Below are 43,418 nucleotides of genomic sequence, written 5' to 3' on the forward strand. Positions count from 1 at the left end.
GTGACAACCGGGGCTTCGCCCCGGGCCGGGGGCTTCGCCACCCGGACCCCCGGAAAGCGAGCTGTGGGTCCAGCGCACGACGTCGCCGGTCCGGTACATCCGGGCGCCCGGCTCGCCGAAGGGGTCGGCCACGAACCGGTCGGCGGTCAGGCCCGGCCGGCCGAGGTAGCCGCGGGCCACCCCGGCGCCGCCGAGGTGCAGTTCGCCGGGCACGCCGACGGGCACGGGCCGCATGCCGCGGTCCAGGACACAGGCGCGGATGCCGGCGATCGGGCGGCCGATCGGCGGGGTGCGGTCGGTGTCGTGGTACCACGCGGTGGCGTACACAGTGGACTCGGTGGGCCCGTAGATGTTGGCGATCCGGCTGCCGGGCAACGCTTTCCGGATGTCGAGCAGCGCGTGCCGCGTCAGCGCTTCACCGGCCAGGACCACAGTGGACGGTCGCACCGACACCACGCCCTGGGCCAGCAGCTGGGCGAACGCCGAGGGCACGCCGCTGACCAGGCCGACCGGCCGGCCGGTGTGCTCGCCTTCGCCGAGGGCCAGCACGTCCCGCACGATCTCGACGGTGGCGCCGGTCATCAGCGGCGCGAAGATCTCGAACACCGAGACGTCGAAGTTGAGCGACGTCGAAGCGACCACGGTGGACCCGGGGCGGAAGACGTCTTCGAAGTCGTTTCCGGCCCACGCCATCAGGTTCGCGGCGCTGCGGTGGGCGACCACGACGCCCTTGGGGCGGCCGGTCGAGCCGGAGGTGTGGATCACGTAGGCGGGGTGGTCCGGGTTCGTGGCGCGGCCGAGCGGCGCGGCGGAGGCGCCGTCGAGCAGGGCGGGGTCGTCGAACGCGAGGGCGGGGACGGCGCCGGGGCCCCGGCCGTCCGGGGTGAGCAGCAGCGCCGGGCCGGCGTCGTCGAGGATCAGTTCCTGGCGGTCGGCCGGGTAGGCCGGATCGACCGGGAGGTAGGCGGCGCCGGACTTGAGGACGCCGAGCAGCGCCACCAGGATCCGTTCGGTGCGCGGCAGCGAGACGGCGACGAACCGCTCGGGCCCGGCACCCCGCCCGGCCAGCACCCGGGCCAGCCGGGTGGCCTGCTCGTCGAGCTCCCGGTAAGTGAGCGAGCGGTCCTCGCAGACGACCGCGACCGCGTCCGGCGTGCGGGCCGCCTGGGCCTCGAACAGCTGCGGCAGCGTGGCTTCCGGCGCTTCGAGCACCGGCCCGCGGGACAGCTCGGCCAGGTGGGCCAGCTCGGCGTCACCCATCAGCGGCAGCTCGGCCACCGGCCGGTGCGGCTCGGCGACCACCGCTTCGGCCAGCACCCGCAGGTGCCCGGCGAAGCGATCGATCGTCTCGGCGTCGAAGAGCGCGGTGTCGTACTCGATGGCGACACTGCGGCCCTGCGGCTGGAACTCCAGCACCAGGTCGAACCGGGCCCGGGGGCGGGGCAGATCGTGCTCGCCCAGGCGGAGGGCGCCCGCCTCCCGGGGCCGGACGAGGTCCTGCTGCAGCACCAGCAGGACCTGCACCAGCGGGGTCCGGCTCGGGTCACGGGCCGGCCGCAGGTCGTCGACGACCTGGTCGAAGGGCACTTCGGCGGCGGCGAAGGCCGCCAGCGTCGTTTCCTTGACCCGGCCGAGGAAAGCGTCGAACGGCTGGGCCGGATCGACCGCGGACCGCAGGACGAGGGTGTTGACGAAGAACCCGGCGAGCCGCTCGAGCTGGTCTTGGTCACGGCCGGACACCGCGGTGCCGACGGCGACGTCGTCCTGCCCCGTGTAGCGGGCCAGCAGCACCTGGACGAGGGCGGTCAGCGTGGTGAACAGCGTCGCGCCGGTGTCGTGGCCCAGTTCGGCGAGGTTTCCGGCCAGCTCCGCCGGCAGCGCGTACCGGCGGATCGCGCCCTCGCCGGCGCGGACGGGCGGGCGGGGCCGGTCGGTGGGCAGGTCCAGGGGTTCGAGGCCGGCGAGCTGCTCGCGCCAGTACGCCAGCTGCCGCTCGCGCAGCGGCCCGGCCAGCCGGTCGTGGTGCCAGCGGGAGTAGTCGCGGTAGCCGATGTCCAGGGGTGCGGGCTTCTCCCCCGCGTAGAGCGTGGCGAATTCGTCGACGAGCAGGCCGACGGACCAGCCGTCGGTGATGATGTGGTGCTGGCAGAGCAGGAGCAGGTGGTCGTCGGGGCCACGGCGGATCAGCGTGGCCCGCGTGAGCGGCCCGGCGGCCAGGTCGAAGGGGCGGTCCAGTTCGGCCGCGAGCTGCGCGTCCAGGTCCGCCTCGGCGGCTGCTTCCCGCAGCGGGATGCTGCCTTCCTCGGCGATGACCTGGACACCCTGGCCGTCGACGGTCCGGAACGTCGTGCGCAGCGACTCGTGGCGCGCGGCCAGCCCGTCCAGCGCGGCGAGCAGGGCGTCGCGGTCCAGCGGGCCGGAGAGGGTGAGGCCGACCCCGGCGTTGTATTCGGTGCTGCCGGGGTTCTGCTGGTCGAGCACCCAGAGGCGGCGCTGGACGGGCGAGAGCGGCACCACGGCGTCGTGGGGCGCGGGCTCGATCCGGCCGGCCGGGGCACCGGATCGAGCCGGCAGCAGCTCGGCGAGCTTCGCGATGGTGCGGGCGTCGAACACCACCCGCGGGGACAGCTCGGCGCCGAAGCGGGCACGGATCCGGGCGAGCGCCCGCGCCCCGAGGATGGAGTCGCCGCCGAGTTCGAAGAAGTCCGCGTCGACGCCGATGTCCGGCACGCCCAGGACGTCGGCCCAGATCTCGGCGAGGGCCCGCTCGGCCGGGGTGCGGGGCGCGGTGTGCGCGGCCCGGACCTGGGCGGCCCAGTCGGGTTCGGGCAGCGCGTCGCGGTCGAGCTTGCCGTGGTGGGTCAGCGGCATCGCCTCGAGCACGACGAACGCGGCCGGGACCATGTAGGGCGGCAGCCGGTCCGCCGCGGCGGACCGCAGCTGCCCGGGATCGGCGTCCCCGGCGACGTAGGCGACCAGGCGTTTGACGCCGGGCTGGTCCTCGCGGGCGACGACGACCGCCTCGCGGACCCCCTCTTGCTCGCGCAGCAGCGCCTCGATTTCGCCCGGTTCGATCCGGAACCCGCGGATCTTGACCTGGTGGTCGGCCCGCCCGACGAACTCCAGCTCGCCGCCGGCGGTCCGGCGGACGACGTCACCGGTCCGGTACATCCGCGCGCCCGGCTCGCCGAACGGGTCGGCCACGAACCGGCTCGCGGTCAGCCCCGGCCGGTCCAGGTACCCGCGGGCGAGTTCCGGGCCGGCGAGGTAGAGCTCGCCGATGGCCGCCGGGCGCAGCGCCTCGTCGAGCACGTACGCGGTGGCCTCCGGCAGCGGGTGCCCGATCGGCGGCGTGCCCCCGGGGACCAGCGGGTCGCTCCAGGTGGCCACGACGGTGAATTCGGTGGGACCGTAGGAGTTGATCATCCGGCGGCCGGGCGCCCAGGTCCGGACCAGTTCGGGCGGGCAGGCGTCCCCGCCGACGATCACCGTGCGGAAGGCCGGCAGCCCGGCGGCGTGCTCGGCGGACAGCGTGGCCAGCGCGACGGGCGGGATGAGCGCGTGGGTGATTCCGTGCTCGGCCAGGACGTCCGCGAGCCGGTCGCCCAGCAGCGGCCCGGGCGGCGGCACGACCAGCGCCGCCCCGTGCGGCAGCGCCATGCCGAGCTCGAGGATCGAGGCGTCGAAGCTCGGCGAGGAGAACTCCAGGACCCGGTCGCCCGGCCGCACGTCGTACTGCTCCCGCATCGCGGCGAAGAAGCCGGCCAGGCCGCGGTGGGTGACGAGCACGCCCTTGGGGACGCCGGTCGACCCGGACGTGTAGATGAGGTAGGCCGGGTGGTCGAGGTGCAGCGGGCGCGTCCGGTCGGCGTCGGCCGGGTCGGTGTCGGGCAGGCCGTCGAGCAGGCCGGGTTCGCCGAGGTCGAGGGTGGTGGCTTCGGTGCTCAGCTCCCCGCGGGTCAGGACGAGCACGGGGTCGGCGTCGGCGAGCACGAAGGCGAGCCGTTCGGCGGGCTGGTCGGGGTCGACGGGCAGGAAGGCGGCACCGGCCTTGGCCGCGGCGAGCTGCGCGACGACGAGGTCGGCCGACCGAGGCAGCACGAGCGCGACGACCGTTTCCGGGCCGGCGCCGTGCCGGATCAGCAGCCGCGCCAGCCGGTTCGCCCGGGCGTTGACGGTCGCGTAGGTCAGCGTGCCATCGGCACCGGTCAGCGCCGGTTCCGCCGGGGTGCGGGCGGCTTGGGCCTGGAACAGTCCGGCGAGGGTGCGCGGGGGGACCGATCTGTCGTCGTCAGCGGCAGGAACCGAGACGTCGTATCGCGGCATTGCTGGGAACCTTTCGAGCACGGGTGAGGTCAGCGCAGGGCCATCCGGGCGCTGGGAGATGACACGCAGGTGGGGCCCGCGACCAGGGAAATCGCGATAAAAGGCGGCCGGAACCGGGCGTTCCACCCACCTCGGCCCCCGGCTTTTTGCCACTCGTTCAACAGATCGCCCCGGCGTGCCACACACCGGGCGAACCCGCAGGAACGAGGGCGAGACACAGTGATCCTTTCCAGCGTGCAGCCACGCGGCAACGTCCGGAAACAGTTCCGATTTCGGCGGCACCCCCGCTGAGCCGATTAGGCACCAGCGACCGCCGAACGCGCGCGACAACCAGCGTTCTTCGTGCAACAGGTCCGGTCATCCGGCAGTCAAGTACCCCCAAGACCAGCCGGATTGGCATCACGCTACCCAGTGAACGCGTACCTCGTACCGCCGAACGGAGCATTACGAAAAATTGCCAAAAATCGCCTCGGTTTACCCGGACAGCGAGTAGTACGACGTCGATTTCTGTTCACTCTTCTGCCGGAAAATGTTACCTCGATTGGGAGGTTTGACTTTCCGGCAGGGCGCTCACCTGGGACGACACAGCGTCACTCGGGTGACGACCGGAGCCCGACGGCCGAAGTAAGCGACTTTCCAAGATGTGCTTCAGCTTACGGGACGTCACCCGATTGGCGGGTAACACGGAAGAGAGGGGTACATCGGCGAAATGATCGATCACACAGATCCTTCACGAGTCCCGGCAACCGGGGCAAAGTCGGCTTGGAATGCGATGATGCCTGATTGCCTCGGGGGTGAACAGTGTTCAACGGGGGTGGGGTGGAGACGGGGGTCGGGTGGGGCAAGTTTGGCCCGGGGATGGGGTGGGGTGCGGCGGCCTGGGGGCCGGGGGGCGGCGGCGGTGGCGGTGGCGGTGGCGGTGGCGGTGGCGGTGGCGGCGGCGGCCGCGGCGGTGGCCATGGGCGCGGCTGCGGGTCCACCGGCGGGACCGCCTCGATCATCCGGGCCGCGGGTTCGGTCCGGCTCGGCCGGGCTTGGCTGCTTCGGGCGCGACCGGGGCCGCGCTGACGGAGGCTGCTCGGCGAGCCCCGCCAACAGAGCCGATCCGACTCAGCCCCCGCCGCTTCGGGCACGATCGGGAGCTACCCCGACCGAGACCACCTGGACCAGACCCACCGACAGAGCCGATCCAGCTCAACCAGCCCCGCCACTTCAAGCGCAACCCGTAGCCGGCCCGCCGGAGACCAGCCGACCAGACCCACCCACAGAGCCGATCCGACTCAGCCGGTCCCCCTTCCCCCCATGGCGGCGAGCCGCCGGCTCGCGAGCCCAGCCCAGCGGGGCGAGCCGCGCGGCCCGCGCCCGGCGGCATCGGTCGCTCGCCACCCGCGCCCATGATCGACCCCAGCCGACACCGCGGGCACCGGCCAGCGACTGCACCCTCCGGCGGCAAGCGCACCAACCACCCCACCCATCCCGCCGGCGGTCACCAACCCGGCGAGCCGCAGCAGCCACCAACTCCTCAGCCAAGCGGAGCAAGCCGCCTCACAGCGGCCCCGATAGGGCGAGCCCGCGCCGCCCGGCCGTTGGCGGTCTCCGTCGCTCGCCCGCCACCCGCGGCCATGATCGACCCCGGCCGGTACCGCGGGCACCGGCGAGCGGCACCCTCCGGCCGCAACAAGCGCACCAGCCACCACACCATCCCCGCGGCCGCCGCGAACCCGGCGAACCCGGCGAACCACAGCAGCCACCAGCCTCACCCCAGCTCAGCGGAGCCAGCCGCCCCCGCACCAGCCAAGCGGAGCAAGTCGCCCCACAGCGGACCCGAAAGGGCGCCCCCGCTCCGGCCGCAGGAGGCCGACGTCACCCATCCGACCGTGTCACCCCACCTCCGACCGACACACCGGGAGTGAGCACAGAAGAGCACCGCCCGGCAGCGGCCACCCCGCCCGTCTCAGCGACCCACCCGCCACCGCCCATCCCCCGCCAAGCATTTCGAGACCCCCGAAACCGAAAAGCCGCCAGGACAGCCGCGACCACCCCTCCACAGCCGGCCCACCAAGCCCACATCTGTCCGGAAAGGACGTCCACAATAGACCAGCCAAGGCCCACACCCGCATCCCCAGCGCCGGTGTCATGCCCGACCCGCCGGTAACCCGACCGAAGTCGTTCTTCACCCATTGAGGCGACACCTCCCCCATTTCCGGACCCCGGCCACCCTTGCGCCAACCACCCGCTTCCCTGCCTCGATGCGGGCAATTACGCCGAACGGACCCCGGGCCGTTTACCCGCGAGTTGAATTCCCTTTCGGGCCGGTTGTGGATACACTTCGCGGCGAACGCTGCGCATTGTGCTGTTCGCGTTCTCGAGCGCACATCCACCGGAGGAGCACCCAAGTGGCCCAGAAAGTCTCCGTCGAGATCCTCGACGACATCGACGGCAGCACCGCCGCCCAGACCGTCCAGTTCAGCCTCGACGGCGTCACCTTCGAAATCGACCTTTCCGACCGGAACGCCACCGCCCTCCGGCACGAACTGGCCCGGTACATCGGCGCCGGCCGGCGGGTGGGCGGGCGCAAGGTCCGGGTGGCCGGCGGCCAGTCGACCACCGCCTCCGATCGCGAGCGCAACCAGCGGATCCGGGCCTGGGCGAACGCGAACGGCTACGACGTCTCCGAGCGGGGCCGCCTCTCCTCCGAAGTCGTCGTCGCCTACGAGCAGGCGCACGACGCCGGCACGGAATCGTCAGTGTCATCGCCGCGAAAGCGCGCTCCGCGCAGGAAAGCCGCCGCCTGACTCCCGATTACCGCAGGTTTTGCCGCGCGGAAGACTCGCGGAACACACGCGGAAGGCTCTTTCTCCGCCGAAGCCGAATCGGCGCACCGCCGAACTCGGGCGTTGAACAGGAATGTCCGAGCACCCGGACCGGCGATGCGGCCACTTCCGGGAGCGCAGCGCCTGATCGGCTCTTGTGGTCCAGACCCCGGCGCCCTACGGTCGGCGGGGTCCGGGTCGTCGCGGGGAGGAGCCTCGGGTGCTGGGAACCGTTCTGGCGAGCGCACTTCTGCTGACCGGCGCCGCACCGGCCGTGGCCGACGGCGGGTGGACGCCGGCGCCGATCGTCTGGACCGCCTGCCCGGATGACCCCGACAGCCCCACTCCGCCGGACGGCGAGTGCGGCACGGTCCGGGTGCCGCTGGACTGGAACTCCCCGGGCGGGCCGACGATCACCCTCGCGGTCGCCCGGCACCGCGCCACGGATTCCGCACACCGCCTCGGCGTGTTGCTGGCCGATTTCGGCGGTCCCGGCTCGTCGAACGCGGAACTCGCCGTGACCCCGGGCGTGTTCAGCCCGGAGGTCCGGGCCCGGTTCGACGTCGTGGGCTTCGACGTGCGCGGAACCGGCCGCAGCGAATTCATCGAATGCCCGGTCACGAGCCGGCCGCCGAGCGACGAGCCGGCCGGGCCGGCCGAGTTCGCCGCGCTGCTGAAGTACCGCGAGCAAGCGGTTTCCGCCTGCCGCGCCCGCAACCTCCCCGTCTTCGACCACGCCGACACCGGCGCCAACGCCCGGGACATGGACGCGGTCCGCCGCGCGCTGGGCGAAGCGCGGATCAGCTTCTTCGGCATCTCCTACGGCACGCTGCTCGGCCAGCAGTACGCCGAACAGCACGGGGACCGGGTGCGGGCGATGGTGCTCGACAGCTCCGTCGACCACAGCGCGGGGATCGAGCGGTTCCTCGGCGACCGGGCCGCCGCCGCGGACGACGGGTTCCGCCAGTTCGCCGCGTGGTGCGACCGGACGACGACCTGCGCGTTGCACGGCCAGGACGTCTACGCCGCCTGGCAGAAAGCTCTCGCGGTGACCGCCGGAACACCGCCGGCGCAGAGCGAGCTGCGCGGCCGGGTGCTGCAGGACATGTACCGCCCGGTCTGGGACGATCTGGGCCAGGCGATCGCCGACGCCGCCGCCGGCAATCCGCCGATGACCGCGCAGTTCTCCTACAACTACGACTCGATCCGCCTGGCCGTCGTCTGCCAGGACTTCGACCTCCGGATCCGGAGTTTCGCGCAGTACTCGGTGCTGCACGCCGAAGAGCTGCGCCGCGGGCCACTCATGCGCGGCAGCACGTTGAGCCACGGCGAAACGATGGCGTGCCTGGGTATCCCGGGCCAGCCGTCGAACCCGCCGCACCGGCTGAGCATCCCGCGAGCGCCGCGGATCCTCCTGCTGAACTCCCGTCACGACCCGGCGACCCCGTACGCCTGGGCCCTCGCCATCCACCGCCAGGCCCCGGCGAACACGACGTTGCTGACGTACGAGGGCTCGGGCCACGGGGTCTTCGAGAAGAACGCCTGCACCCGGTCGGCCGTGGACCGCTACCTGCTGGCCCTGGCGGCACCGGAGCACGACGTCAGCTGCCCGGCCTGACCGTCCACTCACGACACTGCCACAGCCGCCTCGGCGCGGGAATCCGGTCACCAGTGGTAGTTGCGGCGCAGAGCGCGCTTCACGACCTTCCCCGTCGCATTGCGCGGCAGCTCGTCGACGAACACGACGTCCCGCGGCACCGCGAAGCGTGCCAGGCGTTCACGCACGTGGGACCGCACCGTGTCCGCGTCCAGGCGAGCACCCGGCACCAGCACGAGGTACGCCGCCAGGCGCTGGCCGTACTTGGGGTCGCGGACGCCGACCACCGCCGCTTCGCGGACCTCCGGCAAGGCGAGCAGGACTTCCTCCACCGGGGCCGGGGCCACGTTTTCGCCGCCGGACACGATCATCTCGTCCTCGCGGCCCTGGACGAACAACAGGCCGTTCGCGTCGACGTACCCGCGGTCCCCGGTGTCCATCAGGCCGTCGCGGACGTCGAGCTGCTCGCCGTCGGTGTAGCCGTCGAACAGCAGGCGGTTGCCGACGTAGAGCCGGCCGGTCGTGCCGGGGGGCACCGGGGTGCCCGCGCGGTCCAGGACGCGGATCGCCGTGCCGATCGGCGGGCGGCCCGCCGTGCCGCGGGCCGCGCGGAGGTCGCCGGGCCCGGCGATCGCCGCCCACGACACCTCCGTCGAGCCGTACAGGTTGTAGAGGATGTCGCCGAACGCGTCCATGAACTCCTCGCCCAGCCGGCCCGGCAGGCCGGCGCCGGAGCTGGCCACCACGCGCAGCGAGGACAGGTCGTAGCGCGCCCGCGTCCGCTCCGGCAGGTCGAGCAGCCGCCGCAGCATCGTCGGCACCGCGAACAACGCCGTGCACCGCTGCCGTTCGATCATCGACAGCGTCGCTTCCGGGTCGAAGCGGCGGGGCAGCACCAGCCCCGCCCGCAGCGCCATGCCGAGCTGGAGCGCGGCCAGGCCCCAGGTGTGGAACAGCGGGGCGGCGACCAGGATCGGTTCGCTCGCCCGCAGCGGGATTTCCGACAGCACCGCGGCGGCGTCCGCGACGCTGTGCGGGGTCGGGCGGCGCGCGCCCTTCGGCGGGCCGGACGTGCCCGAGGTGAGCACGACGAGCCGGCCAGGCCGGCCGGGCGGGGCGATCCGGGCGGCCGGCTCCGCCTCGATCAGGTCTTCGATGGTCGTCCCGTGCCACCCGTCGCCGGGCGGCCACGTCCACAGCTGCGGGATCCCGGCCGGCAGCTGCCGGCCCAGTGCGGCGAACTCGGCGTCGGCGAGCACGAGCTGGGAGCCGTGCCGCAGGGCGAACTCGGCGACCTGGCCCAGGGCCAGCCCGGTGTTCATCAGGGCCACGTCCGCACCCAGCTTGCTGCAGGCGATCATCGCCTCGACCATCGCGTTGTGGTTGCGGCACATCAGCAGCACCCGCGACCCCTCGGTGATGTCGTGGCGCTTCAGCACCGCGGCCAGCCGGGTGGTGCGGTCGTCGAGTTCGCCGAAGCTCCGCTCGGACCGCTCGTCGCACAGCGCGAGTGACTCCGGTGCGCGGCGCGCCACCGCCTCGTAGCCGCCGGCCAGGGTCGAGCCCCAGCGGCCCACCGACCTCAGCTGCCGCAGCGTCCCGGTGGGCTGGGCCGGGGTGAGGACGCCGGCCTTGACCAGGATCCGCGCGAACTCGCGCTTCGACGGGCGGGGCGGCAGCGAGTCCGGGCCGGGGACGCCGCCGAGGTGGTCGCTGATCGCCGCGACCGCGTCCAGGATCCGCTGGCGGATCCGCGGCACCGCCGGTGACCGGCCGTCGAGCAGTGTGAGCAGGACGGTGATCGCGCAGCCTCCGGACGTCGGACGCAGCACGACGGACATCCGGTGCTGCCGGCCGGACCAGGCCAGGTGCTCGTCGCGGCGGTGGACGAAGATTTCGGCTTCGCCCTCGTCCCCGGCGCGGTACCGGTAGCGGGCGCCCCGGCCGATCACCTCGGAAACCGGCTCGCACGAAGTGATCCCCCGGACGAACCGCGGGTAGAGGTGCGGGCTGCCCACGATCGCCCACACCGCCGCGGGCGGGTGCGGCACGGTGACGGTGATCTCGATGAGTTCCGGTTCCATCAGGACACAACGGGAGGTTTCGCCGGCACGGTGGTCATGACTCGGCATTCTCCCTTTGTCGGTCCGGGGGTTCGGCCTTTCGGCCGGTACGCCGAGCATCCGTTTGCGCCGACCGCCGTGTCAACACACGGTCGCACGATTCGATGTATTCAATCCCGAAGAGCGAGCGAAATCCAGCGAACCGCGAAACTCTTCACGCCTTCCTCACGCCGGCACGGACCACCACGACGGCGGGCCGGTGCTGCCCCGGACCACCAGCGACACCGGCACCCGTTCGAGCGTCGCCGTCCGCACCCCGGAGCCGAGCTCGCCGAGCAGGGTCCGCACCACCTGGGCGCCCAGTTCGGCGAAGGGCTGGCGGATCGTGGTGAGCGGCGGCCAGAAACTCGCCGCCTCGGCCATGTCGTCGAACCCGACCACACTGACCTCGCCCGGCACCGAACGGCCGGATTCGTGCAGTGCCCGCAGCAAGCCGAGCGCCATCTGGTCGTTCGCCGCGAACACCGCCGTCACCGCGGGGTCGTGCGCCAGCACCCGGCCGAGCGTGTAGCCGGATCCGGCGGTCCAGTCCCCGACCACCGGCACCGGGACCCGCCGGTCGAACCGCGTCAACGTCCGCCGCCAAGCCAGTTCCCGGCGCTCGGCGGCGCACGAATCCGACGGCCCCGCGATGTGCCAGACGGTCTCGTGGCCGAGCTTGAGCAGGTGCTCGGTCGCCAGCACCGCACCCTGCGTCTGATCGGCGTCCACCGTCGGATACCCGGCGCGCGCGTTCGAATCGACGACCACCACCGGGACGGCTTGCGGGAAAACGATTCCCGGCCAATCCAGGGCGTATTCCTCGACCAGGACGACGAGGCCGGCGACGTCGTGCGTCCCCAGTTCCCGGAACGCGTCGGTCACCGCGTCGCGGGTCGGTTTGCCCACGGTCAGCAATTTGATCGCGTACCCCTCGGCCGCGGCCGCCTGCGCGATGGCGTCGAACGTGCGGCTGTTCCCGAGCGTGGCCAGCGTCGAAATGAGCACGCCGATCGAGCGCCCCGGGTCCGGCAGCACGACCGCGGGGCCTCCGCGGAACTGCCCGCTGGTCTGCTCTCGCACGCTGCCCACCCTCATCGGTAACTCCCGCGACGACTTCGCGTCACATGGAGGTCACCACAGTCACGGACAATCTTCACCTTGACGTCGGCAACACGACCGTTCGCGACGCTCGTCAGCCACCCGCCATCCCCCGGCGGAGGCGGCTTCCACCAGGGCGCCCGCGGCCGCGGACGGCCGCCCCGGGCGACGACCCCCGCGGCGGGCTCGTGAACAAGGTCACTAAGCGCCCGCTCAGTGCGGCCGGCCCGGCGCGCGCTCACCCCGATTGCCGCACCACCAGCGTCGTCCCCAGCACCACGCGGCGCGGCTGCCCGGCCGTTCCGTCGATGACCGCGAGCAGCTCGGCCGCCGACCGGGCGCCGAGCGCCTCGATCGGCTGGCTCACCGTCGTCAGCGGCGGGTCGGTGGCCCGCGAGACCGGCGAGTTGTCGAAGCCGATGACCGCGACGTCGTCGGGGACCCGGCGCCCGGCGCGGCGCAGGGCGCGCAGCACGCCCAGCGCCATCACGTCGGACGCCACGAACACCGCGTCCAGGTCCGGCCGCCGGTCGAGCAGCCGCCGCATCGCGTGCTCGCCGGAGACCTGGCCGAAGTCGCCGTGGACCACCGACCCCGGATCGACGACGCCCGCGCCGCCCATCGCGGCGACGTAGCCGGCGAGCCGGTCCCGGCCCGGCGCCATGTCCTTCGGGCCGGCGACCGTCGTGATCCGCCGCCGGCCGGCGGCCTGGAGGCGCCGGACGGCCGCCACGGCGCCTCCGCGGTTGTCCACGTCCACGTAGGTGTAGCGGGCCGGGTCGGGGACCATCGGCCGGCCGGCGCTGACGAGCGGGAGCTCCGCCCGCGACAACTCCGTGGTGTACCGGGTGTGCGTGCTCACGAACAGGGCTCCGTCGACGTGCCCGCCGCCCAGGTACCGGAAGGTGGTGGCCTGGTCCGCCGCCGGCATCATCAGCACCACGACCTGCACGCCGGCCGCGGTGAACTCGTGGTGGATGCCTCCCATGACGCGGCCGAAGAACGGGTCCGAGAACAGCCGCGGGCCGTCCTCGCACAGCACGACGGCGACCGTGCCCGTCCGCGGCTCCTCGCCCGCCCGGGCCGCGCGCTGCCGGACGTAGCCGAGGGAGCGCACGGCCTGTTCGACCTGGCGCCGGGTCTGGGCACGCACTTGCGGGAATCCGTTGAGCACCCGGGACGCCGTCGCCGACGAGACACCGGCGGCCCGGGCCACGTCGGCCAGGGTCGGCCGCGGATGGGGAAAGTCGAGAACGGTCATGGTCACCTCCGTGGGACAGCACGCACCAAGACAGTGTTAGCGCTAACACTTCACCGGAAAGCGAGCCGGACCGCCGATCGGACCGCCGACGGCCGCCGCGTTCACCACGGACTAGGGGGGATCGGCGCACTGGGCGCCGGGAAACCGGTTCTCGGTCACGTCCGCACATCCTTGGGCGAGAGTGGTTCGAACGGGTGAGCCGCGGCCGTCGTCACGCATCCGGTGATCTTTTGACCGCTGGCTCGGCAGCATTGATGCTGGAACCAGGCGCCCGATGTGTCAACCGGATGACGGAAAGTACCTGAAAATTTGTCACGATCGCCGCGGTGGGTGGCCGCTCACCGGTACCACGGGCCGATTCCGGCGGCGGCGCCCCACCCGCTCCGCACCCGGCGCCGTCATGAGTCGCCGGGTGGGTCGGCGCGGTCGAGAATCCAAGCGCTCCACGCCGTGTCGGCGCGCGGCTCGGGCAGCTCGAGCGCCGTCGACACCGTCTGGACGAGGCCCGTGGCGAAGAACGTCCGCACCCGCAACGCGTCCGCGCCCGTCAACCGGGCGATCGAGTCCATCAGGGCCAGGTGCCGCCGGCGGACCGCCTCACGGACCGGCTCGTCCGCCGCCGCCGCGTAGCCCTGCAGCACCACCAGGCCGACCGTCGGGTCGCTCTGCAGGAGGCGCACGTAGGCGACGCCCAGCGCGGCCAGCTTCGGCTCAGCGCCTTCGAACGCCGCTTCGATGCGGTCGAAGGCGGCGTGCACGACTTCGAGGAACAGCTTCCGCTTGGACCCGAACATCTGCACGATCCTCGGGTGCGAGATGCCGGCCCGGCCGGCGATGGCCTCCAGCCGGGTGCCCGCCAGCCCGTGCGCGGCGAACTCGGCGTCGGCCGCTTCGATGATCCCCGCCCGGCGCGCCGCGGCGGGGAGGCGGGCCGGGCCCGCGTCGCTCACCGGTCCCCCGCGCCACCGCCGAGCTGACCGAGCACGAACTTGTTGTCGTACAGGCAGCGGTACGCGTGGATCAGCCCATCGTCACCCAGTTCCAGCCGGTCGTCGCCGTGGAACTCGACGCGGCCGCCGGTCTTGGCGAACGTGCCGGTGAAGCGCCACGCGACGAGCACGGCGCGGCGGGTCACCTCGGTGTAGAGCCCGATGCGCGCGAAAGAGTAGTCCGGGTAGGCGCGCGCCAGGTGCGTCACGAACTCGCGGATCGAGCCGGGCCCGTGCGCGGTCCGCCCCAGCGCCGGTTCGTCGTAGACGAGGTCGTCCGCGCACATCGCGGCGACCGCGCCGGCGTCATGGCCGTTCCACGCCTTCTCCCACCGGTCGCACAGCGTCTCGGCTTCGGCAGTGGTGAAAGTCGTCATGCCTGCTAACTTACAAGTAAGTAAGAAGTCTGTACAGACATCACATGTCTCAACGCGCAGGCATCATCGAAACTGGCGAATCAGCCAATCTCACGGAACACCGGCGCCTCCTTCGCGGATATACATCATACGAATGTTAGACTGATTCCCCAGGTGAGCTGTCCGAGGAGGACCATGGCGAGGTCGTTGACCGACGAAGCGATCGACCGGATCCGGGAGTTCGTCCGGTCCGGCCGGTTCCCGGCGGGCGCCAAGCTGCCCCCCGAGCACGAACTGGCCACCGAGCTGGGGATTTCCCGCAGTCCCACGCGGGAGGCCGTGAAGGCGCTCGCGCTGGCCAGGGTGCTCGAGGTCCGCCGCGGCGACGGCACGTACGTCACCAGCCTCGCGCCGAGCCTGCTCCTGGAAGGCCTCGGGAACGCCGTGGCGCTCATGCAGGACGGCAGCATCCTCGAGCTCACCGAGGTGCGCCGGCTCCTCGAGCCCGCGGCGACCGGCCTGGCCGCCACCCGGATCACCGACACCCAGCTGCGCGCGGTCGGCGAGCTGCTCGACGCGATGCACGACGCGGTCGAGGACGTCGAACGCCTCACCGTGCTCGACGCCGCCTTCCACCGGGCGGTCGTCACCGCGGCGGGCAACGAGACCCTCACCGCGCTGCTGGACGGGATCTCCTCGCGCACCCTGCGCGCGCGCGTCTGGCGCGGCACGGTCGAGCGGGGCGCGACGCACGTGACGCTGGCGCAGCACAAGGCCATCTACGACGCACTCGCCGACCGGGATCCCGCGGTGGCCACCGCCGCTGCGCTGATGCACGTCGACACGTCCGAACGCTGGCTGCGCGCGCACCTGGCCGAGATCCGGGAGCTCGACGGCCGGGTGCCGTGACCGGAGACCGGTCACGGCACCCCGAAGGACCTCAGGCAACGGAGAACAGCCACCGGAGGTTGGCGCTGCCGTCGTCGGACCACACCTTGAGCGGGGAGCCCGAGGGCACGCTCCCGCCGCCGTCGAGGACCAGCCCGCTCGCCCGGTTCGCGATCACGCAGACACCGCCGCCGGTGTCGGTGATCGACCACTGCTGGCTCGGCGCGCCGGTGTAGGCCGACTGCACGGGATTGCCGCCCGCGGTGGTCGCGCCCGAACCGTCGATCACCAGGCCGTCGGTGCGGTTGGTCAGCTTGACGAACCCGTCGCCGGCGTCCTCGATGCGGAACTGGAGGTTCGTGCTGCCGTCCGGGGTCCAGACCTTGAGCGGGCTGCCCGCCGCGACCGCGCCACCGCCGTCCACGGCCAGGCCGCTGGTGACGTTGACGATCCGGAACCACCGGGCGGGGTCGAACGTGACCCGCATCGAAACGATCGCGGACGCCCGCACGTCCGGCGTGGCCACGAGGAACCGGCTCGGAGTTCCGGTGAAGTTGTCAGCCGGGTAGCCGAGCGCCTCGTAACCGTCTCCGGGCCAGATCGCGGAAACGGGCTTCGGCAGGGCGGTCTTCAGCTGCGCGGCGGTGTAGCCGCCGACCGCCAGCGCCGCGCTCGCCCCGCCGTAGTTGCGGTCCGCGTACACGGTGGCCCCGGTCGCCGGTCCCACCGCCGGAATGGTGCCGGCGAACGTCAGCTTGAGCACGTAGGCGGGCGACTCGTAGGGCTTCGCCGGCAGCGTGACGTGCAGCGCGCTCGCGTCCTGGGTGTACTTCAGCGTGCCGGACGCGCCGAGCAGTTCGACGCGCCGCAGGCTGCTCAGGTCGATCCGCTTGCCGGACAGCGTGGTGAGCTCCGCCGTGGCCCCGGGCCAGGCCAGCACGGTCGCGTAGAGCACGCGGGCCGCCTTGTCGCGGGTGAACCGGAAGTCCTTGGCCGTGCCCACCTTCGGCGAGACGAACGAACCGCCGCCCATCTTGATGGGGCCCTCGCCGTAGACGTCCCAGACACGTGTCGAATAAATCGACTCGCCGACACGGCCGAGGTAGGTGCCGAAGCCGGCGAGCACCGCCCGCTGCTCGGCCGGGATGATGCCTTCGAGCGTCGGGGAGATGTTGAGCAGCATGGTGCCGCCCTTGCTGACCCGGTCGATCAGCGCGTGGATCATCTGCGTGCTCGAGTAGTAGCCGATGCCCCGGGTGTAGCTCCAGCTGCTGCTGCTGATCGCGTCGTCGGTGAGCCAGTACGGCGTCACGATGTCGGCCGGCCCGCCGCGCTCGTAGTCGGCGACCTCGCCGTTGGTGGTGAAGCCGTGGTCGAAGTGCTTGAACGTCGAGACGACGTCCTTGCCCCACTTTTCGGCCTGGTTGTAGTAGTAGGCCAGGAATTCGAGGCGCTGCTGCTCCGCCACCGCGCACGGGCCGCTGTTGATGCAGTAGCCGGGCGAGTTCAGCGAGAAGTCCTGCCAGAGGACGTCCGGCTGCGCGCGGTCGATCACTTCCTTGAGCTTGGCCAGCCACAGCGCGTCCTCGTCGGCGCGCGGGAGCTGGCCGTACAGCTTGCGCAGGCTCGGGGTGGGCTGCGGCGGCGCGAAGTCGTAGAAACCGTTGTAGTTGAACGCGTGGTGCATCGCGACCAGCAGCTTGAGCCCCTGCCCGCGGATCGCCTTGCCGAACAGGTCCAGCAGGTTCAGCCGCGGCCCGCGCGCCACCGAATTCCACTCGTTGACCTTGCTGTCCCACATCGAGAACCCGTCGTGGTGCTCGGCGACCGGGCCGGCGAACTTCGCCCCGGACGCCTTGACCACCCGCGCCCACTCCTCCGGGTCGAACCGCCCGCCCTGGGAAACCGGCTTCGGCGCGAACTGCACGGGGTTGCCGGCCACGTCGGTGCCGCCGTCGATGAACCGGTCGTAGCCCCACACCGCCGGGTCGCCGTAGGTCGCCTTGTGGTGCTTGTTCTCGCCGCTGTCCGGGATGTACATGTTCCGGCCGTACCACTCGCTGCCGAACTCCGGGGTGGTGAACGCGCCCCAGTGCCAGTAGATGCCGAACTTGGCGTCCTGGAACCATTCCGGCGCGGGTGGGTGCCGGTCGACCGACGGCCAGGTGGGCTGGTACGGCCGGCCGGGAGTGGCGGCGGCCGCCGGGCCGGCCAGTGCGGGCGGCACGGCCGCGGTGGCAAGCCCGGCGGCCGCGAGGGCACCGAACTGCCGGCGGGAGAACGGGTTCTGGGCAGGGGGCGTCATGGCACTCTCCAGAGGGTGATGGGGAGCTAGCGGGAAACCAATCGGCGCAGCAGATCCGGCGGCACCTCGCGGCGGAAGGCCTCCGCGTTCGCCCGCACCTGCTCGGCGCTCGTGGCACCGACCAGGACCGAGGTGACGGCGGGGTGCGCGGCGGCGAACGCGAGCGCGCACGCGGCCAGGTCGTACCCCGCGGAAGCGGCGACCTCGCGCATGCGCTGCGCGCGGGCCAGCAGGTCCTCCGGCGCCGGGGCGTAGTCGAACCAGGCGCCCGGCCGGGGGTCGATGAGCAGGCCGGAGTTGAACACCCCGCCGAGCACGACGTCGACCCCGCGCTCGCCGCAGAGGTCGAGCAGCCGCGCACCGCTGCGGTCGAGCAGTGTGTACCGGCCGGCGAGCAGGACGACGTCGACGTCGAGCCGTTCGACGAACCGGGTGGGCATCTCCCACTGGTTCATCCCGACACCGATCGCGGAGACCACGCCTTCGTCGCGCAGCCGGCGCAGTTCCGGCCACGCCTCGGAAGCGGCTTGCTCTTCGTGGTCGTCGGGATCGTGCAGGTAGACGATGTCGACGCGGTCGAGGCCCAGCCGCTCGAGGCTGCCTTCGAGCCCCCGGCGGACGGCGTCCGCGGAGAAGTCGAAGACGCAGCCGCCGTCGGTGAGCGTCCGGCCCACCTTCGTCGACACCGCGAACGAACCCGCGGGCAGCCGCGCCAGCGCCGGGCGGAGCCGGCGTTCGGCCAGCCCGAAGCCGTAGTAGGGCGCGGTGTCGAAGTACCGCACCCCGGCGCCGGCCGCCGCGGCGACGACCTCCGCGGCGGCCTCGTCGTCGACGTCGCCGAAGACGTTGCCCAGGCCCGCGGTGCCCAGGCCGAGGTCCGCCATCAGGTCTGCCGCTTGCCGCTGGTGATGCGGGACATCACCAGCGCGATGAGGATGATCGCGCCGTTGAGCGCGCCGATCCACTGGGCCGGCACCCCGGCCAGGGTCAGCACGTTCTGGATCATGTACAGCAGCAGGATGCCGGTGAAGGCACCGAAGAGCGTGCCCCGGCCACCGTTCAGGCTCACCCCGCCGATCACGGCGGCGGCGAACACCGTGAAGATGTAGCCGTTGCCCTGTGCCGCGGCCACCGAAGCGAGCCGCCCGGAAAGCAGCAGCCCGCCGAGCGCGGCCAGGACGCTGGCCCCGATCAGCACGATCCACACGATGCGGTCGGTCCGGATGCCCGCGGCCTTCGCCGCGTCCTCGTTGCCGCCGATCGCGTAGAGGCTGCGGCCGAACCGGGTGTAGCCCAGCAGCACGATCCCGCCGGCGAACAACAGGACGCAGATCCAGATCGACGCCGGGATCCCGGCCCACAACGTGGTGCCGAGGTAGAGCAGCGAATCGGGCAGGCCGAAGAAGGTCTGGCCGCCGGAGATCCCGGTCAGCAGGCCGCGCAGCACGATCAGCATGCCGAGGGTGACGACGAACCCGCTCAGCCCGAACCGGACGATCAGCAGGGCGTTGAGCGCCCCCACCACCACGCCGACCAGCAGCACCACCGGCACGGCGGTCCACGGCGGCAGCAGCCCGAGCGAATGGCCGCCGCCGATCGTCAGCCACGCCGCCACGCCCGGCGCGAGCCCGAAGGTCGATTCCAGCGACAGGTCCATCTTGCCGACGACCAGCACCATCGTCTGGGCGAGCACCAGCAGGGCGATCTCCGACATCGTCTGCAGGATGTTGATCACGTTGTCGTACTGGAGGAACACCGGGTTCACCAGCTGGCCGACGACGGCGATCGCGATGATCCCGGGCACCAGCGCGAAGTCGCGCAGCCGGGCCAGTGCGATGCGCCGGGGCGCGGGGCCGGATCCGGTCCGTGGCGGGGCGCCCACCGCGGCGGGGCTTTCAGGCATCGAGGTCGACTCCTTCCATGGCGGCCACGACCTCGCGGTCCGGCCAGCCTGCGGGGATTTCGGTGGTGAGCCGGCCGTGCACCACGACCAGCAGCCGGTCGCACAGGCGCAGGTCGTCCAGTTCGTCCGAGGCGATCAGCACCGCGGTGCCCGCCGCGGCGGCCTCCGCGACCTTGCCCTGGAGGAACTCCTTCGACCGCACGTCGACCCCGGCGGTGGGGGTGATCAGCACGAGCAGGCGGGGGTCGCCGGCCAGCGCCCGGGCCATGACGACCTTCTGCTGGTTGCCGCCGGACAGCGCGGACACCGGCAGCTCCGGGCCGGGAGTCTTCACCGCCAGCCGCGTGATCAGCTGCCCGGCGAGCCGGTCGCGCAGGCCCGACCGGACGAAGATGCCGGGCCCGAGCCGGTCCATGACGCTCATCGTGGAGTTGTCCGCAATGGACATCTCCGGCACGAAACCCTGGTGGTGGCGGTCTTCCGGGACGAAGCCCACCCCCGCGGCCAGCGCGGCCGGGACGTCGCCGGGCCGGGGGCGGGAGTCCCCGACGAAGACCGTGCCGGCGGTGGGCTTGCGCAACCCGGCCAGTGCCTCGGCGAGCTCGGCCTTGCCGCTGCCGCCCGACCCGGCCAGCCCGACGATCTCCCCGGGCGCGACGTCGAACGACACGTCCTCGAAGTACGGGGCGAGGCTCAGGTCGGCCACGCGCAGCACGGGTTCGGCGCCGTGGCGGGCCGACGACGTCCGCTCCTGGGCGATGACGGCGTTCTCCCCGGTCATCGCGGCCACGAGGTCGGCCTTCGGCAGCTCGGCGACCGGCGCGGTGAGGACGTGCCGGGCGTCCCGGTACACCGTCACCGTGTCGCAGATTTCGTACACCTCCTGGAGGTGGTGGCTGATGAACAGGAAGGTGACGCCCTGTCGCTGCAGCTCGGCGATGTGGCCGAACAGCCGGGTGATCGCGGCCCCGTCGAGCTGCGCGGTCGGTTCGTCGAGGATGACGAACCGGGCGCCGAACGACAGGGCCCGCGCGATCTCCACGAACTGCCGCTGCTCGACGCTCAGCTCCCGGGCCGGGCGGTGCACGTCGACGTCCACCGACCAGCGCTCGAGCAGCTCGGTGGCCGAGCGGCGCAGCGCGGCCCAGCGGACGAACCCGCCGCGGGTCTCCTGCCGGTTGAGGAACAGGTTCTCCGCCACCGACAGCTCGGGGATGATCGTCGACCGCTGGTACACGCACGCCACCCGGGACCGCCAGCCGTCCCGGTCGGCCAGGGCCGGGGCCGGTTCCCCGTCCAGCCGCACGGTTCCGGCGTCCGGCTCGGTCAGTCCGGTGAGGACGGACACCAGGGTCGACTTGCCGGCCCCGTTGCGGCCGACGAGCGCGTGCGTCTGTCCGGGTAGGACGGTCAGATCGGCGTGGTCCAGTGCGACCGTGGCGCCGTAGCGCTTGACCACCTGACGGGCCTCGACGACCGGCACGGTGTTCATGTTCGGTTCCTCTCCGGAAAGCGCCTCAGCTCTTGCTGTTGCCCCACAGGGACTGGTCGTCGACCTTGACGCTGCTCACCGGCCCGAACCTGGCGCCGTCCGCGGTGACCAGCGGCGCGGCCAGCTGGTCCTCCATCAGGCCGTCGCGGACCTGGATGATGGTGCTGTCGTGGTCGGTCTTGCCGGGGGCCGGCGTCTTGCCGGCGATCGCGTCCTTGACGTACTGCAGGGCGTACTTGGCGAACAGGTCCGCGGGCTGGGACACGGTCGCGTCCATCTCGCCGGCCCGGATCTTGGCGAGTTCCTCGGGGATGCCGTCGTTGGACACGATGAACACGTGCTTCGGGTCGCTCGCCGGGACCGCCAGGCCGCGCTGCTTCAGCAGCTGCAGCGTGCCGGCCAGGGCGAAGCTGGACTGCATGTAGACGCCCTTGATGTCCGGGTTCGCCGTCAGCCGGGTCTGCAGCTTCTGGGCCGCGGTGTTGGCGTCCCAGTTGGTGGCCTCGCCGAAGACCGTGATGCCCGGGAAGGTCTTCTTCATGCAGTCGTTGAAGGCTTCGGTGCGGTCGCGGCCGTTGATCGACGCCAGGTCGCCCTGCAGCATGACGACCTTGCCCTGGCCGCCGAGCTTGGTGCCGAGGAACTGGCAGGCCTTCTCGCCGTAGGCGCGGTTGTCGGCCCGCACGACCATGTAGACGTTGCCCTGGTCGGGCCGGGTGTCGACGGACACGACCGGGATCTTCTTGCTCGCGAGCTGCTGCAGCGTCGGGATGATCGCCGCGGTGTCCTGCGGGGCCATCACCACGCCCTTGACGCCTTGGCTGATCATCGTCTGCACGTTCGCCGTCAGGTTCGCGACGTCGTTCTGCGAGTTGGTGGTCTTGAGGTCGAGCCCGAACTGGCCGGCGAACTGGGGCACGTACTTGATGTAGGCGTTCCAGAAGTCGGTGTCCGAGCGCGGGTAGTCGACCCCCACGACGGTTTTGCCCCCCGAAGCGGCGGTCGAGCCGCCGCCGCTGCAGCCGGCCAGTGCGGCCGCGGACAGGACACCGGCTGTGACGACAGCGGCGGCGCGCAGGTGCTGGAACTTCATGACCTCTCCTCGTTGACAGGTTTCGGGCGGAGCCGCAGGCCGGACATCCCGCCGTCCACGGCGAGATCGGTGCCGGTGGTGGCGCCGGCGTCCGGGCCGGCCAGGTAGCAGATCGCCGCGGCGACCTCGTCGGCGGTGACGAGCCGCCCGGTGGGCTGGCGCGCGGCGAGCGCGGCCAGCTCGGCGTCGGGATCGTCGGCCGTGGCCAGCAGCCGGTCGATCCACGGGGTGTGCGCGGTGCCGGGATTCACGCAGCACACGCGGATCCCCTCGGCCAGGTGGTCGGCCGCCATCGCGCGGGTGAGCGCGAGGACCGCGCCCTTGGTGGCGCTGTAGAGCGCTCGTTGCGGCAGCCCGGCGGTGGCCGCGATCGAGCAGGTGTTCACGATCGCCGCGGCGGGCGACTCCCTCAGGTGCGGCAGGGCGGCCCGGCTCACCCGGACCATGCCCACCACGTTGACGTCGAACACGCGGTGCCACTCGGCGTCGTCGTTGTCCTCCACGGTTCCTTGCGCGCCGATCCCGGCGTTGTTGACCAGGACGTCCAGGCCGCCGAGGTGGTCCACCGCGGCGGCGACCGCGGCTCGCACCGAGTCGTCGTCCGAGACGTCGGCCCGCATCCCGGTCAGCGGTTCCTCGACCTTCTCGTTCAGGTCGAGGCAGACGACCTGTGCGCCCCGCCGGGCGAGCATCCGCGCGGTGGCGAGCCCGATCCCGGAGGCGCCGCCCGTCACGAGCGCCCGGAAGCCGTCGAACTCTCCGCCGCTCACGCGACCACCACCGCGTCCCGCTGCCAGACCGGTCCGTCGGGAAACCGGTATTGGGCCACGGATTCGGTGTGCAGCCGCGCCCCGAGGCCCGGCTCGACCGGGGCCAGGTAGCGGCCCCGCTCGATCCGCACCGGGTCGACGAAGTGCTCGTGCAGGTGGTCGACGTACTCGATGACGCGGTCGGTCTGGGTGCCGCTCACCGCGACGAAGTCGAACATCGACAGGTGCTGCACCATCTCGCACAGCCCGACCCCGCCGGCGTGCGGGCACACCGGGACGCCGAACTTCGCGGCCAGCAACAGGATCGCGATGTTCTCGGTCACCCCGGCGACGCGGCTCGCGTCGAGCTGGAGGACGTCGATCGCCTCGGCCTGCAGCAGCTGCTTGAACATCACGGCGTTGTGGGTGTGCTCGCCGGTGGCCACCTTGATCGGCGCGACCGCCCGGCGGATCGCCGCGTGGCCGAGCACGTCGTCGGGCGAGGTCGGCTCCTCGATCCAGTACGGGTCGAACTCGGACAGGGGGCGCAGCCATTCGATGGCCTGGCCGACGCCCCAGGCCTGGTTGGCGTCGATGGCGATCCGGATGTCCGGCCCGACGACGTCCCGGGCCAGCCGCAGCCGGCGGATGTCCTCGTCGAGGTCGGCGCCGACCTTGAGCTTGATCTGGGTGAACCCGTCCTCGACCGCCTCCTTCGCGAGCGCCGCCAGCTTTTCCGGCGAGTACCCGAGCCAGCCGGGAGTCGTGGTGTAGGCGGGAAAACCGGTTTCCAGGAGCTCGGCCTAGCGGGCCGCGCGGCCCGGTTCGGCGCGGCGGAGGATGTCGAGGGCTTCGTCGCGGGTCAGCGCGTCCCGCAAGTACCGGAAGTCGACCAGGTCGACCAGTTCCTCCGGCGGCAGTTCGGCCAGCAGCCGCCAGACCGGCTTGCCTTCGCGGCGGGCCCGCAGGTCCCAGGCCGCGTTGACGATCGCGGCGGCGGCCATGTGGATCGCGCCCTTGTCCGGGCCCAGCCACCGGAGCTGGCTGTCCCCGGTCAGCCGGCGGGAAAAGGCGCCGAGGTCGCCGAGCGCGTCGGCCACCGGCATCCCGGCGACCAGGGGCACCAGCGCCCGGACCGCGGCGACCTCGACGTCGTTGCCGCGGCCCACGGTGAAGGCGAGCCCGTAACCCTCGTCGCCGTCGCTCGTGCGGATCGTCACGTAGGCCGCCGAGTAGTCGGGTTCGGGGTTCATCGCGTCCGACCCGTCCAGGCTCAGCGAAGTCGGGAAGCGCACGTCCACGGCGTCGATCGCGCTGATCACTTCGGCCAACGGGGCCACCTCTCATTCGGCGCAGACAACATATGTATGGCTACGCGCTGACCCATGGATTGTCCAGAGTTGGTCCGTAACACGGCAATAACTTGGACGCAAAGTGATTATCCACTACTCAACGTGGTTTAACGTATGATGACTCGCTCTACCTTTGAAAGAGACATCATACGTCTGCTACGGTCCCGGCCATGCGCTTCCAACGCCTCGGCGACCGCGGCCACGAGATCCCCGTCGTCCTCGACGAAACCGGTGCGGCGCGGGACCTGCGGTCGCTGACCCCGGACATCGACGGCGCCTTCTTCACCGCCGGCGGCGTCGCGCGGGCGCGGGCGGCGCTGCGCGAAGGCACCCTGCCCGTCCTGGACGTCACCGGCTTGCGCGTCGGCGCGCCGGTGGCCCGGCCCGGCCTGCTCGCCTGCATCGGGCTGAACTACTCCGACCACGCGGCGGAAACCGGCGCGCAGCCGCCCGCCGAGCCGGTGGTGTTCCTCAAGGCCACCAACACGATCGTCGGCCCGGACGACACCGTGCTCATCCCGCGGACCAGCACCCGGACCGACTACGAGGTCGAACTCGCCGTGGTGCTCGGCGGCCGGGCGCGGTACCTCGCGACGCCGGAGGACGCCGACGCCGTCATCGCCGGGTACACGGTCTCGGACGACGTCAGCGAGCGCGACTTCCAGCACGAACGCGGCGGCCAGTGGACCAAGGGCAAGTCCTGCGAAACGTTCAACCCGCTCGGGCCGTGGCTGGTCACGCCGGACGAGGCCGGCGACCCGCAGGACCTCCGCCTGCGGCTGGCCGTCAACGGGCAGCCGCGCCAGGACGGCACCACGCGGAACATGCTCTTCGGGGTCCGGCACATCGTCTGGTACCTCAGCCAGTTCATGGTCCTCGAGCCGGGCGACGTCGTGAACACCGGCACGCCGGCCGGCGTTGCCTTCGGCGCCAACGACTTCCCCTATCTGTCCGAAGGGGACGAAGTGACGGTGGAGGTCGACGGCCTCGGCCGCCAGCACCACCGGATCGGCCGGGCGTGACCGGCCGGCGCGTCGACGCGCACCACCACCTGTGGCAGACCTCCGTCCGCCGCCACGCGTGGCTGGACGGCGACGAGACGGCCGCGATCCGGCGCGACTTCACCCCGGACGACCTGCGGGCGGCCGCCCTGGGGATCGACGCGACGGTGCTCGTCCAGGTCCTGCCGGACTTCGAGGAGTCGGTCGAGTTCCTCGCGACGGCGGCCGCGGAGCCGCTCATCGCCGGCGTGGTCGGCTGGATCGACCTCACCGGCTCGCCGTCGGAGGACCTCGACCGGCTGCGCTCGGCGCCGGGCGGCGAACTGCTGGCCGGCATCCGGCACCTCGTCCAGGCCGAGCCCGATCCCCGCTGGCTGGAACGGGAAGACGTGCTGGCCGGGCTCGCGGCGGTGCGCGACGCCGGGCTGGTGTACGACCTGCTCGTGCTGCCGCACCAGCTCCCGGCGGCCACCGCGGCGGTCCGGGCGCTGCCGGAGCTCACCTTCGTCCTCGACCACCTCGCGAAACCGCCGATCGCCTCCGGGCAGCTCGAGCCCTGGGCGACCGGACTCGCCACCTTGGCCAAGGAACCCAACGTCGTCGCCAAGCTGTCCGGCCTGGTGACGGAGGCCGGCCGGCCTTGGCGGGCCGAGGATCTGCGCCCGTACGCGGAAACCGCGCTCGCCGCGTTCGGCCCGGACCGGCTGATGCTCGGTTCCGACTGGCCGGTGTGCCTGCTCGCGGGGACGTACGCGGAAGTCATGGACGCCGCCGACAGCCTCCTGGCCGGGCTGACGCCGGCCGAACGCGACGCCGTCCGCGGCGGGACCGCGAGCCGCGTCTACGGGCTGGCGCCGTGACGGCCCGGACCGTCCGGCTCGCCTACGGCGAGACCGGTCTCGAGCTCGCCATCGACCCCGCGGTCACCACCGTGGTGACGCCGGTGCACCACCCGGTCACCGAACCCGCGGACGTGCCGCTGCGCCGGGCGTTGCGGGCACCGGTCGCCGGGCCGCCGCTGCGCGAGCGGGTGCGGCCGGGCCAGACGGTCGCGATCTCGGCGTGCGACGGAACCCGGCCCCAGCCGCGGGGACTGATGATCCCGGCGATCCTCGCCGAACTCGACGGCATCGTCCGGCTCGAAGACGTCGTCATCCTGGTCGCCACCGGCACCCACCGCGGCAACTCCGCCGCCGAGCTGCGCGCGATGTTCGGCGACGAGGTCGCCGACACCGTCCGGATCGTCAACCACGACGCCCGCGACCGCGCGAGCCTCACCTGGCTGGGGCGCCACGGCGACGACGTGCCGGTGTGGCTGAACAGCGAATGGGTGACCGCGGACGTGCGGATCACCACCGGGTTCGTCGAACCGCACTTCTTCGCCGGCTTTTCGGGCGGCCCCAAACTCGTCGCGCCCGGGCTGGCGGCCCTGGAGACCGTGCTGGTGCTGCACGACGCCCGCCGGATCGGGCACCGCGACGCCACCTGGGGGATCACCGAAGGCAATCCCGTGCACGACGACGTCCGCGCGATCGCCGCGGCCACCGGCGTCACCTTCGCCCTCGACGTCATCCTCAACCGCGACAAGGCCGTCATCGGGGCCTTCGGCGGCGATCTGCTCGCCATGCACGCGGCCGCGGTCCGCGCCGCCCGCGACGTCGCCATGCGGCCGGTGCCGGCGCCGTTCGACGTGGTGGTGACGACCAATTCCGGCTATCCCCTCGACCAGAACCTGTACCAGTCGGTCAAAGGGATGTCGGCGGCGCACCGGATCACCAAGCCGGGCGGCACGATCGTGTGCGCCGCGGAGTGCCGGGACGGGTTCCCCGACCACGGTTCCTACCGGGAGGTCCTCGCCTCGGCGAGCTCGCCGGCGGCTCTGCTCGCGGAGATCGCGGCCCGCCCGGTGACCGTGCCCGACCAGTGGCAGGTCCAGATCCAGGCGAAGATCCAGGACGACTGCCGGGTCGTCATGCACACCGGCGCGCTGACCGAGGCCGACCTCGCGACGGCGCACCTGACCCGGACCACCGACATCGCGGCCACCGTGGCCGAGGCCCTCGGCCGGGCCGGGCCGGGCGCGCGGGCCTGTGTCCTCCCCGAAGGTCCCCTGACGATCCCGTACGTCGCATGAGCACCGCCGACCTCGGTTTCGCGCGCGTCGACCTCGACCGCGAACACCGCCAAGGACTCCCGGAAGTCGTCTACGGGCCCGGGAAAACCCCCGCGCAGATCGCGGCCATCGTGCGGACGCTGCTCGCGCACAACACCGGGCCGGTGCTGGTCACCCGCGTCGACGCCGAGCCGGCTCGTGCGGTGCTGGCGGAGGTCCCCGGCGGCCGCTACGCCCCCGGCGCGCGGCTGCTGGCCTGGCGCCCGGCCCCGGCGACCGCCTTCACGGTCGCGGTGGCCGCGGCCGGGACGTCCGACGGCCCGGTCGCCGAGGAAGCCGCGGAAGTCGCCGCGGCCATCGGCCTCGCGGTGCGGACGGTCACCGACGTCGGAGTCGCCGGGATCCACCGGCTGCTGGCCGAGGCCGACCGGCTGCGCGAGGCCGACACGGTCATCGTCGTCGCGGGCATGGAGGGCGCGCTGGCTTCGGCCGTCGGCGGGCTGGTCGCCGGCCCGGTGATCGCCGTGCCCACCTCCACCGGGTACGGCGCGGGCCTCGAAGGCGTCACCGCGCTGCTGGCGATGCACGCCTCCTGCGCGGCCGGGATCACCGTCGTCAACATCGACTCCGGGTTCGGCGCCGCGATGGCCGCCTTCCGGCTCGCCCAGGTCCTGCGGAGGTCCCGGTGACGATCTGCGTGATCTCACCCTTCACCGGCCTCGCCGGGGACATGCTGCTGGCCGCCCTGGTCGACACCGGCGCGCCGCTCGAGCGCATCCGGGCCGCCGTCGCCTCCAGCGGGCTGACCGGGTGGGAGCTGCGCGTCCAGTCTCTGCTCACCCACGGGCTGACGGCGGGCCGCGCGCTCGTGGACGTCACCGACGAAGCCACCAGCCGTCCCGCGGCCGAGCTGATCGCCATGGCCGGGCGGATCGAGCCCGCGCCGGTCGCGGCCCGGGCGGTCGCCGCGTTGCGGGCGATCGCCGAGGTGGAAGGCAGGCTGCACGGGGAACCTCCCGAGCGCGTCCACCTCCACGAACTCGGCGGGCACGACACGCTCGTCGACGTCATCGGCGTCTGCGCCGCGCTGGACGCCCTGGAAGTGTCCACTGTGTACTGCGGGGCGCTCCCCCTCGGCACCGGCACCGTCCGCACCGCGCACGGCGTCCTCCCCTGTCCCGCCCCCGCGACCGCGGCGCTGCTGCAGGGCGCGCGGACGGTCGGGAGCGACCTGGTGGGCGAGACGGTCACGCCCACCGCGGCCGCGCTGCTGAAGGCCACCGGCGCCCGGTTCGAGCCGCCGCCGGAGTTCCGCCTGCTGGCCACCGGCTACGGCGCGGGCACCCGGACCCTGCCGGACCGGCCGAACATCGCCGTCGTGCACCTCGGCGAACCGGTGGACGCCGGGTACCGCACGCTGGTCGTGCTGGAAACGAACCTCGACGACGTCACCGGCGAAGTCCTCGGGCACGTCGTCGCCGAGCTGCTGGCGGCCGGCGCGCTCGACGCGTGGATCAGCCCGGTGACGATGAAGAAGGGCCGGCCGGCCCACGTCCTGCACGTGCTCGCCGAGCCGGAGCACGCCGCCCGGCTCGGGGCCGTGGTCCTCGCCGAAACCGGCAGTCTCGGCTTCCGCGAGTACCCGGTCCGCCGGACCGCACTGGAACGGGAGACCGAAACGGTCGACGTCCTCGGGATGCCGGTGCGGCGCAAGCGCGGGCCGCACGGCGCGAAACCCGAGCACGACGACGTCGTGGCCGCCGCACGCGAACTCGGCCTGCCGGCGCGCGTCGTCGCGACGATCGCCGCGGGGCGCTGATGGACTCCACGAGGCTCGTCACCTACCTTGCCGGTGCCGGCCGGCTCGCGGTGGCGTTCTCCGGCGGCTCCGACTCGGCGCTGGTGCTCGCGGCCGCCGTCCGCGCCCTCGGCCCGGCGGACGTGCTCGCGGTGACGGCGAACTCCGCGAGCCTGGCCGCGGTGGAACTGGCCGGCGCGCGGAAGATCGCGGCGGACCTCGGGGTCCGCCACCTCACCCCGCCGACCGGCGAGCTGGCCGAGCCGGGGTATGCGGCCAACGGGCGTCAGCGCTGCTACTTCTGCAAGACCACGGTGCTCACGACGATCGCGGAAGTGGCCGTCGCCCACGGGTTTCCGGCGCTGGCCACCGGCACGAACGCCGACGACGCCGCCGACCCGTTCCGGCCGGGCATCCGCGCGGGCGACGAACTCGGCGTGCACACCCCGCTGCGCACGCTCGGCCTGTCCAAAGAGGACGTCCGCGCCATCGCCCGGCGGTGGGGCCTGACCTGGGCGGACAAACCGGCCGCGCCCTGCCTGGCGAGCCGGGTCCGCTACGGCATCCCGATCACGACGGCCACGCTGGCCCGGATCGAACAGGCCGAAGCGGCGGTACGAGCATTCCTCGACGACCGCGGCCTGCGCTACCGCGACGTGCGGGTGCGCGACCTCGGCGGCACGGCCCGGATCGAACTCGACGCCACCGTGGCCGCCGGGCTCCACGACGATCCGCGGCTGCTCGACGCCGTGCGGGCACTCGGGTTCACCGACGCCGCCGTCGCGCCCTTCCGCTCCGGCGCCCTCAACCACGAACCGGGCTGACCTCCCGGACGCGGAACGCTCAGCGGTCGTTCGCCGCGCGGGTCGCTCGACCCGCCAGGCCGGCGAAAGCGGCCCGCAGCTCCGGCGGCCCGACCACTTCGATCTCGCAGTCGAACCGCAGCAGGCCGGCCGCGAGCGCCGCCCAGGACCAGGATCCGGTCAGCAGCCGGGTCCTGCCGGGGACGAGCTCCTCGACGATTCCGTCGCCGGCGAACGGTGCCACGTCGGCCGGGGGGCGGTCGAGGACCACTTCGCCGCGGCACGGCCAGACGTCGGCGGTGGCGGAACCCTTGAACCGGGCGGCGAGGAACGTCGCGACGTCACCGCCCGGTACCTCCCGCGGGGTGAACCGCGGCCCGTTCGGCACGCGCGGGCGCAGCCGGTCCACGCGGTAGGTCCGCCAATCCTCCCGGACGGCGTCCCAGCCGATCAGGTACCACCGTCCGTTCCGGACGACCAGGTGGTGCGGCTGCACCCGGCGCGGCGGCCGGGGCCCCGGGTCCGCCGACGGTGCCTCGTAGTCGAACCGCACTTCCTCGGTCGCCCGGATCGCCGAGCTCAGCGCGAGCAGGACGTCCGTGCCGACCTGGACCGCGGGACCGCCGGCCGCGGCGATCTCGAGCACGTCGACGCGCTGCCGCAGCCGCGACGGCATCACCTGGCGCACGGTGGCCAGCGCGCGCAGCGCGGCTTCCTCGATGCCCGCGCCGGTCCCGGCGGCGATCCGCAGCGCCACGGCGAGCGCGACCGCCTGTTCCTCGTCGAACAACAGGGGCGGCATCCGGCCCCCGGCTTCGAGCCGGTAGCCACCCTCCGGGCCCTTGACCGCCTGGACGGGATAGCCGAGCTCCCGGAGCCGGTCGACGTCCCGGCGCACGGTCCGGTCGCTGACGCCCAGCCGGTCGGCGAGCAGCGCGCCCGGCCAGTCCCGGCGCGCCTGCAGCAGGGACAGCAGCGAGAGCAGGCGACCCGAGGTCGCCGTCGAGGAAGCGACCGGCATGACTTCCATGGTGCCACGAGAAGCGGACGTTCCCTGGCCGCTACTGCTGCGATCGTGGCCTGGCCGCCGGAACCCCTCCGACGGCAGGAACCTCGAGAAGGACCGGAACCATGTCGCTCACCGCTGTCGCCCACCTCAACTTCACCGGCCAGGCCCGCGAGGCGCTCGCCTTCTACCAGTCGGTCTTCGGTGGCCAGGCCACGGTCGTCACCTACGGCGCCTTCGGGCTGCCCGCCGGGCTGCCCGACACGGACAAGGTGGTGTTCGGCCAGGTCACCGCGGACAACGGCTTCAGCGTGATGGCCTACGACGTCCCCGGCACCGACGGCCCGGCCACCCCGGCCGCGCCCAGCACCCACCGCGAAAACGGCACGACGATCACCCGGGAGCCGTTCTTCCTGTCCGTCCGCGGCGCCACCGTCGACGAGGTCTCGCCGGTGTGGAAGGGCCTCGCCGAGGGCGCGACCGTCATCGAAGAGTTCGGGCCCGCTCAGTGGGCCCCGGCGTTCGGCATGCTGACCGACCGCTTCGGCGTCACCTGGATCATCGACGTCGCGGCCGAGTACCGGGGCTGACGGGATCGGGCGGGGTGCGGCCGCGCACCCCGCTCCTCACCGCGACCGGAACGTCTTGCGGTACGCGCTCGGGCTGACCCGCACGGTCTGGGCGAACTGGACGCGGAAGTTGCTCGGCGACGGGAACCCGACCTGGCCGGCGATCCGGTCGATCGTGTGGTCGGTGAGCTCCAGCAGCTCCTGGGCGTGCCGGATGCGCACCCCGGTCAGCCACTGGATCGGGCTCTGCCCGGTCTCGGCGTGGAAGTGCCGGGTCAGCGTGCGGGTGCTCATGCCCGCCGCGTCGGCGATGTCGGCCAGGGTGAGCGGGCGGTGGGCGTTCTCCTCGATCCACGCGAGCGCCTTCTCCAGCGTCGCGGTCTGGTACGTCGGGCGGTTGCGGAGGATGTACTGGCCCTGGCCGCCGGTGCGCTGCAGCGGCGCGACGGCGAGCCGGGCGGCGTCGGCGGCGACCGCGGCGCCGTAGTCGCGCTCCACGATGTGCAGGCACATGTCCAGCCCCGCCGACGCGCCGGCGGAGGTCAGGATCTGGCCGTTGTCGACGTACAGCGCGTCCGGCTCGACCCGCACGGCCGGGTACCGGCGGGCCAGCTCGTCGGTGGCGAGCCAGTGCGTGGTCGCCCGCCGCCCGTCGAGCAGGCCGGCCTCGGCGAGGGTGAACGCGCCGACGCAGATCGAGGCGACCCGCGTTCCGCGCGCGACCGAGGCCCGCAGGAACTCGGCCACGCCGTCCGGGGTCGGCCGGTCCGGGTCGTTCCGCCCGGGGACGACGACGAGGTCGGCGTGGGCGACCTCGTCGAGCCCCACCTCGACGGCGAGCCGCAGCGGGCCGGCGTCGACCACCGGCTCCGGCCCGGCGACGACGATCCGGTACCCGCCGCGGCCGTCCGGCAGCCGGACCCGCCCGAGCGTCTCGATCGGCGTGGCCAGATCGAAGGCGATCACATCGTCGAGGGCCAGCACCGCCACCGTGTACATGCCGCAAAACTACGCCGCCGGCCCGGTGGCCGGATACCGGCGTCCCGTACTGATCTGGTCAACCCAGGCTGACGTCCATCGAGCGGGCCGGGATCGCGTCCAGCGCCGCCAGCGTCTCGCCGTCGAGTTCGATGTCCGCGGTGGCGAGGTTGGCTTCGAGGTGCGCCGCGCTCGCGGTGCCGGGGATGAGGTGGACGTTCGGGGCGCGGTGCAGCAGCCAGGCCAGGCCGACCTGCGCCGGGGTGTGGCCGAGGGCCTGCGCGGCGGCCCGGACCGCGGGCTCGTCGGTCACCTTCGGCATCCCGGGGAAGTCGCCGCCCAGCGGGAAGAACGGCACCCAGGCGATGCCCTCCGCGAGACACAGCTCGAGCAGGTCGTCGTCGGCACGGCCGACGAGGCTGTAGGCGTTCTGCACGCAGGCGATCCCCGCCGGGAGCGCCCGGCGCAGGACGTCGAGGGTGACGGCGCTGAGCCCGATCGCGCCGATCTTGCCCTCCTCGCGCAGGGCGGTCAGCACCGCGAGCTGGTCGTCGAGGTCGACGAGCTGCTCTCCCTCGGCCAGCACGCCGGGCCGCTGGTCCGCGCGGCGCAGGTTGACCAGCGGGAGCCGGTCGGCCCCGAGCGCCCGCAGGTTGTCCTCGACGCTCGCGCGCAGCTCTTCGGGCCGTTGCGCCAGGCGGAGCGGGATCGGGGCGCCGGGGTCGGGGTCGGCGCCGACCTTGGTCGCGACCAGGAGGTCCTCGCCGGACCGGAGGACGTCGCGGATGACTCCGTTGACGAAGCCGTTGCCGTAGAACTGCGCGGTGTCGACGTGGTCGACGCCGAGCTCGACCGCGCGGCGCAGGAGGGCGACGGCCGCGGCGCGGTCGTCGTGCAGGCGCTCGAGCTGCATCGCGCCGTAGCCGACGCGGGAGACGGTGCGGCCGGCGAGCGCGGCTCGTGCGGTGGATGGCATGGGGATCCCCGTCCTTGTGCGATGATGGCAAAGCGGAGGAGCCTCCGCTCGAGCCGACCGTAGCACAACCGGAGGTGCCTCCGCTTTGCCTTCGCCCGAACCCTCCCTCCCCCTGCGCTCGGACGCGCGCCGCAACCGGGACAAACTCGTCGCGGTGGCGCGCGCCGCGTTCGCCACCGCCGACGGCCCCGTCGCGCTCGAAGCCGTCGCCCGCGAGGCCGGCGTCGGGATCGGCACGCTCTACCGGCATTTCCCGACCCGCGAGGCGCTCGTCGAAGCCGTCTACGCGGCGGAACTCGACGACGTCACCGGAAACGCGGCGGCCCTGCTCGCCGAACTCCCGCCGGAGCAGGCCCTCCGAGCGTGGATGGACCGCTACGCGGCGTTCGTGGCGACCAAGCGCGGAATGGGGGACGTCCTCCGCGCGAGCGTGGCGTCGGGCCGCATCGCGACGCCCACGACGCGGCGGCGCATCACCGCCGCGATCGGGGCGATCCTCGACGCCGGCGCCGAGGCGGGCACGCTGCGCGCCGCCGACCCGGAGGACGTGACCCTGCTCCTGCTGGGCGTTTTCCTGTCCACTGTGGACGAGCGCGATCCCGGGCGGACCGGCCGGATGCTCGACCTGATCCTCGACGCACTGCGCCGGTGATCAGGACGCGGAAACGGAATAGCTGTTCGAAGTGAAGTTCAACCCGCCGGAAGACGACGTGATTTCGAACCCGAACTGGACTTCGCCGAGGGTCACGTCGCCGAACCAGCCGCGGGCCTTGATCCAGTTCAGGACCGCGAGGACGTCGACGGTACCGGCGTCGGTGTTCGACGTGCGCAGGAACGAGAACACCGCGTTCGACCCGTTCGATCCCTTGTAGACGTCCCAGGTGTGCCCGCCGACGCTCACCGTCGTCTGCTTGCTGCCCAGCGGGCCGACCGCGCCCTGCTTGTTGACCCACAACATGATTTCGTAGGCGTTGTTGTTCGCCCAGATGTCATAGGCGGTCTCGTAGGCGCCGCTGCCTGGGCGGTTCACGCTGAAACTGCTGGAAACCTGCCGCAAGGAGCTGAGCGTCCGGCCGACGTTCTTCGCCGAGTGCGGGTACGACTTGATGCCGCCGGTGTTCGGGTGGTTCGCCCAGACTCCCCAGTTGCTGAAGGAATTCGCCCAGATCGTCTGGGGACCGGCGCCACTGCCCCAGACGTCGTTGCGGACGGTGTACCCACCGTTGGACCAGGTCGCCCACTTGTCCGAAGACGACCAGGCGGCCGCTTCGGCCACTCCGGCGGTGGTCGCCACCACGGCGGCCGCGGTCAGCGAGACGAACAGGGAACGCACGACGTTGTGCATGGGAATCGTCCTTTACCGGTGATCGAACGGGAGGCCTTTATGACTATTACAGGCCACTTGTCCACCGGTCAAGATTCTGTCCGTGATTTGCCGACGTGCCACCCACCCGAACAATGGCATCGATGATTTCAATGGGAGCCGGTTGTCGATTTGGTCGAATAGACCGCCGTATTACCCGGACTGCGCGAGCCGGTGTTCGGCGTCGCCGGCGAGCACGAGGTAGGCGGCGGCGGTCCACGTGTAGGCGCGGTCGCGCAGGCCGTCGCCGGTCAGCGCGTCGAAGTTCTCGGCGAACCCGGACTTTTCGCACACCGCGCGGAACCGGGTGCTGACGCGGTCGGCGAGTTCGGTCGCGCCGGCGCGGCGGAGGCCGTCTTCGATCAGCACGGTGACGGGCGCCCACACCGGCCCGCGCCAGTAGCCGTCCGGCTCGTAGAACGCGGACTCCGGCCGCTCGGTCGCGAGGCCGACGCCGGTGAGGTGCGCCTCCAGCCCGGCCACGACCCTGTCCCGGACCTCCGGCGGCAGGTGCTCGCCGAGCACGATCGGCATCAGGTCCAGCAGGCTCGCCCCGGCGTGCACCGCCCCGGTCGCGGCCGAGCGGCTGACGAACTTCGTGCCGTCCCACAGCTCGCCGAGCAGCGCCGCCAGCATGGTGTCCGCTTCGGCGTCCCACCGGGCAGCCGCATCGGGATCGCCCTCCCCGGCGGCGAGCACGGCCAGTTCCTTCAGCTGCAGCACCAGGAACGCGGCGAGGTCGGGTGTCTGCACGAGCCGCCGTTCGGCGAACGGCGTCGCGTTGTCCCAGCCGCTGTCGTTGCCGTGCTCGTAGTGGGCGAGCGGCCCGCCGGGCACGCGGCGGTGCTCGAGCCAGAAGGTCGTCCACGCCGCCAGCTGCCGGTAGGCGAGCCCGGTTTCGGGCAGGCCACCGGGAAGGCGGCCGCGCAGGCGGCCCAGGGCCCAGCCGTGGATGGGCGGTTTGACGAAGTTGCGCAGCACCTCGGCGTGGGTGATCGAGTCGGGCAGCGCGCCCCGGGCGTCCTGGTGGTCGAAGACGACCTGGACCTGGTCCCAGGCCAGCTCCGGCCGGCCCGCCGCCAGCGCGAGCGCGTTGAAGCAGTGGTCCCAGCTCCACACCTTGTCCATCCAGTGCTTCGACATCAGCACGGCCGGGCGGCCGACGAACCCGGCCGGGGCCACGATGGCCGACCAGAGCACGTAACAGGCGAGCTCGGCCGCCGGCGTGCGCTCGCCGCGCCACGGCGCGACCGCGTCGGCGAAGGTGGTGAACCCGGTCCGGGCGGCCGCGACCACGTCGTCGAACGCCGGTGCCGGCGAGTACGGCTCGCGGGCGCCGGGGAGTTCCTCGATCGCCACCTCCCAGGCGTCTCCGCTCACCACGACGGCCCGCTCGGCCGTGCCGAGCGCTTCGGCGCCGACGTGCCGCACCTGTCCGGAAAGGACGGTGACGCGGTAGCGGTGGCCGGTTTCGTAGGAGGTGAACACGGCCGAGCCGCCGACCGGATCGGCGAAGAAGTAGGTGCCGGTGAACGGGGTCAGCGTGGGCTCCGCCGCGCGGATCCGCAAGGCCAGGCCGCGCCCGGCGATCCGGAGCGCGTCCGGCGCCGCGAACGCCGCCGTGATCCGTTCCTCGCCGGCTCCCCAGGTGAGCGCGGACGGCGTCGCGGCGGCCGAGACGGCCGCCCGCTCGCCGTCGCGTTCGGGGACCAGCGCCAGCACGGCGTGCATGCCGTGGCGGTGGGACACCAGGTGCAGGTCGTCGGCGTAGGTGGCCTGGGCCACCACCGGGGAGACGTCGAACCACGATCCCGGGTAGCTGAACGGAATTTCCCGCAGCGAAAATTCGCCCGTGGGCACAGGGGTCGTCCTTTCGGGAGAGGGGCTCAGTCCTTGACGGCGCCCGCGGTGACGCCGGCGGCGACGAACCGCTGCGCCAGCACGAGGAGCACGGCGGCCGGCACGGAGGCGACCACCGCCGTCGCCATGATGGAGTTCCACTCCTGGTTGTTGTTGCCGATGTAGCGGTAGATACCCAGGGTCAGCGGCCGCAGCGAGCCGCCGCCGTCGAGCGTCGCCGCGAAGACGAAGTCCGACCAGGCCCACAGGAACGAGAACAGCCCCGCCGTGACGACCCCGTTGCGGCTCGCGGGCAGCACCACCGACCAGAACGCGCGCACCGCGCCCGCGCCGTCGATGGTGGCCGCCTGGAGGAGCTCGTCCGGCACCGACGCCATGAAGGAGGTGAGGATCAGCACGGCGAACGGCACCGCGATCGTCGAATCGGCGAGGACCAGGCCCCAGGCGGTGTTGGTGATGCCCAAGGAGACGTAGCTGCCGTAGAAGCCCAGCGCCATGATGATGCCGGGGATCATCTGGGCGACGAGCAGCACGAACCCGAGCGCCCGGTGCCCGCGCGGGCGCAGCTTGGCCAGCGCGTACGCCGAAGGGGCGGCCAGGGCCAGCGTCAGCGCCACGGTGCCGAGCGCGACGAACAGGCTGGTGGCGAAGTACGGGAGCTGCTCGCGCAGGACCCGCTCGTAGCCTTCGAACGTCGGCGCGGCGGGGAACCAGTCGGGCGGCGACTTGCGCATCCGCCCGGCCGGGGTCAGCGACACGTTGACCATCCAGTAGACCGGGAACAGCATCACGGCGGTGAGGACCAGCCCCACCGCGGTGCGCCAGTGCCGGATCACGGTGCCTCCTGCCTGCGCTGCGCGCGGATGTAGAGCAGCCCCGCGACCAGGGCCAGCAGGATGAGCACGTTGCCCACGGCCGCGCTGGGCCCGAACCGCGGCAGCATGCTGCCGAACCCGAGCTGGTAGGACCAGGTGGCGAGGGTGGTCGACGACCCGCCGGGCCCGCCCTTGGTCATGATCCAGATGACGTCGAACACCTTGAGCGTGTAGACCAGCCCCAGCAGCAGGGTGATCGCCGAAACCGGCCGCAGGAGCGGGAAGGTGACGTGCCGGAACCGCTGCCACGCCCCGGCGCCGTCGAGCGACGCCGCCTCGTACACCTCGGCCGGGATGTTCTGCAGGCCGCTGTGCAGCACGACGAGGTTGAACGGCACGCCGATCCAGATGTTGGCGATGATCACCGAGACCAGCGACCACGACGGCGACGTCAGCCAGTCGATCCGGCCGGCGCCGAACCAGCCCAGCACGGAGTTGACCACCCCGGACTCGGTGTTGAGCAGCCACGCCCACGTCGATCCCGAGACGATCAGCGGCAGCAGCCAGGGCACGAGGAACAGCGCGCGCAGCGTCGGGCCCAAGCGGAAGTGGCGGGCGAAGAACACCGCCATCGCCAGCCCGATGCCGTACTGGAAGAGCAGCGACGCGGCCGTGAAGACGAGCGTGTCGAGCAGCGCCGTGCGGAAGGTCGGATCGGTGAACACCGTCGCGTAGTTGTCGAACCAGACCAGCGGCGCCCCGCCGTGGACGAAGGTGCGGACGGTGTAGTTGCGCAGGCTGAGATCGACGTTCGTGACGAGCGGATAGCCGTAGCACAGCACGAGGTAGGCGACGAGCGGTGCGAGGAACGCCCACGCGAGCAGCTGCGGCCGCCGGCGCCCCGTCCGTCCGGGCGCGGGCGCGGCCGGACGGACGGTGACCGGTTCACGGATGTCCTGCACGAGCGGGCCTACTTCGCCGACGCGGCGGTCGCCTGCGCGGCCGCGAGCGCGGCGTCCGGGGCCTTCGCGCCGGTGAGCGCGGCCTGCACGGCACCCCAGAGCGGTTCGGAGATCCGCGGGTACCGGGTGCCGAGGTTGTCGCCGGTGCGGCCCTTCGCGACCTTGACCGCGTCGACCCAGACCTTCAGCTCCGGCTGGGCGGCGACCTGCTTTTCCTGCACGGACGGCACGGCGGAGACGTAGGTCAAGGCGGTGTCGGAGTCTCCGACGTTGGCCGGGCTGGTCAGGCAGGACGCGATCTTGCCCGCGGTCTTTTCGGCGTCCGGGCTGCTCTGGGCGGGCACGGTGACGAACTCGCCGCCGGTCGGGGCCGGGGCCGCTCCCCCGGCCCGCGCCGGGATCGGGAGGACGCCGTAGTCGAAGCCGGCCTTCTTCGCGTTCTGCAGCTGCCAGGTGCCGTTCTCGGCGAAGGCGTAGTCGCCGGTCGCGAACTCCTGCCAGCTGGTGGTCTGCGTGTTGCCGACCACCGAATTCGGGGCGTACCCCTTGTCCAGCCACGACTTCCACTGCGCGAGCGCCGAGACGGCGCCGGCCGAGGCGAGGTCGGTCAGGTTCGCGCCCGAGCCCCAGAACCACGGCAGGAACTGGAAGCTGCCCTCTTCGGTGCCGATGGCGGAGAACGTGATGCCCTTCTTGCCCGCGCCGTGCACCTTGGCCAGCGCGGCGTCGAGACTCGCCCAGTCCTTCACCGACGCCGGGTCGACGCCGGCCGCGGTCAGCACGGCCTTGTTGTAGTAGAGGGCGAGCGTGTTCGCCCCGATCGGGACGCCGTACACCTGGCCCTTGACGTCGGCCGCGGCGAGCAGGTTCGGGGCGACCTGCGCGGCGTCGAGCCCGGTGTCCGCATTGGACTTGAGCACGCCGCCTTCGGCCAGGGTGGAGACGACCGGGTTGTCGACCACGAGGACGTTCGGCGCGGTGTTCTGCTGGGCGGCGAGCAGCACCTTGTTGGTGAGGTCGGTCGTGTCGAACGCCTGCCGCGCGATCTTGACCCCGGCGTCGGCACCGCACTTGTCGACGACCTTCGCCCAGGCGGAGCTCGCGTCGAACTGGGGGTAGGGGTCCCAGACGGTGAAGGCGCCGCCGGCGCCCGTCCCGCCCGTTCCGCCGCTGGGGGCCGTTCCGGAGGAGCAGGCGGCCAGCGTCGTCGCGGCGACGGCCACCGACAGCAACCGGATGATCGGGTGACGCTTCATGGAGGGGTCCTTCCTGTCGGCACCAGCGACGACCTGGAGGCGGTCGGTCCATCATCGAACCGGTTCGATGATGGAGGCCGCGTCACCGTAAACCCCGCGAGCACTCCTGCGCAATACTGCGTGTACTACGATCGAACCGGTTCTGGAAAACGGTCAGGAGTGGCATGAACATCGGGGAGATCGCGCGCCGCGCCGGGGTTTCGCGCAGCACGGTGTCGTACGCGCTGAGCGGCAAGCGCCCGGTGTCGGCGGCCACCGTGCAGCGCATCAACGACGTCATCGCCGAACTCGGTTACCGGCCCAACGCCAGCGCCCGGGCCCTCGCCGAAGGCCGCACGCGCACGCTGGGTCTGGTGGTGCCGCCCGCCAGCCGCCGGCTGACCGACGTCCAGCTGGGGTTCGTCGGCAGCGTCGTCGACGCGGCCGCCGCCCACGACCTCGACGTCCTGCTCTCCCCCAGCGGCGGCGACCACGACCGGTCGTTCGAGCGCATCGTGACCGGCCGGCGGGTCGACGGCGTGATCCTGATGGAGATCCTCCTCGAAGACCCGCGGGTCGAGCGGCTGAGCCAGGCGAGCCTGCCGTTCGTGACGATCGGCCACGTCGAGCACCCGGGAGCGTCCTGGTGGGTCGACGTCGATTACGGCGCCCTGATCACCCGCTGCGTGCACCACCTGGCGGATCTCGGCCACGAAGAGGTGGTGCTCATCAACCGTTCGGCCGAGCTCGTCGCGGCGGGCTACGGCCCCGCCCTGCGCTCGGCGACGGGGTTCCTCGACGCCACCGCGGCGCGGGGCCTGACGGCGCGAACGGTGTGCTGCGCGGACGAAGCGGCCGCGGGTCTGGCTTGCTTCGAGCAGATCCGGACGCAGTGGCCTTCGGTGACGGCGGCGGTGACGATCAACGAAGCGGCCCTGCCGGGCGTCCAGCGCGCGCTGCACCGGGCGGGCCTCGAGGTGCCTCGCGACTTTTCGCTGACCGGGGTGATCGCCGAGCGCTTGGCGGAGGACTTCCACCCCCCGCTCACGGCGGCGGACGTGCCCGCGGTGGAACTGGGCCGGCTGGCGGTGGACCTGCTGCTGGCGCAGATCGCGGACGCGGACGCGGAACCGCGGCACGCGCTGCTGGAGCCGCCGATCTCGCTGCGGTCGAGCACGGGCGCCCGGCGCCGCCACGGCTGAGCGGCCGCCGGACCCGCCCAACCCCGACATCACGCTCGCCCGGCCGGTGCTCGCAGCAGCACGACCGAGTCTCGATCCGCGGGCGCGCCCGCCCCATCGAACCGGTTCGATGACTCCCGAACTGCACGAAGGCCTCGCGGTTCACCGGCCGGCAGCCTCCGGCCCGGCCGGCGCCCCGCGGCCTCCGGCCAGACGTAACAGCGACCGCGGGTTCAGCGGGCGAACACCGTCAGGTCGATCGAATCGCCGAGGACCCGGTCGCCTGCCGCGTTCGGGTGGTAACAGTCGGTGCGCCGGTCCGCGCGGATGACCGTCGGATCCGCCGGGTCGCGCAGCACGGCGTCGAAGTCGAGCACCGCGTCGAACGTCCCGGACGTGCGAATCCACGCGTTGACCGCGAGCCGGGCCTGTTCCTTCGGGCTGCCGGCGGCGTTGCACATCGGCAGGATCGTCGCGCCGACGATCCGGCGGCCCGCCGCGTGCACCCGCCCGGCGATGGTGCGCATGGCCCCGATGACCTGCGCGGCCGGGGCCGGTGGGGCGTTGTCGCCGCCGCCGAGGTCGTTCGTCCCCTCCAGGAGCAGGACGTACCGCACGCCGGGCAGCGAAAGCACGTCCCGGTCGAGCCGGGCCGGCGCGGGCGGGCCGCAGCACTGGCCGGTGGGGTCGTACGGGTTCGGCTGGACGCTGACGGTGTTGCCGCTGATCCCGGCGTTGGCCACCGACAGCCGCCGTGACGGCGGGAGCGTCCCGAGGCGCTCGGCGAGCACGTCGGTCCAGCGCGGACCGCCGCCGAAAGCGTTGTAGCCGTCGGTGATCGAGTCGCCGAGGGCGACGATCGTGCCGCGGGCGGGCGACACCGCGCTGATCGCGTCCGCCCACCACAAGACGCCGGGAGCGAAGGGCCCGAACGCACTCCCCGACTCGTCCGCCCCGGCGTCGCCGGGTCCGGCCGAGGTGAACGACCCCGGCGTGAACGTCTCCGGCGGCGGGAACGTGTGGTCGTTGATCGGCGCACCCGGCGCGTACACGCTCACCGCGACGTGGTCGCCGCGCCGGACCGCCAGCGGCAGCGGGTCGGTCCACGCACTGGCACCCGGCGGAATCGTCACCGCGTGGCGGAAGCCGAAGGTGGCCCGGTGGTTCGATCCCGGCACCAGCGCGGGCGAATTCGTCGACGGCTGCCGGCCGACCCAGACCGACCGCACGGTCATCGGGGTGCTGCCGAACGGGTTGCTCAGCCGCACCCGCAGCGCCACCCCGGTGGCGGTCACGGTGAGCACGTTGCGGATGGTGGCGTCGGGGGCGGTGCCGTGCACGCCTTCGAGCGAGGACTCCGTCAGCGTCACCCAACCCGGTGGCGCGGCTTCCGCCGCGGCCGGGCTCAGCAGCGACGCGGCAACGGCCAGGACCACAGCGGTTCGGCGGATGCGCATCCGGGGCGTCCTTTCGTGGGGTACCGGTGGAGATCAGGCTACGACCGCCCGGCCCGCCGGGAAAGCGCTGTCACACGCCCGGCCGCCGGGGCCGGGCGCGTGACAACCGTTCCGATCAGGACGCCCACGGTGCGCTGACGAGCCAGCTCACGTCGTCGCTGTAGGCATTGGCGCTGTCGAAGGTGTTCGGACCGCCGTTGGCGGCGATGTAGACGAGGTTGTCGTAGTGGCGGACGTACCGGTCGGCGAAGTTGAGCGATCTGAGCGAGGCACCTTGCCCGTTGCGGCCGGCCTCCGGGCAGAAGGTCGCGTCCTGGGCGAACAGCGAGCTCCCGTCGTTGGCCTGCAGGGACAACTTGTAGTTCTGGTGCCGCAGGTACTGCCCGGCCACGTTCTTCGACTCGAACGACACGCACGAGCCGCTGCCGAGCCCGGTCCGGACGGTCCAGGACGCGTTGCCCTTCTCCGTGGCCGAACTGCCGCTGCCGACGACCGCGGTGTCCACAGTGGACCCGTTGTGGTGGATGTAGCGGTCGGTGCAGCAGGCGGTGGTGGCGCGCAGCGAGACGGACGTGCCCGGCGTCAGCCCGGTGTTCGCGGAACCCGTGGCGTAGCCGGCCGCGGTGATGTTGGCCTGCACCGCGTTTTCGGTGGCTTCCGACGGATAACCGGACGTCATCACGCCTTCGTAGAAGGTGCCGCGGGCGCCGACGCTGTTGTCCCCGCCGATACCCAGGATGATGGCGCCTTCCTTCTTCATCGGGTTGTAGCCCGAGACGTTCGGGCGCACGCCGTCGTAGAAGGTGGACACGCCGCCGGACTGGGCGTTGCCGCCCCGGATGGCCCACCGGTTCGGGCCGCCCTTGACGATGGCGGTCAGGAAGCGGTGGTTGATGGTGGGATCGTTGGCGTTGTAGTGCTGGTTGACCCCGGAGAACAGGCCGTTTTCCAGGTCGGCCATGATCCACGGCCCG

Annotated in this window: 34 protein-coding genes and 1 pseudogene; 12 read left to right on the forward strand and 23 right to left on the reverse strand. The window is 72.5% G+C overall.

Annotated features, from left to right (window positions below):
- Positions 1 to 4,326 (reverse strand): non-ribosomal peptide synthetase (locus tag C2L58_RS16780; RefSeq protein ID WP_146073614.1); only part of this gene is annotated, 4,326 nt, incomplete at its 3' end.
- 2,396 nt (positions 4,327 to 6,722) lie between these two features.
- On the opposite strand from C2L58_RS16780, the gene C2L58_RS16790 reads away from it, so the two are divergent.
- Together C2L58_RS16790 and C2L58_RS16795 are read left to right on the forward strand one after the other, a co-directional pair.
- Positions 6,723 to 7,121, forward strand: coding sequence for a histone-like nucleoid-structuring protein Lsr2 (locus tag C2L58_RS16790; RefSeq protein ID WP_103338520.1), 399 nt, complete (start codon positions 6,723 to 6,725; stop codon positions 7,119 to 7,121).
- Between the two features lie 238 nt (positions 7,122 to 7,359).
- Positions 7,360 to 8,757, forward strand: coding sequence for an alpha/beta hydrolase (locus tag C2L58_RS16795; RefSeq protein WP_103338521.1), 1,398 nt, complete (start codon positions 7,360 to 7,362; stop codon positions 8,755 to 8,757).
- Positions 8,758 to 8,804: 47 nt separating this feature from the next.
- Here C2L58_RS16795 and C2L58_RS16800 read toward each other — a convergent pair whose 3' ends face one another.
- From C2L58_RS16800 to C2L58_RS16820, 5 genes are all read right to left on the reverse strand, one after another.
- Positions 8,805 to 10,820: an AMP-binding protein gene (locus C2L58_RS16800; protein WP_103338522.1), complete on the reverse strand. Its 2,016-nt coding sequence runs from the start codon at positions 10,818 to 10,820 to the stop codon at positions 8,805 to 8,807.
- A gap of 204 nt (positions 10,821 to 11,024) precedes the next feature.
- Positions 11,025 to 11,921, reverse strand: coding sequence for a substrate-binding domain-containing protein (locus C2L58_RS16805; RefSeq protein WP_233225766.1), 897 nt, complete (start codon positions 11,919 to 11,921; stop codon positions 11,025 to 11,027).
- Between the two features lie 256 nt (positions 11,922 to 12,177).
- Complete coding sequence (locus tag C2L58_RS16810; protein WP_103338524.1) at positions 12,178 to 13,200, reverse strand: LacI family DNA-binding transcriptional regulator; 1,023 nt, start codon at positions 13,198 to 13,200, stop codon at positions 12,178 to 12,180.
- 398 nt (positions 13,201 to 13,598) lie between these two features.
- Positions 13,599 to 14,150, reverse strand: a complete 552-nt coding sequence (locus C2L58_RS16815) for a TetR/AcrR family transcriptional regulator (RefSeq protein ID WP_103338525.1) — start codon at positions 14,148 to 14,150, stop codon at positions 13,599 to 13,601.
- Positions 14,147 to 14,566 (reverse strand): nuclear transport factor 2 family protein, encoded by a 420-nt coding sequence (locus C2L58_RS16820; RefSeq protein ID WP_103338526.1) that lies wholly within the window; start codon positions 14,564 to 14,566, stop codon positions 14,147 to 14,149. The genes C2L58_RS16815 and C2L58_RS16820 overlap by 4 nt, the downstream gene beginning before the upstream one ends.
- Positions 14,567 to 14,740: 174 nt before the next feature.
- Here C2L58_RS16820 and C2L58_RS16825 point away from each other — a divergent pair, with 174 nt between their 5' ends.
- Positions 14,741 to 15,454 carry a FadR/GntR family transcriptional regulator gene (locus C2L58_RS16825; protein ID WP_103338527.1) on the forward strand — a complete coding sequence of 238 codons (714 nt, stop codon included), beginning with the start codon at positions 14,741 to 14,743 and terminating at the stop codon, positions 15,452 to 15,454.
- A gap of 31 nt (positions 15,455 to 15,485) precedes the next feature.
- Here C2L58_RS16825 and C2L58_RS16830 read toward each other — a convergent pair whose 3' ends face one another.
- From C2L58_RS16830 to C2L58_RS16860, 7 genes and pseudogenes are all read right to left on the reverse strand, one after another.
- Positions 15,486 to 17,738, reverse strand: coding sequence for an alpha-L-fucosidase (locus C2L58_RS16830; RefSeq protein WP_103338528.1), 2,253 nt, complete (start codon positions 17,736 to 17,738; stop codon positions 15,486 to 15,488).
- A 26-nt stretch (positions 17,739 to 17,764) separates the two neighbouring features.
- Positions 17,765 to 18,622 carry an aldo/keto reductase gene (locus tag C2L58_RS16835; RefSeq protein ID WP_103338529.1) on the reverse strand — a complete coding sequence of 286 codons (858 nt, stop codon included), beginning with the start codon at positions 18,620 to 18,622 and terminating at the stop codon, positions 17,765 to 17,767.
- Positions 18,622 to 19,641: an ABC transporter permease gene (locus C2L58_RS16840; protein WP_103338530.1), complete on the reverse strand. Its 1,020-nt coding sequence runs from the start codon at positions 19,639 to 19,641 to the stop codon at positions 18,622 to 18,624. The genes C2L58_RS16835 and C2L58_RS16840 overlap by 1 nt, the downstream gene beginning before the upstream one ends.
- Positions 19,634 to 21,133, reverse strand: a complete 1,500-nt coding sequence (locus tag C2L58_RS16845) for a sugar ABC transporter ATP-binding protein (RefSeq protein WP_103338531.1) — start codon at positions 21,131 to 21,133, stop codon at positions 19,634 to 19,636. Before C2L58_RS16845 ends, C2L58_RS16840 begins: the two co-directional genes overlap by 8 nt.
- 25 nt (positions 21,134 to 21,158) lie before the next feature.
- Positions 21,159 to 22,226, reverse strand: a complete 1,068-nt coding sequence (locus C2L58_RS16850; RefSeq protein ID WP_103338532.1) for a sugar ABC transporter substrate-binding protein — start codon at positions 22,224 to 22,226, stop codon at positions 21,159 to 21,161.
- A complete protein-coding gene (locus tag C2L58_RS16855) occupies positions 22,223 to 22,996 on the reverse strand; it encodes an SDR family NAD(P)-dependent oxidoreductase (RefSeq protein ID WP_103338533.1) in 774 nt (257 codons plus the stop codon). Before C2L58_RS16855 ends, C2L58_RS16850 begins: the two co-directional genes overlap by 4 nt.
- Positions 22,993 to 24,315, reverse strand: a pseudogene (locus C2L58_RS16860) (enolase C-terminal domain-like protein). Before C2L58_RS16860 ends, C2L58_RS16855 begins: the two are co-directional and overlap by 4 nt.
- 182 nt (positions 24,316 to 24,497) lie before the next feature.
- Between C2L58_RS16860 and C2L58_RS16865 the strand changes: the two are divergent.
- From C2L58_RS16865 to larE, 6 genes are read left to right on the forward strand one after another with little or no spacing between them, the layout of a single operon-like run.
- Complete coding sequence (locus C2L58_RS16865) at positions 24,498 to 25,349, forward strand: fumarylacetoacetate hydrolase family protein (protein ID WP_103338534.1); 852 nt, start codon at positions 24,498 to 24,500, stop codon at positions 25,347 to 25,349.
- Positions 25,346 to 26,188, forward strand: a complete 843-nt coding sequence (locus C2L58_RS16870) for an amidohydrolase family protein (RefSeq protein ID WP_103338535.1) — start codon at positions 25,346 to 25,348, stop codon at positions 26,186 to 26,188. Before C2L58_RS16865 ends, C2L58_RS16870 begins: the two co-directional genes overlap by 4 nt.
- Entirely contained in the window at positions 26,185 to 27,462 is a 1,278-nt protein-coding gene (gene larA / locus C2L58_RS16875; protein ID WP_103338536.1) for a nickel-dependent lactate racemase, read from the forward strand. Before C2L58_RS16870 ends, larA begins: the two co-directional genes overlap by 4 nt.
- A complete protein-coding gene (gene larB, locus C2L58_RS16880; RefSeq protein WP_103338537.1) occupies positions 27,459 to 28,130 on the forward strand; it encodes a nickel pincer cofactor biosynthesis protein LarB in 672 nt (223 codons plus the stop codon). Before larA ends, larB begins: the two co-directional genes overlap by 4 nt.
- Positions 28,127 to 29,260, forward strand: a complete 1,134-nt coding sequence (gene larC, locus C2L58_RS16885) for a nickel pincer cofactor biosynthesis protein LarC (RefSeq protein WP_103338538.1) — start codon at positions 28,127 to 28,129, stop codon at positions 29,258 to 29,260. The genes larB and larC overlap by 4 nt, the downstream gene beginning before the upstream one ends.
- Entirely contained in the window at positions 29,260 to 30,063 is an 804-nt protein-coding gene (larE, locus tag C2L58_RS16890) for an ATP-dependent sacrificial sulfur transferase LarE (RefSeq protein WP_103338539.1), read from the forward strand. The genes larC and larE overlap by 1 nt, the downstream gene beginning before the upstream one ends.
- 19 nt (positions 30,064 to 30,082) lie before the next feature.
- Here the strand turns inward: larE and C2L58_RS16895 are convergent, their stop codons facing one another.
- Positions 30,083 to 31,063: a helix-turn-helix transcriptional regulator gene (locus C2L58_RS16895; protein WP_103338551.1), complete on the reverse strand. Its 981-nt coding sequence runs from the start codon at positions 31,061 to 31,063 to the stop codon at positions 30,083 to 30,085.
- A gap of 110 nt (positions 31,064 to 31,173) precedes the next feature.
- Between C2L58_RS16895 and C2L58_RS16900 the strand changes: the two genes are divergently transcribed.
- On the forward strand, positions 31,174 to 31,638 hold the full coding sequence (locus tag C2L58_RS16900; RefSeq protein WP_103338540.1) for a VOC family protein: 465 nt from the start codon (positions 31,174 to 31,176) through the stop codon (positions 31,636 to 31,638).
- 36 nt (positions 31,639 to 31,674) lie between these two features.
- Here the strand turns inward: C2L58_RS16900 and C2L58_RS16905 are convergent, their stop codons facing one another.
- Both C2L58_RS16905 and C2L58_RS16910 read right to left on the reverse strand, forming a co-directional pair.
- Positions 31,675 to 32,616, reverse strand: a complete 942-nt coding sequence (locus C2L58_RS16905) for a GlxA family transcriptional regulator (RefSeq protein WP_103338541.1) — start codon at positions 32,614 to 32,616, stop codon at positions 31,675 to 31,677.
- Positions 32,617 to 32,674: 58 nt separating this feature from the next.
- The gene (locus tag C2L58_RS16910) at positions 32,675 to 33,571 is read right to left on the reverse strand and encodes an aldo/keto reductase (protein WP_103338542.1); all 897 of its coding nucleotides are present in this window, start codon (positions 33,569 to 33,571) and stop codon (positions 32,675 to 32,677) included.
- Positions 33,572 to 33,656: 85 nt separating this feature from the next.
- Between C2L58_RS16910 and C2L58_RS16915 the strand changes: the two genes are divergently transcribed.
- Entirely contained in the window at positions 33,657 to 34,223 is a 567-nt protein-coding gene (locus C2L58_RS16915) for a TetR/AcrR family transcriptional regulator (protein WP_103338543.1), read from the forward strand.
- Here the strand turns inward: C2L58_RS16915 and C2L58_RS16920 are convergent, their stop codons facing one another.
- The 5 genes from C2L58_RS16920 to C2L58_RS16940 all read right to left on the reverse strand — a co-directional run bounded on the left by C2L58_RS16920 (position 34,224) and on the right by C2L58_RS16940 (position 39,827).
- Complete coding sequence (locus tag C2L58_RS16920) at positions 34,224 to 34,916, reverse strand: glycoside hydrolase family 12 protein (protein WP_103338544.1); 693 nt, start codon at positions 34,914 to 34,916, stop codon at positions 34,224 to 34,226.
- Positions 34,917 to 35,087: 171 nt separating this feature from the next.
- Positions 35,088 to 36,794 carry an amylo-alpha-1,6-glucosidase gene (locus C2L58_RS16925; RefSeq protein WP_103338545.1) on the reverse strand — a complete coding sequence of 569 codons (1,707 nt, stop codon included), beginning with the start codon at positions 36,792 to 36,794 and terminating at the stop codon, positions 35,088 to 35,090.
- Positions 36,795 to 36,820: 26 nt separating this feature from the next.
- Positions 36,821 to 37,630: a carbohydrate ABC transporter permease gene (locus C2L58_RS16930; protein ID WP_103338546.1), complete on the reverse strand. Its 810-nt coding sequence runs from the start codon at positions 37,628 to 37,630 to the stop codon at positions 36,821 to 36,823.
- On the reverse strand, positions 37,627 to 38,571 hold the full coding sequence (locus tag C2L58_RS16935; RefSeq protein WP_103338547.1) for a carbohydrate ABC transporter permease: 945 nt from the start codon (positions 38,569 to 38,571) through the stop codon (positions 37,627 to 37,629). The genes C2L58_RS16930 and C2L58_RS16935 overlap by 4 nt, the downstream gene beginning before the upstream one ends.
- Positions 38,572 to 38,579: 8 nt before the next feature.
- On the reverse strand, positions 38,580 to 39,827 hold the full coding sequence (locus C2L58_RS16940; RefSeq protein ID WP_103338548.1) for a sugar ABC transporter substrate-binding protein: 1,248 nt from the start codon (positions 39,825 to 39,827) through the stop codon (positions 38,580 to 38,582).
- Between the two features lie 116 nt (positions 39,828 to 39,943).
- Here C2L58_RS16940 and C2L58_RS16945 point away from each other — a divergent pair, with 116 nt between their 5' ends.
- The gene (locus C2L58_RS16945) at positions 39,944 to 41,008 is read left to right on the forward strand and encodes a LacI family DNA-binding transcriptional regulator (RefSeq protein WP_360177525.1); all 1,065 of its coding nucleotides are present in this window, start codon (positions 39,944 to 39,946) and stop codon (positions 41,006 to 41,008) included.
- Positions 41,009 to 41,220: 212 nt separating this feature from the next.
- Here the strand turns inward: C2L58_RS16945 and C2L58_RS16950 are convergent, their stop codons facing one another.
- Both C2L58_RS16950 and C2L58_RS16955 read right to left on the reverse strand, forming a co-directional pair.
- Complete coding sequence (locus tag C2L58_RS16950; protein ID WP_103338550.1) at positions 41,221 to 42,444, reverse strand: GDSL-type esterase/lipase family protein; 1,224 nt, start codon at positions 42,442 to 42,444, stop codon at positions 41,221 to 41,223.
- A 115-nt stretch (positions 42,445 to 42,559) separates the two neighbouring features.
- Positions 42,560 to 43,418, reverse strand: an 859-nt coding sequence (locus tag C2L58_RS16955) for an arabinofuranosidase catalytic domain-containing protein (RefSeq protein WP_199191304.1), incomplete at its 5' end; no start/stop codon positions are given.

The sequence above is a fragment of the Amycolatopsis sp. CA-126428 genome (genome assembly GCF_002904335.1).
Taxonomy (GTDB): Bacteria; Actinomycetota; Actinomycetes; order Mycobacteriales; family Pseudonocardiaceae; genus Amycolatopsis.

What these genes read in the sequence shown, in the direction of transcription:
- C2L58_RS16830 (WP_103338528.1), bottom strand. Translation starts at nt 17,738, where the DNA reads ATGACGCCCCCTGCCCAGAACCCGTTCTCCCGCCGGCAGTTCGGTGCC.
- C2L58_RS16950 (WP_103338550.1), bottom strand. Translation starts at nt 42,444, where the DNA reads ATGCGCATCCGCCGAACCGCTGTGGTCCTGGCCGTTGCCGCGTCGCTG.
- C2L58_RS16905 (WP_103338541.1), bottom strand. Translation starts at nt 32,616, where the DNA reads ATGTACACGGTGGCGGTGCTGGCCCTCGACGATGTGATCGCCTTCGAT.
- C2L58_RS16825 (WP_103338527.1), top strand. Translation starts at nt 14,741, where the DNA reads ATGGCGAGGTCGTTGACCGACGAAGCGATCGACCGGATCCGGGAGTTC.
- C2L58_RS16920 (WP_103338544.1), bottom strand. Translation starts at nt 34,916, where the DNA reads ATGCACAACGTCGTGCGTTCCCTGTTCGTCTCGCTGACCGCGGCCGCC.
- C2L58_RS16895 (WP_103338551.1), bottom strand. Translation starts at nt 31,063, where the DNA reads ATGCCGGTCGCTTCCTCGACGGCGACCTCGGGTCGCCTGCTCTCGCTG.
- larB (WP_103338537.1), top strand. Translation starts at nt 27,459, where the DNA reads ATGAGCACCGCCGACCTCGGTTTCGCGCGCGTCGACCTCGACCGCGAA.
- C2L58_RS16835 (WP_103338529.1), bottom strand. Translation starts at nt 18,622, where the DNA reads ATGGCGGACCTCGGCCTGGGCACCGCGGGCCTGGGCAACGTCTTCGGC.
- C2L58_RS16840 (WP_103338530.1), bottom strand. Translation starts at nt 19,641, where the DNA reads ATGCCTGAAAGCCCCGCCGCGGTGGGCGCCCCGCCACGGACCGGATCC.
- C2L58_RS16810 (WP_103338524.1), bottom strand. Translation starts at nt 13,200, where the DNA reads ATGACCGTTCTCGACTTTCCCCATCCGCGGCCGACCCTGGCCGACGTG.
- C2L58_RS16900 (WP_103338540.1), top strand. Translation starts at nt 31,174, where the DNA reads ATGTCGCTCACCGCTGTCGCCCACCTCAACTTCACCGGCCAGGCCCGC.
- C2L58_RS16940 (WP_103338548.1), bottom strand. Translation starts at nt 39,827, where the DNA reads ATGAAGCGTCACCCGATCATCCGGTTGCTGTCGGTGGCCGTCGCCGCG.
- C2L58_RS16800 (WP_103338522.1), bottom strand. Translation starts at nt 10,820, where the DNA reads ATGGAACCGGAACTCATCGAGATCACCGTCACCGTGCCGCACCCGCCC.
- C2L58_RS16845 (WP_103338531.1), bottom strand. Translation starts at nt 21,133, where the DNA reads ATGAACACCGTGCCGGTCGTCGAGGCCCGTCAGGTGGTCAAGCGCTAC.
- larE (WP_103338539.1), top strand. Translation starts at nt 29,260, where the DNA reads ATGGACTCCACGAGGCTCGTCACCTACCTTGCCGGTGCCGGCCGGCTC.
- C2L58_RS16820 (WP_103338526.1), bottom strand. Translation starts at nt 14,566, where the DNA reads ATGACGACTTTCACCACTGCCGAAGCCGAGACGCTGTGCGACCGGTGG.
- C2L58_RS16865 (WP_103338534.1), top strand. Translation starts at nt 24,498, where the DNA reads ATGCGCTTCCAACGCCTCGGCGACCGCGGCCACGAGATCCCCGTCGTC.
- C2L58_RS16910 (WP_103338542.1), bottom strand. Translation starts at nt 33,571, where the DNA reads ATGCCATCCACCGCACGAGCCGCGCTCGCCGGCCGCACCGTCTCCCGC.
- C2L58_RS16850 (WP_103338532.1), bottom strand. Translation starts at nt 22,226, where the DNA reads ATGAAGTTCCAGCACCTGCGCGCCGCCGCTGTCGTCACAGCCGGTGTC.